This window comes from Bacillus sp. NPDC077411, assembly GCF_044543425.1.
In the GTDB taxonomy this organism is placed as follows: domain Bacteria; phylum Bacillota; class Bacilli; order Bacillales; family Bacillaceae_G; genus Bacillus_A; species Bacillus_A bruguierae.
In genome coordinates, this window is record NZ_JBITWA010000006.1 from 173,015 (window position 1) to 230,685 (window position 57,671).

Annotated in this window: 55 protein-coding genes, 4 pseudogenes and 2 other annotated features (1 of these 61 cut by a window edge); of the genes and pseudogenes, 10 read left to right on the forward strand and 49 right to left on the reverse strand. The window is 38.0% G+C overall.

What is annotated here, in order from left to right; all coding sequences use genetic code 11:
• From ACIGHG_RS10750 to cymR, 4 genes are all read right to left on the reverse strand, one after another.
• Positions 1–292 carry the beginning of a tetratricopeptide repeat protein gene (locus ACIGHG_RS10750; protein WP_090916820.1) on the reverse strand. The gene continues 365 nt to the left of window position 1, outside the view, so the window shows 292 of its 657 coding nt (coding positions 1–292); its start codon is at positions 290–292; its stop codon lies off the left edge, out of view.
• 115 nt (positions 293–407) lie between these two features.
• Positions 408–1,523 carry a tRNA 2-thiouridine(34) synthase MnmA gene (gene mnmA, locus ACIGHG_RS10755; protein ID WP_336471413.1) on the reverse strand — a complete coding sequence of 372 codons (1,116 nt, stop codon included), beginning with the start codon at positions 1,521–1,523 and terminating at the stop codon, positions 408–410.
• Positions 1,524–1,527: 4 nt separating this feature from the next.
• Entirely contained in the window at positions 1,528–2,685 is a 1,158-nt protein-coding gene (locus ACIGHG_RS10760; protein WP_396548394.1) for a cysteine desulfurase family protein, read from the reverse strand.
• 35 nt (positions 2,686–2,720) lie between these two features.
• Positions 2,721–3,137, reverse strand: a complete 417-nt coding sequence (gene cymR / locus ACIGHG_RS10765) for a cysteine metabolism transcriptional regulator CymR (RefSeq protein WP_090916825.1) — start codon at positions 3,135–3,137, stop codon at positions 2,721–2,723.
• A 503-nt stretch (positions 3,138–3,640) separates the two neighbouring features.
• Between cymR and ACIGHG_RS10770 the strand changes: the two genes are divergently transcribed.
• The gene (locus ACIGHG_RS10770) at positions 3,641–4,924 is read left to right on the forward strand and encodes a replication-associated recombination protein A (RefSeq protein WP_336471157.1); all 1,284 of its coding nucleotides are present in this window, start codon (positions 3,641–3,643) and stop codon (positions 4,922–4,924) included.
• 485 nt (positions 4,925–5,409) lie between these two features.
• Here the strand turns inward: ACIGHG_RS10770 and ACIGHG_RS10775 are convergent, their stop codons facing one another.
• The gene (locus tag ACIGHG_RS10775) at positions 5,410–5,625 is read right to left on the reverse strand and encodes a hypothetical protein (RefSeq protein WP_396548397.1); all 216 of its coding nucleotides are present in this window, start codon (positions 5,623–5,625) and stop codon (positions 5,410–5,412) included.
• A gap of 91 nt (positions 5,626–5,716) precedes the next feature.
• Positions 5,717–5,968, reverse strand: coding sequence for a hypothetical protein (locus tag ACIGHG_RS10780; RefSeq protein WP_090916830.1), 252 nt, complete (start codon positions 5,966–5,968; stop codon positions 5,717–5,719).
• Positions 5,969–6,241: 273 nt separating this feature from the next.
• Between ACIGHG_RS10780 and ACIGHG_RS10785 the strand changes: the two genes are divergently transcribed.
• A complete protein-coding gene (locus ACIGHG_RS10785) occupies positions 6,242–6,883 on the forward strand; it encodes an RsfA family transcriptional regulator (RefSeq protein ID WP_396548399.1) in 642 nt (213 codons plus the stop codon).
• 31 nt (positions 6,884–6,914) lie between these two features.
• Here ACIGHG_RS10785 and ACIGHG_RS10790 read toward each other — a convergent pair whose 3' ends face one another.
• The 6 genes and pseudogenes from ACIGHG_RS10790 to ACIGHG_RS10815 all read right to left on the reverse strand — a co-directional run bounded on the left by ACIGHG_RS10790 (position 6,915) and on the right by ACIGHG_RS10815 (position 13,423).
• Positions 6,915–7,682 (reverse strand): tRNA threonylcarbamoyladenosine dehydratase, encoded by a 768-nt coding sequence (locus ACIGHG_RS10790; protein WP_336471155.1) that lies wholly within the window; start codon positions 7,680–7,682, stop codon positions 6,915–6,917.
• Positions 7,683–7,841: 159 nt separating this feature from the next.
• A pseudogene (locus tag ACIGHG_RS10795) lies at positions 7,842–9,006 on the reverse strand (RNA-guided endonuclease InsQ/TnpB family protein).
• Positions 8,978–9,489: pseudogene (locus tag ACIGHG_RS10800) on the reverse strand (IS607 family transposase); the annotation flags it as partial. The pseudogenes ACIGHG_RS10800 and ACIGHG_RS10795, both read right to left, overlap by 29 nt.
• Before the next feature lie 331 nt (positions 9,490–9,820).
• The gene (gene aspS / locus ACIGHG_RS10805; RefSeq protein ID WP_396548401.1) at positions 9,821–11,596 is read right to left on the reverse strand and encodes an aspartate--tRNA ligase; all 1,776 of its coding nucleotides are present in this window, start codon (positions 11,594–11,596) and stop codon (positions 9,821–9,823) included.
• Between the two features lie 12 nt (positions 11,597–11,608).
• Positions 11,609–12,880 carry a histidine--tRNA ligase gene (gene hisS, locus ACIGHG_RS10810; RefSeq protein ID WP_336471152.1) on the reverse strand — a complete coding sequence of 424 codons (1,272 nt, stop codon included), beginning with the start codon at positions 12,878–12,880 and terminating at the stop codon, positions 11,609–11,611.
• Between the two features lie 67 nt (positions 12,881–12,947).
• Positions 12,948–13,177: a binding site (T-box leader), on the reverse strand.
• Between the two features lie 69 nt (positions 13,178–13,246).
• Positions 13,247–13,423 carry a hypothetical protein gene (locus ACIGHG_RS10815; protein WP_020060835.1) on the reverse strand — a complete coding sequence of 59 codons (177 nt, stop codon included), beginning with the start codon at positions 13,421–13,423 and terminating at the stop codon, positions 13,247–13,249.
• A 476-nt stretch (positions 13,424–13,899) separates the two neighbouring features.
• On the opposite strand from ACIGHG_RS10815, the pseudogene ACIGHG_RS10820 reads away from it, so the two are divergent.
• A pseudogene (locus tag ACIGHG_RS10820) lies at positions 13,900–14,055 on the forward strand (VanZ family protein); the annotation flags it as partial.
• Positions 14,056–14,237: 182 nt separating this feature from the next.
• Here ACIGHG_RS10820 and ACIGHG_RS10825 read toward each other — a convergent pair.
• The 8 genes from ACIGHG_RS10825 to ACIGHG_RS10860 all read right to left on the reverse strand — a co-directional run bounded on the left by ACIGHG_RS10825 (position 14,238) and on the right by ACIGHG_RS10860 (position 24,565).
• Entirely contained in the window at positions 14,238–14,639 is a 402-nt protein-coding gene (locus ACIGHG_RS10825; protein ID WP_336471151.1) for a hypothetical protein, read from the reverse strand.
• Between the two features lie 198 nt (positions 14,640–14,837).
• Positions 14,838–15,278, reverse strand: a complete 441-nt coding sequence (gene dtd, locus ACIGHG_RS10830; protein WP_336471150.1) for a D-aminoacyl-tRNA deacylase — start codon at positions 15,276–15,278, stop codon at positions 14,838–14,840.
• A gap of 16 nt (positions 15,279–15,294) precedes the next feature.
• On the reverse strand, positions 15,295–17,478 hold the full coding sequence (gene relA, locus ACIGHG_RS10835; RefSeq protein WP_336471149.1) for a GTP diphosphokinase: 2,184 nt from the start codon (positions 17,476–17,478) through the stop codon (positions 15,295–15,297).
• Between the two features lie 206 nt (positions 17,479–17,684).
• On the reverse strand, positions 17,685–18,197 hold the full coding sequence (locus tag ACIGHG_RS10840; RefSeq protein ID WP_336471148.1) for an adenine phosphoribosyltransferase: 513 nt from the start codon (positions 18,195–18,197) through the stop codon (positions 17,685–17,687).
• A 47-nt stretch (positions 18,198–18,244) separates the two neighbouring features.
• The gene (gene recJ / locus ACIGHG_RS10845; protein WP_336471147.1) at positions 18,245–20,584 is read right to left on the reverse strand and encodes a single-stranded-DNA-specific exonuclease RecJ; all 2,340 of its coding nucleotides are present in this window, start codon (positions 20,582–20,584) and stop codon (positions 18,245–18,247) included.
• 100 nt (positions 20,585–20,684) lie between these two features.
• On the reverse strand, positions 20,685–21,578 hold the full coding sequence (locus ACIGHG_RS10850) for a cation diffusion facilitator family transporter (protein ID WP_090919737.1): 894 nt from the start codon (positions 21,576–21,578) through the stop codon (positions 20,685–20,687).
• Positions 21,579–21,912: 334 nt separating this feature from the next.
• Positions 21,913–24,174 (reverse strand): protein translocase subunit SecDF, encoded by a 2,262-nt coding sequence (gene secDF, locus ACIGHG_RS10855; protein WP_336471146.1) that lies wholly within the window; start codon positions 24,172–24,174, stop codon positions 21,913–21,915.
• Between the two features lie 106 nt (positions 24,175–24,280).
• Positions 24,281–24,565, reverse strand: a complete 285-nt coding sequence (locus tag ACIGHG_RS10860; protein ID WP_336471145.1) for a post-transcriptional regulator — start codon at positions 24,563–24,565, stop codon at positions 24,281–24,283.
• A gap of 121 nt (positions 24,566–24,686) precedes the next feature.
• Between ACIGHG_RS10860 and spoVB the strand changes: the two genes are divergently transcribed.
• Entirely contained in the window at positions 24,687–26,246 is a 1,560-nt protein-coding gene (gene spoVB, locus ACIGHG_RS10865) for a stage V sporulation protein B (RefSeq protein ID WP_336471144.1), read from the forward strand.
• A 33-nt stretch (positions 26,247–26,279) separates the two neighbouring features.
• Here the strand turns inward: spoVB and ACIGHG_RS10870 are convergent, their stop codons facing one another.
• Positions 26,280–26,765: a GNAT family N-acetyltransferase gene (locus ACIGHG_RS10870; protein ID WP_336471143.1), complete on the reverse strand. Its 486-nt coding sequence runs from the start codon at positions 26,763–26,765 to the stop codon at positions 26,280–26,282.
• A 77-nt stretch (positions 26,766–26,842) separates the two neighbouring features.
• The gene (locus tag ACIGHG_RS10875) at positions 26,843–27,490 is read right to left on the reverse strand and encodes a DUF421 domain-containing protein (protein ID WP_336471142.1); all 648 of its coding nucleotides are present in this window, start codon (positions 27,488–27,490) and stop codon (positions 26,843–26,845) included.
• A 114-nt stretch (positions 27,491–27,604) separates the two neighbouring features.
• Between ACIGHG_RS10875 and ACIGHG_RS10880 the strand changes: the two genes are divergently transcribed.
• A complete protein-coding gene (locus ACIGHG_RS10880; RefSeq protein ID WP_090919719.1) occupies positions 27,605–27,991 on the forward strand; it encodes a TIGR04086 family membrane protein in 387 nt (128 codons plus the stop codon).
• A 31-nt stretch (positions 27,992–28,022) separates the two neighbouring features.
• On the opposite strand, the gene yajC is transcribed toward ACIGHG_RS10880, so the two are convergent.
• From yajC to ACIGHG_RS10915, 7 genes are all read right to left on the reverse strand, one after another.
• Positions 28,023–28,283 (reverse strand): preprotein translocase subunit YajC, encoded by a 261-nt coding sequence (yajC, locus tag ACIGHG_RS10885; protein WP_090919716.1) that lies wholly within the window; start codon positions 28,281–28,283, stop codon positions 28,023–28,025.
• Between the two features lie 27 nt (positions 28,284–28,310).
• Positions 28,311–29,450 carry a tRNA guanosine(34) transglycosylase Tgt gene (gene tgt / locus ACIGHG_RS10890; protein WP_090919713.1) on the reverse strand — a complete coding sequence of 380 codons (1,140 nt, stop codon included), beginning with the start codon at positions 29,448–29,450 and terminating at the stop codon, positions 28,311–28,313.
• Positions 29,451–29,464: 14 nt separating this feature from the next.
• Positions 29,465–30,517: a tRNA preQ1(34) S-adenosylmethionine ribosyltransferase-isomerase QueA gene (gene queA, locus ACIGHG_RS10895; protein WP_396548409.1), complete on the reverse strand. Its 1,053-nt coding sequence runs from the start codon at positions 30,515–30,517 to the stop codon at positions 29,465–29,467.
• A 19-nt stretch (positions 30,518–30,536) separates the two neighbouring features.
• Complete coding sequence (locus tag ACIGHG_RS10900) at positions 30,537–30,743, reverse strand: DUF2905 domain-containing protein (protein ID WP_336471140.1); 207 nt, start codon at positions 30,741–30,743, stop codon at positions 30,537–30,539.
• Positions 30,740–31,741, reverse strand: coding sequence for a Holliday junction branch migration DNA helicase RuvB (gene ruvB / locus ACIGHG_RS10905; protein WP_139207768.1), 1,002 nt, complete (start codon positions 31,739–31,741; stop codon positions 30,740–30,742). Before ruvB ends, ACIGHG_RS10900 begins: the two co-directional genes overlap by 4 nt.
• A gap of 5 nt (positions 31,742–31,746) precedes the next feature.
• A complete protein-coding gene (gene ruvA / locus ACIGHG_RS10910; protein ID WP_336471139.1) occupies positions 31,747–32,364 on the reverse strand; it encodes a Holliday junction DNA helicase RuvA in 618 nt (205 codons plus the stop codon).
• 166 nt (positions 32,365–32,530) lie between these two features.
• A complete protein-coding gene (locus ACIGHG_RS10915; protein WP_336471138.1) occupies positions 32,531–33,061 on the reverse strand; it encodes a BofC C-terminal domain-containing protein in 531 nt (176 codons plus the stop codon).
• A 654-nt stretch (positions 33,062–33,715) separates the two neighbouring features.
• On the opposite strand from ACIGHG_RS10915, the gene ACIGHG_RS10920 reads away from it, so the two are divergent.
• Positions 33,716–34,246: a P-loop nucleotide/nucleoside kinase family protein gene (locus tag ACIGHG_RS10920; protein ID WP_336471137.1), complete on the forward strand. Its 531-nt coding sequence runs from the start codon at positions 33,716–33,718 to the stop codon at positions 34,244–34,246.
• Positions 34,247–34,264: 18 nt separating this feature from the next.
• On the opposite strand, the gene ACIGHG_RS10925 is transcribed toward ACIGHG_RS10920, so the two are convergent.
• From ACIGHG_RS10925 to nadB, 6 genes are all read right to left on the reverse strand, one after another.
• Positions 34,265–34,972, reverse strand: a complete 708-nt coding sequence (locus ACIGHG_RS10925; RefSeq protein ID WP_336471136.1) for a YhcN/YlaJ family sporulation lipoprotein — start codon at positions 34,970–34,972, stop codon at positions 34,265–34,267.
• 95 nt (positions 34,973–35,067) lie between these two features.
• Positions 35,068–35,208 carry a hypothetical protein gene (locus tag ACIGHG_RS10930; protein ID WP_336471135.1) on the reverse strand — a complete coding sequence of 47 codons (141 nt, stop codon included), beginning with the start codon at positions 35,206–35,208 and terminating at the stop codon, positions 35,068–35,070.
• Positions 35,209–35,339: 131 nt separating this feature from the next.
• Positions 35,340–37,484: a SafA/ExsA family spore coat assembly protein gene (gene safA / locus ACIGHG_RS25680; RefSeq protein ID WP_483861798.1), complete on the reverse strand. Its 2,145-nt coding sequence runs from the start codon at positions 37,482–37,484 to the stop codon at positions 35,340–35,342.
• Between the two features lie 232 nt (positions 37,485–37,716).
• Entirely contained in the window at positions 37,717–38,823 is a 1,107-nt protein-coding gene (gene nadA, locus ACIGHG_RS10940; RefSeq protein WP_396548414.1) for a quinolinate synthase NadA, read from the reverse strand.
• Positions 38,824–38,848: 25 nt separating this feature from the next.
• Entirely contained in the window at positions 38,849–39,682 is an 834-nt protein-coding gene (gene nadC / locus ACIGHG_RS10945; protein WP_336471132.1) for a carboxylating nicotinate-nucleotide diphosphorylase, read from the reverse strand.
• A 15-nt stretch (positions 39,683–39,697) separates the two neighbouring features.
• Positions 39,698–41,224 (reverse strand): L-aspartate oxidase, encoded by a 1,527-nt coding sequence (nadB, locus tag ACIGHG_RS10950; protein ID WP_336471131.1) that lies wholly within the window; start codon positions 41,222–41,224, stop codon positions 39,698–39,700.
• Between the two features lie 124 nt (positions 41,225–41,348).
• Between nadB and ACIGHG_RS10955 the strand changes: the two genes are divergently transcribed.
• The 4 genes from ACIGHG_RS10955 (at position 41,349) to ACIGHG_RS10970 (ending at position 44,903) form a co-directional block, all read left to right on the forward strand.
• Positions 41,349–42,491: an IscS subfamily cysteine desulfurase gene (locus ACIGHG_RS10955; protein WP_336471130.1), complete on the forward strand. Its 1,143-nt coding sequence runs from the start codon at positions 41,349–41,351 to the stop codon at positions 42,489–42,491.
• A complete protein-coding gene (locus tag ACIGHG_RS10960; RefSeq protein ID WP_090918633.1) occupies positions 42,488–43,030 on the forward strand; it encodes a transcription repressor NadR in 543 nt (180 codons plus the stop codon). Before ACIGHG_RS10955 ends, ACIGHG_RS10960 begins: the two co-directional genes overlap by 4 nt.
• Before the next feature lie 87 nt (positions 43,031–43,117).
• On the forward strand, positions 43,118–43,765 hold the full coding sequence (locus tag ACIGHG_RS10965; RefSeq protein WP_336471129.1) for an MOSC domain-containing protein: 648 nt from the start codon (positions 43,118–43,120) through the stop codon (positions 43,763–43,765).
• Positions 43,766–43,958: 193 nt separating this feature from the next.
• On the forward strand, positions 43,959–44,903 hold the full coding sequence (locus ACIGHG_RS10970) for an MBL fold metallo-hydrolase (protein ID WP_396548417.1): 945 nt from the start codon (positions 43,959–43,961) through the stop codon (positions 44,901–44,903).
• A gap of 326 nt (positions 44,904–45,229) precedes the next feature.
• On the opposite strand, the gene pheA is transcribed toward ACIGHG_RS10970, so the two are convergent.
• From pheA to ACIGHG_RS11040, 14 genes and pseudogenes are all read right to left on the reverse strand, one after another.
• Positions 45,230–46,084 (reverse strand): prephenate dehydratase, encoded by an 855-nt coding sequence (gene pheA, locus ACIGHG_RS10975; protein WP_336471127.1) that lies wholly within the window; start codon positions 46,082–46,084, stop codon positions 45,230–45,232.
• A gap of 97 nt (positions 46,085–46,181) precedes the next feature.
• Complete coding sequence (locus ACIGHG_RS10980; RefSeq protein WP_336471126.1) at positions 46,182–48,092, reverse strand: ABC transporter permease; 1,911 nt, start codon at positions 48,090–48,092, stop codon at positions 46,182–46,184.
• Between the two features lie 47 nt (positions 48,093–48,139).
• Positions 48,140–48,493: pseudogene (locus ACIGHG_RS10985) on the reverse strand (ABC transporter permease); the annotation flags it as partial.
• A 48-nt stretch (positions 48,494–48,541) separates the two neighbouring features.
• Positions 48,542–49,318: an ABC transporter ATP-binding protein gene (locus ACIGHG_RS10990; RefSeq protein WP_098914034.1), complete on the reverse strand. Its 777-nt coding sequence runs from the start codon at positions 49,316–49,318 to the stop codon at positions 48,542–48,544.
• 93 nt (positions 49,319–49,411) lie between these two features.
• A complete protein-coding gene (locus ACIGHG_RS10995; RefSeq protein WP_336471125.1) occupies positions 49,412–50,494 on the reverse strand; it encodes a sensor histidine kinase in 1,083 nt (360 codons plus the stop codon).
• Entirely contained in the window at positions 50,484–51,191 is a 708-nt protein-coding gene (locus ACIGHG_RS11000) for a winged helix-turn-helix domain-containing protein (protein WP_336471124.1), read from the reverse strand. The genes ACIGHG_RS10995 and ACIGHG_RS11000 overlap by 11 nt, the downstream gene beginning before the upstream one ends.
• Positions 51,192–51,337: 146 nt before the next feature.
• Complete coding sequence (gene obgE / locus ACIGHG_RS11005; RefSeq protein WP_336471123.1) at positions 51,338–52,624, reverse strand: GTPase ObgE; 1,287 nt, start codon at positions 52,622–52,624, stop codon at positions 51,338–51,340.
• On the reverse strand, positions 52,624–53,172 hold the full coding sequence (locus ACIGHG_RS11010; RefSeq protein ID WP_336471122.1) for a Spo0B C-terminal domain-containing protein: 549 nt from the start codon (positions 53,170–53,172) through the stop codon (positions 52,624–52,626). The genes obgE and ACIGHG_RS11010 overlap by 1 nt, the downstream gene beginning before the upstream one ends.
• Positions 53,173–53,237: 65 nt before the next feature.
• Positions 53,238–53,528, reverse strand: coding sequence for a 50S ribosomal protein L27 (rpmA, locus tag ACIGHG_RS11015; protein WP_175483392.1), 291 nt, complete (start codon positions 53,526–53,528; stop codon positions 53,238–53,240).
• Between the two features lie 3 nt (positions 53,529–53,531).
• Positions 53,532–53,876, reverse strand: a complete 345-nt coding sequence (locus ACIGHG_RS11020) for a ribosomal-processing cysteine protease Prp (RefSeq protein WP_175483393.1) — start codon at positions 53,874–53,876, stop codon at positions 53,532–53,534.
• Positions 53,877–53,887: 11 nt separating this feature from the next.
• Entirely contained in the window at positions 53,888–54,196 is a 309-nt protein-coding gene (gene rplU / locus ACIGHG_RS11025) for a 50S ribosomal protein L21 (RefSeq protein ID WP_020059958.1), read from the reverse strand.
• Positions 54,197–54,210: 14 nt separating this feature from the next.
• Positions 54,211–54,288 (reverse strand) — a sequence feature (ribosomal protein L21 leader region).
• 77 nt (positions 54,289–54,365) lie between these two features.
• Complete coding sequence (locus tag ACIGHG_RS11030) at positions 54,366–55,748, reverse strand: Rne/Rng family ribonuclease (RefSeq protein WP_336471120.1); 1,383 nt, start codon at positions 55,746–55,748, stop codon at positions 54,366–54,368.
• A gap of 336 nt (positions 55,749–56,084) precedes the next feature.
• The gene (locus ACIGHG_RS11035) at positions 56,085–56,945 is read right to left on the reverse strand and encodes a M50 family metallopeptidase (RefSeq protein ID WP_336471119.1); all 861 of its coding nucleotides are present in this window, start codon (positions 56,943–56,945) and stop codon (positions 56,085–56,087) included.
• Complete coding sequence (locus tag ACIGHG_RS11040; RefSeq protein ID WP_336471118.1) at positions 56,938–57,660, reverse strand: peptidoglycan DD-metalloendopeptidase family protein; 723 nt, start codon at positions 57,658–57,660, stop codon at positions 56,938–56,940. The genes ACIGHG_RS11035 and ACIGHG_RS11040 overlap by 8 nt, the downstream gene beginning before the upstream one ends.
• Between the last annotated feature and the right edge of the window lie 11 nt (positions 57,661–57,671).

A 57,671-nucleotide genomic window follows, 5' to 3' on the forward strand; every position in this document is an offset into this window, starting at 1 on the left:
CTTGCATCGCCTTCTCAAACGCTTCTTTCGCCTCTGCAAAAAGTTCTTGCTGATAATATATATTTCCTAGTCCATAGTATGCTGTAGCAGATTTCTCATCTAATTCAATCGCACGTTTATAAAAAGCAATGGCACGCTCACTGTCTCCTAATGCATCTAATAAATTTGCAAAGTTAATATAACCAAGTGCATCTTTTGGATTTTCCTCAATCGCCTCAGTAAAATTCTTTGCTGCTTCTTCCCAGTTTCCTTCTTGCATATATTGAATGCCTGTTTCAAGCTTGTTTGACATTTATCCTTCACCTCTACAACAAATTATAACAAAGAATCCATTTTCCGAGCGAACAAAAATTCGCGTTTATCTAAAAAGAAACCTCTGACCGATACAAGGCAGAGGTTCTTCTTTCTTATCCTAAATAATCAAGTTTCTTACCATTACGATATACGTCATCAATTGTCGCACCGCCTAAGCACTCATCTCCATCATAAAAAACAACTGCTTGTCCTGGCGTAATCGCACGAATTGGTTCATCACAAAGAATGCGAATTGTATTCTCATCCACGATTTGAACCGTTACACCGTTATCCGCTTGACGATAGCGGAATTTCGCTGTGCATGCAAATTCTTTTTCTTTCGGCTTATCGCTTACCCAACTTACATTTGTAGCAAATACTTCGTCACCATATAACAGTTCATTATGGAATCCTTGCTCTACATATAAAATGTTTTCTTTCAAGTTCTTCCCAACAGCAAACCATGGATCACCATTGCCGCCAATACCAAGGCCATGACGTTGTCCAATTGTATAATACATTAACCCGTCATGTTTCCCTTTCACTTCACCAGATAATGTTTGCATCTTACCTGGCTGTGCCGGCAAGTAATTGCTTAAAAAGTCTTTAAAGTTACGCTCGCCGATAAAGCAAATACCTGTGCTATCTTTTTTCGCTGCTGTTGCTAAACCAGCTTCCTTCGCCATTTCACGAATTTGCGGCTTCTTTAGCTCACCAAGCGGGAACATTGTTTTTGATAATTGGTCTTGACCAAGTTGATTTAAGAAATATGTTTGGTCCTTATTATCATCAACGCCGCGCAGCATTTTATATTCACCATCTATATACGCTACACGTGCATAGTGTCCTGTCGCTACATAATCTGCGCCAAGCGCCATTGCATGTTCTAAAAATGCTTTAAATTTAATTTCTTTATTGCACATTACATCTGGGTTCGGTGTACGACCAGCGCGGTACTCATCTAAAAAGTACGTAAATACTTTTTCCCAATATTGCTTTTCAAAATTGACTGCATAATACGGGATTCCAATTTGGTTACATACTTCAATGACATCGTTATAGTCTTCTGTTGCTGTACATACGCCGTTTTCGTCCGTATCATCCCAGTTTTTCATAAAGATTCCGATTACATCATAGCCTTGTTTCTTTAATAACATTGCTGCTACAGATGAATCGACGCCACCGGACATCCCGATGACAACGCGTGTTTCGTGAGGTAGTTTGTTCATCATGTCACCCCCTATATTCATTTTGTGTTAATCGCTTCACGATCTTCACTGTTTCGTACGCTGCTTTTTCGACTTGTTCTTTCGTATTTCCAAAACCGAAGCTAAAACGTACGGATGAACGTATTTTATCGGATTCTTTTCCGAACATCGCTACAAGCACATGTGACGGATCAATAGAGCCGGCTGTACAAGCAGATCCACTTGAAACTGCAATTCCTGCTAAATCTAAATTCATTAAAAATGACTCAATATGCATTCCTGCAAAACTTACATTTAACACATGTGGCAGGCTATGTTCGAAGCTTCCGTTTACCTCGAAAGTAATGTTTTCGTCTTTAAAGACAGATATTATTATATCTTTAAATCCCTTGTACTGGGCAATTTTTTGCTCACGAGTTTGTTCTGCTAATAAAATAGCTTGCCAAAGCCCAACAATTCCCGGCACATTCTCTGTACCAGCGCGGCGTTTCCGCTCTTGCTCTCCGCCTGTTAATAGCGGTTCAAACTTTACATGCTGCCCTGCATATAAAAAGCCCACACCCTTTGGACCATTAATTTTATGTCCCGAAATTGACAATAGATCAATGCCAAGCTCTTTCACATCAATTGCTGTTAAACCGTATGCTTGTACTGCGTCTGTATGAAAGTAAGCGCTGTGTTCTTTTAATAGAGCACCAATTTTCGCTACCGGTTGCACTGTACCAACTTCATTATTTCCAAACATAATAGAGACAAGAATCGTTTGCTCTGTTAATGCCGCTTGCAAATCTGAAATGCGAATACGCCCTGTTTCATCAACAGGTAAATACGTCACTTCAAACCCTTCCCGTTCTAGCACATTACATGTATGCAAAATCGCATGATGCTCAATTGCTGTCGTAATAATATGATTTCCTTTTTTACGATTCGCACGAGCTACGCCTAAAAGTGCTAAATTATCAGCCTCTGTACCGCCGCTTGTAAAAATAATTTCATTTGGATTTGCATGAATGCTGCGCGCACACGCACGTCTTGCTTCATCCACTGCATGACGGCCTTGGCGCCCAAAGAAATGGATGCTTGACGGGTTACCAAATGCTTCTGTCATATATGGAATCATCTTTTCGACTACTTCTGGGTGAGCCGGAGATGTCGCAGCATGATCTAAGTAAATGCGTTCCATAATATCTCCTTCTTTCCAAATCGTTACACACGGAATTAGATATAAAACATATAACCGCCGTTGTTTTCTTCTTCATAGCGTACTAAATCTTCTAACGTTGTACTATCAAGAACTTCTTGCACCGCATCACGAACACGTATCCAAAGTTGACGCTGTGCTGGTTCTTCTTCATCCAACATTTCTACTACGTTAATCGGACCTTCTAATACGCGGATTACATCACCTGCCGTAATGTTAATCGGTTGGTCTGATAATACATAACCACCATATGCACCGCGTGTACTTTTTACAAGGCGAGCATTACGAAGCGGAGAAATTAATTGCTCTAAATAATGCTCAGATAAATCGTGCGCCTGCGCAATCGATTTTAATGAAATAGGGCCTTCTCCAAACTTTTTCGCAAGATCGATCATAATTGTTAAACCGTAACGGCCTTTTGTTGAGATTTTCATATATGTAGCACCTCTTTTCAAGTCTTTCGCTTCTACTTGGTTCGTTATTCTTTTATTTAATAGGAAAAACACTCTCTGAAATCAAAATCCTTTGAAATTATAGCATAATATAGTATGATAAGGAATTTCAACTTTTCTAACAGAAATGATAACATATAAATATACCAAATAACTCGGAATTTATATAAATACAAATTGAAAACCGGCAGAAAAGCATTTTTTTAAATGGCCAGGGAGGGACTGGCTATGTATAGGAGCGGTCAGGGCCTTTTCCTGCCACATGCAAAGTTTGAAAACAAAGAAAGACAGCAAGGTGCAGGCCCATTTTTATCTTCATGGCAGTAATCTATATGCCGAAAAATGAAAATAACTTTCTATAGGTAATAAGGGACATATTTTCACTGGAATAATGCCCCTTATCAAACTTCTAAATTAAATGTATGGCTGAGTAGTTACAATGAATTTATATATAACGGGAACAGTCACTTAAGGAGAGAGAACATATGAAACAACCACTCGCACATCGAATGCGTCCGACCAATATTACAGAAGTGATCGGACAGGAACATTTAGTGGGCGAAGGCAAAATTTTATGGCGGATGGTACAAGCAAAGCATCTACAATCAATGATTTTATACGGACCTCCCGGAACAGGAAAAACATCAATTGCAAGCGCCATTGCCGGCAGCATCGGTATGCCTTTTCGTCTATTAAATGCCGTTACTCATAATAAAAAAGATATGGAAGTTGTTGTCCAAGAGGCAAAAATGCATCGTCATCTCATCTTAATTTTAGATGAGGTGCATCGGTTAGATAAAGGAAAACAAGATTTCCTGCTTCCTCACCTAGAAAGCGGGCTCATTACATTAATTGGGGCAACGACAAGCAATCCATTTCACGCGATTAATTCCGCTATTCGGAGCCGTTGTCAAATTTTTGAACTACACGCTTTAACAGAAGAAAACCTTTTACAAGGATTAAAACGCGCTTTAACAGATAAGGAAAAGGGGCTAGGAGAATATAACATAATCGTAACCGATGAAGCTCTACGTCACTTTGCAAACGCAAATGGCGGTGATATGCGCTCTGCTTATAATGCACTTGAGCTTGCTGTCTTATCTAGCTTTTCAACAAATGAAGAAACAGTAGAAATCTCACTTGAAATCGCTGAAGAATGTTTACAAAAGAAAAGCTTTGTACACGACAAAGGCGGCGACGCTCATTACGATGTATTATCGGCTTTCCAAAAATCAGTGCGCGGAAGTGATGTGAATGCCGCTCTTCATTATTTAGCTCGCCTTATTGAAGCTGGTGACATGCAAAGCATTGGCAGACGATTACTGATTATGGCATACGAAGATGTTGGACTTGCAAACCCTCAGGCTGGGCCTCGTACACTTGCAGCCATCGAATCCGCAGAACGCGTTGGCTTTCCAGAAGCTCGCATTCCACTAGCAAATGCGGTCATTGAACTATGCTTATCACCAAAATCAAATTCAGCATATAAAGCGCTCGATGCAGCACTTCACGACTTACGAAATGGACAAACAGGTGATGTTCCAGCTCATTTAAAAGATAGTCACTATAAAGGGGCCGAATCGCTCGGCAGAGGAATTGGCTACCTCTATCCGCACGATTATCCAAATGGATGGGTTCAGCAACAATACTTACCAGATAAAATAAAAAACAAGCAATACTATAAACCAAAAACGACTGGTAAATTCGAGCAAGCACTTGCTACTGTATACGAACGACTGCAAAATTCGCATCAAAGTAAATCAAAATGATAATGTTACTATTCAAATAAGAGATTAGGAAACCTTAACGAAAAAGGTTTCCTAATCTTTATGGATGTATAAGCCATTCATAAATGTTTCAAAATCTACTATAGCTGTATTGATTATTAATCTTATATTCTTTTACTTTTATTAGGCAATAATATAAAGAGGGTATCTTCAAAACCATAACCTTCCGGGCCCCAATATTCCTCTAGTATATTAGACTGTCCAAAAATACCCCTTTAAAAATCCAACTATTCTTTACGCTCCCTAGATATCAAATATAAAAATAAAACAAACAAAAATAACCCTATGCTTATACAATTTCTCCAAACATCATTTTCTAAAAAATAATTAAATAGAGTAAGTAACAATAAACAAATCGCTCCAATTAAAGGTAATCTATTTCGTATCATTTTTAGCATATATACCCCTCTCTCCTATTAAATACAAATAAAGAAAGATATTATGTTCAAAAAATCCCCAATTATTGCTTATCCATATAAAACGAAAGCAAAACCTAATATGATTATTCCTATACAGACTACAATTCCACCCGTGTTTAAAATAATACTAATGGCAACCATCACCAATGACTTAACGACAAATTTACTTCCCTTTTCTCTCCACCCTTTGAAAATTGATATTATTAAATATACTAAAGGGATGCATCCAGCCAAAATTAAAAATAATCCTATTACCTTCCCCATCTTTCCTCCTGCTGCTTCCGTTAAAAAATTAAAATTTTTTATTCTATATCATATACAAGCGATCTATTTTCAGTTTCATTTTTTAATTATTTTAAATCGGTATGTCCAATACAATGAGTAAAATTAATATGATTCCTCCTAAGAGTGCTGGAATACCAATCATTAGAGAGAAAAATAATCCAGAAAGAGGATTCATTATGCACATATCAATAATAAAACCGAACCCTAACTTCCATTTATCTGCTACTGATTTTTCTTGTTTAACTTCCTGTATAGCTCTAGATATGGGAATAGCGGTAAAAAGAACTCCGACTATAAGTAGTCCTAATATTAGTGCGTACATGTACTTCACTCCAAACTATAGTAAGTTTCAATAAACTACTAGCCTCTTTTTCCTACTATATTCGATCTCCATTTAAAAGCTTACATTTTCAATTCTCCACATAATAGCAATTTTACCTGTTCTTCTAACTATAAGTTATGAAACCATTTCTTTCCACTTCAAATTACCAAAAAAGAAGCAACAGAATTTATCCTGAAAAACGATAGCATTCGTATAAAAATAAAGCAAAAGGGCAACATAAGCAAAAACGACATGAAATATGGAGGTTTCATAATGAAAATGCGCCAGGATGCATGGACTGGAGAAGAAGATTTACTTCTCGCAGAAACCGTTTTACGTCACATTCGCGAAGGCAGCACACAATTAAAAGCGTTTGATGAAGTTGGCGATCAATTAAATAGAACATCTGCTGCTTGCGGCTTTCGTTGGAATGCAGAAGTTCGGCAAAGTTATGAAGAAGCTGTGCAAATTGCGAGAAAACAACGAAAAGAACTAAAGAGGGAACAAGCAGTGAAACCGAAAACGCAAGTATCACGAGTGGAACCGAAAAAAAAGGTCGTAATTGAGGCTGAGTTTTCGGAAGATGTTATCGCAACTGAGCCGTCACTTACGATGCAAGATATTATTTCATTTTTACAAAATATAGAACAAAACAATCCACATATAGAAAAATTACAAACTGAAAATGAAACATTACATAGTCAGCTTGAAACACTGCAAAAAACAAATCATCAATTAGAGAAAAAGCTTGAAGCACTGCAGAAACAACAGCAATCTGTACAAGAAGATTATGAAACACTCGTTAGAATTATGGACCGTGCCCGCAAGCTCGTCCTACTAGATGAGCCGAAAGAACAGATGGCACCGATTTTTAAAATGGATCAGAACGGAAATTTAGATATTGTTTCACAATGAAGAAGAGAGATGCATGAGCACCTCTCTTCTTTTAGTCTTGTCCGACACGTTTTACTTCGATAGCCTTCAAACGTTCACGCACAACATGACTTGCCATAATTAAGCCTGCTACAGACGGAACGAATGCGTTAGAGGACGGTGGTAATTTCGCTTTGCGAATTTTTGCATTTTCATCTGGAACGATTTCTTTACGAATATCTTCACGAATCACAATTGGATTTTCATCAGAGAATACAACTTTCACGCCTTTTTTAATACCTTCTTTACGAAGTTTCGTACGAATAACTTTCGCAATTGGATCTGTATGTGTTTTAGAAATATCCGCAATCCGGAAACGAGTTGGGTCCATTTTATTTGCTGCACCCATACTTGAAATGATTTTAATTTTACGGCGCAAGCACTGTTTAATTAAATGAATTTTGAACGTAATTGTATCAGATGCATCCACTACGAAATCTAAACCATGTTTAAAGAACTCTTCGTATGTTTCATCTGTATAAAACATTTCTAATGCAATAACTTCGCAGTCCGGATTAATATCAGCAATACGCTCTTTCATTAGTTCTACTTTTGAACGACCTACAGTAGAAAGTAACGCATGGATTTGACGGTTAACATTTGTAATATCGACAACGTCTTTATCAACTAATACAAGACGACCTACGCCAGAACGCGCTAACGCTTCTGCAGCAAACGAACCAACGCCGCCAATTCCTAAAATACCAACTGTACTATTTTTTAATATTTCAATACCTTCTTTTCCGAAGGCTAATTCATTACGTGAAAATTGATGTAACATGCGGTCTACACTGCTACTAAAAACATATACAAATGTATACTCTTAGAGTTTTCCTGCTTCTACGAACCCCATTTCGCCACTATCTTGCTACTTTGGTTTATATGGCTCTCCACAGGCGTTAATTCCGATGTAGCCCACCGTACATATATACCCACTAGTTTAAGTTAGTATGGTATATTCTTTTGCTTGTAAAAGGTTGATGGATGCGTTTAAATCTCTATCTATTTCATTTCCACACTCGCATGTATATACTCTGTCAGACAGTTTTAAATCCACTTTCTTATGGCCACAACATGAGCATAACTTAGAAGAAGGATAGAATCTGCCTACTTGGCGTAATTCAATGCCATATTCTTTACACTTTGCTAATAACCATGTTTGAAACGTATAAAAACATTGCTGTGCGACCGCTTTAGATAGATGCTTATTCTTCATCATCCCTTTTATATTCAAGTCCTCTATTGTGATATACGTTGGTTTGGTTTTCACTAACTTATTCACAACAGACTTTACATACTCTAGTCTAATATTTACTAAACGAACATGTAGTTTTTGTACGCTAAGAATATTTTTGTCTATATTTGCTCTTTTGTTAGTAGCAGATTTTTCACCTCTCTTTTTTAGATTTTCATACTTTCGTGATAAAGAGCGCTGCTCACGTTTTAGTTTTCTTTCTAGCTTTCTTACTCTTCCTGTTTTGTTGATGTTTTCGTGAACTTCCCCAGTACTACAAATAGCAAAATCTTTAATCCCTAAATCAATCCCTAATCCTGTTTCTTCTAACTTTGGTTTTACTTGCGTTCCCTCTACTTCACAAAGTATGGATACATAATATCTCCCTGCCTTTTTAGAAACTGTCCCGCTTGTCACAATGGCGTTTTTAGGGATATAACCGTACTCTTTCAACCTTACAAAGCCAAGCGTAGGTATTTTTACTCGATGTCTTTCAACCGTCCAGTCTGTTTTGTTATTTTTAGGAAAGTAACATTTTACATCTTGCTTTTTCTTTTTCTTAAACTTAGGGAATCCACTAAGTCCTTTGAAAAAGTTTTTAAACGCTTTTTCTCCATTCATAATAGCTTGCTTGGTGGCTTTAGAAGACACATTTTTTTATCCATGCTTTATCCTCATTATTAGGTATATATTCGTTGTTTAACCATTTGGAAAAATCCATACCACTTACAAATCTACCTTCTTTTTCATAAACCTCTTTATTGTGAGAAATGTAGAAGTTGTAGATAAACCTACTCACTCCAATTGTTTGATGTATCTTGGATTTTTGTTCTTGCGTAGGGTTAATTTCTATCTTGTAGGATTTTTTCAACTTCCTCATCCTTTATGATTTTTTTCTTGTACTTTCTTAACCCCTATATATGACAGCTAAAAATGTGTAGGATAGAAACTATGTCTTGGACTAATTCTTCTTGAAGAGAAAGACTTTCGTTGTTGACAACTATAATCTCTACGTTGAATATAGCTAATAACCTCTCAAACCAACCGTATCCAAAGCGAATAAATCTATCTTTATGAGTAATGAGAATTGTGTCTACTTCGTTCACCATACAACTATCAATTCATTTGTTCCATTTTTTACGATTATAGTTTAATCCACTTCCATAGTCCTCAATTATTTCATCAACTATTATTCCTTTTGCATTAGCATATTGTCTAAGAAAGTCAACTTGATTTTTTAAATCATCTTTTTGATTAGAAGTTGAAAATCTTGTGTAGATGATCTTCTATCGTTATGTTTCTTGCGAATCCCTTTATACGAAAGATATTGTTCATAAGTATAATACCTTCTATTTACAAAATGGTCTACCATGTATTCTAGCGCTTTTCTGACTATTTGTATAGAAAAAGTATAATTACTCAGCCATACATTTCATTTTTCAACATATAGATTGCTGCCATGACAATACAAATGGCAATGCGCCTTGCTACCTCTCTTTGTTTTAAAACGTTGCCCGTGGCAGAAATAGGCCCTGACCGCTACCATACATGGCCAGTCCCTCTCGACCATTTAAAAAAGATGCTTTTCTTCTTTTTTTCATAAAGTAACTGGGCCGTTACGAAAAAGTTATATACTCAATTAAAAAATCCTAGATGGAATTAGTATGTCCATCTAGGATTCGTTCTTACTTCTCTTCTTTTACTTTTAATTGTAAGTAAAGCTCTTCAAGCTGTGCATCTGCAACTGGGCTTGGCGCTTCTGTTAATAAGCAGCTTGCGCTTGCTGTTTTCGGGAAGGCAATTGTATCACGAAGGTTTGTACGACCTGCAAGTAACATTACAAGGCGGTCTAAACCTAATGCAATTCCTCCATGCGGCGGTGTACCGTATTCAAATGCTTCTAATAAGAATCCGAACTGCTCTTGTGCTTCTTCTTGTGAGAAACCAAGTGCTTTGAACATTTTTTCTTGTACATCACGCTCGTAAATACGAAGTGATCCGCCGCCAAGCTCATAACCATTTAATACAAGGTCATATGCTTGTGCACGCGCTTTTTCCGGTGCTGTTTCTAATAGCTCTACATCCTCACGGAATGGCATTGTGAATGGATGATGCGCCGCGAAGTAACGATCAGCATCCTCATCATACTCAAGAAGCGGCCAATCTGTTACCCATAGGAAGTTAAACTTACTTTCATCAATTAACTCCAGTTCTTTACCTAAGCGTAAACGAAGTGCCCCTAAGCTATCTGCAACAACGCTCTTCTTATCCGCAACGAATAATAATAAATCACCAGTATTTGCTTCTAACGTGCTCATAAGCGCATTTGCATCTTCTTCGTTAAAGAATTTCGCGATTGGTCCTTTTAAGCCGTCTTCTTCAACTTTTAACCAAGCTAATCCTTTTGCTCCGTATACTTTAACGAATTCTGTTAATGCATCGATATCTTTACGAGAATATTTGCTCGCTGCACCTTTTGCATTGATTGCCTTTACTTGTCCGCCGCTCTCTACAGCGCTTGTGAACACTTTAAATCCGCAGCCTGCCGCAAATTCTGATAGATCAATCAGTTCCATCGCAAAGCGTGTATCCGGCTTATCAGAGCCGTAGCGAGCCATTGCATCGGCATATGTCATGCGCGGGAATGGTGCGTTAATCTCTACATCTTTTGCTTCTTTCATCACTTTTACCATCATACGTTCCATCATTTCTAGAATTTCTTCTTGCGTTAAGAATGATGTCTCAATGTCGATTTGTGTAAATTCTGGCTGACGGTCTGCACGTAAGTCTTCATCACGGAAGCAACGTGCTACTTGATAATAACGCTCAAATCCGCCGACCATAAGAAGCTGCTTAAATAACTGCGGAGATTGCGGCAACGCATAAAATTCGCCTTCATGTACACGGCTTGGTACTAAGTAATCACGAGCTCCTTCTGGTGTACTTTTCGTTAAAATTGGTGTTTCTACTTCTAAGAAATCTTCGCTATCTAAGAAGTTACGAATTGTTTTCGTTACGTCGTGACGCATTTTAAATGTGTTGTACATAACAGGGCGACGTAAATCTAAATAACGATATTTTAGACGTACATCTTCTGATGCATCCGTATCATCTGTAATCATAATTGGTGTTGTTTTTGCTGCATTTAGTACGTTTACTTTTATCGCTTGTACTTCAATACGACCTGTCGCCATATTTTCATTAATTGCACCAGCTGCGCGCTCAACAACTGTACCTTCTACGTGCAGTACGTATTCACCGCGAATTGTTTCTGCTATTTCTAACGCTTCCTTTGAAGTTTCTGGACTAAATACGACTTGTACAATACCTGTACGGTCACGTAAGTCAATGAAAATTAATCCGCCTAAATCACGGCGCTTTTGTACCCAACCCTTTAATTGAACCGTTTGTCCCACAGCTTCTACTGTTACTTTTCCGCATGCATGCGTTCTTTCAGCCATTTCTTTTTCCCCCTATAGTGATTTTTCTGCTACATAAGAAGCAAATACATCTAACGCAACTTCTTCTTGTTCGCCCGTTGCCATATCTTTTAAATTGATAATACCTTTTTCTAATTCATCATCACCTAATACAGCTACATATTTTGCACTTAGACGATCCGCTGATTTAAACTGCGCCTTCATTTTACGATCTAAGTAATCTTTCTCAACTGCTAATCCAGCCTTACGAAGGTCAAAGACAATTTTGGCAGCATGATCTTTCGCTTTTTCACCAAGTGCTACAACATAACAATCAATATGATGAGCAATTGGTAATTCAATATTCTCAGCCTTCAGCGCCATGATTAAACGTTCGATACTCATCGCAAAACCAATACCAGGCATTTCTGGTCCACCAATTTCTTGTACAAGTCCGTTGTAACGACCGCCGCCGCTTAACGTCGTAATCGCACCAAAACCTTCTGCCTCGCTCATAATTTCAAATACAGTGTGCTGATAATAATCTAAACCGCGCACAAGGTTTGGATCTTTCTCAAATGGAATACCCATCATTGTTAATAGTTCTTGTACTTTTTCATAGTACGCGCTTGATTCTACGTTTAAGTATTCTGTAATAGATGGCGCTGTGTTCATCAATTCATGATTGCGATCTTTTTTGCAATCTAAAATACGAAGTGGGTTTTTCTCTAAACGAGATTGGCAATCTGAACAGAACTCACCGATGCGAGGCTCAAAGTGTGCAATTAATGCATCGCGATGCGCTTTACGGCTCGCTGCATCACCTAAGCTATTTAACACAACTTTAATATTCTTTAAGCCCATCCCGCGATAAAACTCAACAGCAAGCGCAATCACTTCTGCATCAATTGCTGGGTCATTACTGCCAATCGCTTCAATACCAAACTGAACAAATTGACGATAGCGTCCTGCTTGTGGTCTTTCATAACGGAACATCTGCCCGATATAATATAATTTTGTCGGCTGCGTAGCGTCGCCAAACATTTTATTTTCTACATAAGAACGTACAACTGGTGCTGTTCCTTCTGGACGAAGTGTTAAGCTGCGTTCTCCGCGATCTTCGAATGTGTACATTTCTTTTTGTACGATATCTGTCGTATCCCCAACACCGCGTAAAAATAATTCTGTGTGCTCAAAAATCGGTGTACGAATTTCTTTATAGTTGTAACGACGACAAATTTCACGTGCTTGCCCTTCAATATACTGCCATAGTTCCACAGTACCAGGAAGGATATCTTGCGTTCCGCGTGGGATTTGAATAGACATATTCAGTTCCTCCTCATTTTCTCAATAATAATAAAAATAAAAAAACTCCCGCCTCTACTGATTTTACAGTAGGGACGAGAGTATAATACCCGTGGTGCCACCCTAATTGAAGCACGTATGCTTCCACTTTTTTAATAACGCTTAAATTGCGTTCGACCTCTACTAAGCACTATGCCGTTCAAGACGAAACCTACAGAGTGTCATTCGATCAGTCATCATGCAGAAATGTTTTCAGCCCTGGACATTTCCTCTCTTTTCATGTGTCTCTCATCTACTCTTCTCTATCATCGGTTTATAACATATGTAACTGTAAAAAAATGAATTTGTTTACTACTATACGGTTATTCACAATTGTTGTCAAGATTCTCAAGAACGTCCAAGGTGTTTCTTTAAAGTTTTCACATCTTTTAAAGAAATTCCAAATTCAGAAGCAAGTTCTAGCGATGTATTTTGCTGTTCCTTTGAAATAAACTCATGAAAATTCACATTAAACAATTGGTTTGCTCCGTTAGTAGCAGAGTTTCCCTTTTCATTCATACGCATACGTATATCCCTCACATTCAAATAGTGGAATTCTAATGACTAGTGTTCCATATTGATGTGGAGGTTATACACTATTGCCAAAAGGAATCATCGCCTATTCCCTAACTGAATGCCCGCCTATTTTGAGAGAATACATATGCCACTTTTTCAAAGTAAACAGCTGGAAATTAACTTGCAAGCGTTTTATCAAAATCGTTTTCTTTATCCCGCACTAACGGGCAGTAAGACCCCCACCTCAAGATTCAGAGAAAGACGTTGTCCAGCTCTAGCGACTAGAACCTCCGTTCGTTTCGCCCCCTTCGACGAGGCAAAAAGCGCCTCTTTGTCAGGGACGTGGGCGTCCTGCGCTTCTGAGCGAGCCGCTTCCGCTTTTCTAAAGAAAATAGGTGGGGGATAACTGCCCATAAGAGCCCGATTGGGTGGGCTTTCCATCAGTGGGAGATAAAGAAAACCCCCACTGATGGAAGTTTCACTTTATCGAATTACTGCAATTACTAATTTTTACTGGCATCTTTGATGTGGATGATATTATTCTGAACACTAGCGGCGCATTAATCGGCTACAGCATTTACATTGGCACGAAAAAATTATGGATTGGCTATAAGCGTACTAATAAAGCCACCTCATTTTGATGATGAGGTGGCTTTTCTTGTGTCGAATATGGTCGAAGGATCTTTATTTCGTGTCGAATCGCCGATATAGTTGTAGTCATGAAAAATCTTTGAGTCCTTCAGCAGATTTTTGAAAAATAAAAGTCATCGGCTAAGTTCGATGACTTTTCAAACACGTACGTCTCATTTCGTTCACTTTCCAATTAATCCTCTTTCCATATCTCTTCTATATGCTCTTCCAACTCTAGCAAAACTTCCTTGACCGATTCCTCCACTAATTCTCCCGTAATTTTACATCCAGGTATGTTTTTAGAAACAGGCATACCAAGCCACGTTCGTTCGCATTTCCAAATTGTAATCATATATAAATCAAGTAATTCATCATCTTCTTCTATTATTCCTATAACAACAACAGAATTGTATCCAGGAGTAAAATGATTTTCTCCCTCTATCTCAAGTCCTACACCGAAATCTATATTTTTTTCTGCGAACACGGATTTATATTTTTTTAACAATAAAGCAATGGGTTCTTTTAAAGACTCTTCTATCTCCTTTATCTGTGCTAATAAACTTGGTGAAAATTCTTTGTAGGAATACTTCATCATATCGAACACCTTCTATATAATCTAATCGATAACGACAATAAATGGAAATATCATTTAAAGAAATTTTTTACGATTAACTTTTCATATTCGTTATTCATAGCATCACTCTCCCTTTGCATTATACAACAGGCAAGTTATGCATATGTTTTAAACAAAGCAAAAAAGAGAGGAGAACACATCCCCTCTCTTCCATCATCATTATTTACTCTCTACAATCAATGTCACCGGACCATCATTAATAAGCTGAACGTCCATCATCGCCCCGAATTGTCCTGTTTCTACGTGCAGTCCTCGCTTGCGAAGTTCTTCGTTAAAGAAGTCGTATAAACGTTCTGCGTATTCAGGTTTTGCTGCATCCATAAAGTTTGGTCTTCTTCCTTTCCGGCAATCTCCGTATAACGTGAACTGTGAAATGGAAAGAACTTGTCCCCCAACATCTAATACAGAATGGTTCATTTTTTCATTTTCGTCTTCAAAAATGCGTAAGTTTGCAATTTTTTCAGCGATATACGTTGCATCTTTTTCTGTATCTTCATGGGTAATGCCAACTAATAGTGTTAAGCCGAAAGGAATTTGTCCTACAACTTCACCTTTTACTGTTACAGATGCTTCTTTTGATCGTTGTAAGACAACTCTCATTTCTCTTCACTCCTTATTAATGCATCATGCGGCGCACCGCATAAATTTCTGGAACTCGTTTAATACGCTCGACAACTTTTTTCAAATGCTGTAAGTTACGAATCGAAATAGACATATGAATCGTCGCCATTTTGTTGCGGTCGCTTCTTCCTGAAACAGCCGAAATATATGTTTTCGTTTCTGTTACAGCTTGCAATACTTCATTTAATAAACCACGGCGGTCATATCCTGAAATTTCAATATCAACGTTGTATTCAATTTCTTTTTCTGGGCTGCCTTCCCATTCTACTTCTAACAACCTAACCTGCGCTTCTTCTGTATGAATATTTACACAGTCAGTACGATGAATGGATACACCACGGCCCTTCGTAATATAGCCAATGATATCATCACCTGGAACTGGATTACAGCACTTTGATAAACGAATAAGTAAATTATCCGCTCCGCTTACTTTCACACCAGAATCCCATTTGCGAATTTTCATCGGTTTTCGAACTTCTTTTACTTCTGTTAACTCTTCCTCTTCGCGTTGTTTACGGAATTTATCTGTTAGACGTGTGACAATTTGCGATGCAGTAATGCCATTATACCCAACAGCTGCAAACATATCTTCTTCGTTTGCAAAATTAAATTTCTCAGCAACGCGCTTTAAGTTATCAGATGCTAATACTTCTTTCATCTCATACTCAAGGCCTCGCGCCTCTTTTTCAACAAGCTCGCGTCCTTTTTCAATATTCTCATCACGGCGCTGCTTTTTGAAAAATTGACGAATTTTATTTTTCGCATGCGATGTTTGCGCTAATTTCACCCAATCCTGACTCGGACCGTATGAATGTTTAGATGTTAAAATTTCAATGATGTCACCTGTTTTTAACTTGTAATCTAGAGTAACCATTTTACCGTTTACTTTTGCACCAATCGTTTTATTCCCGATTTCAGAGTGAACGCGGTAAGCAAAGTCAATTGGAACAGAGCCAAGTGGCAGTTCCATGACATCTCCTTTTGGTGTAAAAACGAACACCATATCAGAGAATAAATCAATTTTTAATGATTCCATAAACTCTTCTGCATTCGATGCTTCATTTTGCCATTCTAAAATTTGACGGAACCATGTTAATTTTTTCTCAAGCGTACCTGTTGTTTCAGCCGTTTTTCCTTCTTTATATGCCCAGTGTGCTGCAATTCCGTATTCAGCAATTTCATGCATTTCTTTCGTACGAATTTGCACTTCAAGCGGATCGCCTTTCGGTCCAATTACTGTCGTATGCAGCGACTGATATAAGTTCGCTTTTGGCATTGCGATATAATCTTTAAAACGTCCCGGCATTGGCTTCCAGCACGTATGAATAATACCCAGAACGGCATAACAATCTTTAATACTATTTACGACAACACGAACAGCTAACAAATCGTAAATTTCATTGAATTGTTTATTTTGCATCGCCATTTTTCGGTAAATACTATAAATATGCTTTGGACGACCAGAAATCTCTGGTTGAATCGCGACTTCTTTTAATTTGTCACGAATTTCCGTCATAACTTCATCTAAATATTCTTCGCGTTCTGCACGCTTACGTTTCATTAAGTTGACAATACGATAATATTGCTGCGGATTTAAATAACGAAGCGACGTATCTTCTAATTCCCACTTAATCGTATTAATTCCGAGCCTATGTGCTAATGGGGCGAAAATTTCTAATGTTTCATTTGCAATGCGGCGCTGTTTTTCTTGCGGTAAATGTTTCAATGTTCGCATATTGTGAAGTCGGTCTGCAAGCTTAATTAAAATAACACGGATATCTTGCGCCATTGCGATAAACATTTTTCGATGATTTTCTGCCTGCTGCTGTTCATGAGATTTGTATTTAATTTTTCCAAGCTTCGTTACACCATCAACAAGCATCGCAATCTCTTTTGTAAATTCACGTTCAATATCTTCTAATGTTACATCTGTATCTTCTACTACATCATGTAAAAAACCTGCTGATACAGTAGACGGATCCATGTGTAAATCCACTAAAATTCCTGCTACTTGAATAGGATGGATAATATATGGTTCACCTGATTTTCGGTATTGCTCGCTATGCGCTGCACGTGCAAATTCATAAGCGCGCGCAACAAGATCGATATCATCATCGTGTAAATATTGCCCTGCTTTCTCCAGTACCTGCTCAGCTGTTAGTACTTGTTCATTCGCCATCTAATCACCTTTTATTGAAGATTCATAATCTTTTTCCTTGCCAATTAGAATAATTTTTATCTTACCATTATAACGTAATGAGTGTGAATTGTGAAAAGGAAAAGATTTCAGAGACATTTCACTTTACTTTTTTTCAATACATATATAAAAATACCCGATCCTCTCAAAGAGATTCACGGGTACTCCGCATGTTGTCCTGTTTACGATTAATATTTTTCTAATACTAATACGTCATAGCCATCTAACATTTTACGGCCATCTAAGTAAGTAAGCTCTACTAAAAATGCGATACCTGCAACAACACCGCCAAGTTCTTCTACCAGCTTAATTGTCGCTTCGATTGTTCCGCCTGTAGCTAATAAGTCATCTGTAATTAATACACGTTGACCTGGTTTGATTGCATCTTTATGAATTGTTAACACATCTTTACCATACTCTTTACCGTAATCTACTTTGATTACTTCGCGTGGTAATTTACCTAATTTACGAACCGGTGCAAAGCCTACTTCTAATGCGTAAGAAACTGGACATCCGATAATAAAACCACGTGCTTCTGGTCCTACTACAAGGTCGATACTTCTTTCTTTTGCATACACAACGATTGCATCTGTTGCTGCTTTATATGCTTTTCCATCGTTCATTAAAGGTGTGATGTCTTTAAAGACAATACCTTCTTTCGGATAATCTGGTACGATTGCAATATGTTGCTTGAAATCCATATTTATGAATCCTCCTCGAATTTAAAAGAGTTGTAAATACAAGTCCTTTATCCTAACTGTTCTACTTCTTTATGATTACGAATCGTTTCAAACCATGCATATAACTGCTGATATGTGCTATAAACCAGTTCCTTTTCTAATTGTAATTGGTTTATTTTCTCACGATACGTGTTTGATTCCGTTAAATCACGCTTTTTCATTTCTTCCGCCATAAAAATGACACCGTCTTTTATTGTAACAAATTCTAACTCAAAAAACACCTGTGTCATGAAATTTACTGTATCTTTTGACCACCCTTTATGACGGCAAAGCTGCTCACCATATTGACGAAGCGAAAATGGTGCTTTTTGATGTAGGAATGAATAGTACCATTTAAAATGTTCTCTCGTCGGAACCGTACTAAATAAATGATTGTTTTCTTGATAAAAAACAGTATAGATGCGGGCCGGGAATCCTTTTTCACATATGTGCTTTAAATCTTCTGTTACATCTGGTAAATCAAGAACAACAACATAACGATCTTCTAATGTTATCACATCTTTAGCGTGTACAACATAATCGTTATATGCTTCTAAAGAAAATTTTTGCAGTGCTTCTTCCTTAAAATAGACGATTATCAATTTATCACTCGAAAGATCAGCTAAATTCGTTTCTACATTACGCATACTACGCCAATCAAATAATTGCCAAGCTTCTACAGCAATGTCTTGAACCATAATTTGTGGTTTACGGAAATTATTCCATTCATTAATAGAAGCTTCTCCAACAATCGATACGTGCGCAACAGGAGAAATTTCTTTTGCCAATGTCCCGAAACCAAAGCCAATGCTATCTAATGTCGCTTGTCCATCACGAAGTGTCATTTTCAAATGTGAACCATCGGAACCAATAGCACGAATACTTTCCAGACTTGCATCTTTCACAGCGATGCGCGGCTTTGGATTCCCAACACCGAACGGAGCAAGCTTTTGCATTTCTTCTATTGCAGCAAGTGTGACATCTTCCACTTTACACACTACATCTACCGTAGTAACCGGGATAAAATCCTCATCTGATAGCAATGCAGTAGCTTGCTCGTTTAAGCGTCGGCGCAATTCATCGACATCATCTATACTAAGGGTCATACCAGCAGCCATTGGATGCCCGCCAAAATGCGGTAAAATATCCCGGCAATCTGATAAATTCGCGTACAAATCAAACCCTTCAATACTACGAGCTGATCCTTTTGCCGTACCTTTTTCAGGATCAATACTTAGCACAATTGTCGGACGGTAAAAGCGATCTACGAGCTTTGAAGCAACAATCCCAATTACGCCGGGATTCCACCCTTCTTTTGCCAAAACTAATACTGCATTCTCTTCTGGTGGATAATGTGTTTCTACTTCTGCAATCGCTTCTTCTGTAATTTGCTTTACAATATCTTTTCGTAATTTGTTCAATTCATCAATTTCTTGTGCGAGTTCTTTTGCTTCTTCTATGTCTTCTGATAATAATAAATGGACAGCTGGCGCTGCATCTTCTAATCGTCCAACCGCATTAATGCGTGGTCCAATTGCAAACCCTACACTTTCTTCTGTAATTTCACCTTGCGAAATATTAGCAACTTTAAACAGCGCCTGTAGTCCCACTCGCTGCGTTGTTCGCAATTTTTTCAATCCGCGCTGCACAAGCAGACGGTTTTCACCATAAAGAGGCACTAAATCGGCTACTGTACCAATAACAGCAATTTCTAATAAATGTTCTGGTACACTCCCAAGCAATGCATGAGCAACTTTAAACGCAACACCAACACCTGCTAAATAGTGAAATGGATATACGCCACCCTCTAACTTCGGATGAATGATAGCCAAAGCTTCCGGTAATTCTGGCGGCGGCTCATGATGGTCAGTAATAATTAAATCAATGCCGAGCTCCTTCGCAACCTGCGCCTCATGAACGGCTGCAATCCCTGTATCAACCGTAATGATAAGCGAGAAACCAGCACGGTGCGCCCAGCGAAACGCTTCTTCATTCGGTCCATACCCTTCTGTAAACCGGTTCGGAATATAAAACTCTACATCCGCCCCGAGTTCTTGCAATGCTAGAAATAAAATGGTTGTACTACTAACACCGTCCGCATCATAGTCACCGAAAATTAAAATTTGTTCACCGTTTTGAATCGCTTGGCGAACGCGCTCTACAGTACGATCCATACCTTTAAGTAAAAAAGGATCGTGAAATTCTTGCTGCTCTGTATTTAAAAAATCCACAATCTTTTCTTCTGTATCTAAACCTCTATTTAATAATAACGAAGTAACAAGAGATGACAATTGAAGTTTATTTGCCAATTGTCCTACAAGCTCCTCATTATTATCCTTTTCTTTCCAACGCGTCTTCGGTTGTAACACGACATCACCCCTTAACTTGTCTATTATACTAGACAGACTAAGGGGTGACAATGAGGTTTGACTAACCAATTAGGCTCTTACAGGTAGCCCTTCTCCTACATTAATCAGGAGAATATGGATTAATGTGAACGAAAACATTTTGCACATGATCTTGCTGCATGAGCATCTCTTTCACACGTTTACCAATGCGATGCCCCTCTTCTACCGTAATGTATGGATCAACAGACACTTTAATATCAACAATGACATAGTGTCCATGCTCTCTTGCATATAGCGAGCCTATTTTCTTAATTCCTTCTACTTGCATAACCGCTTCTCTCATCGGAATGATATCTTCCTCATGAAGCACATGATCCAACGTTGTATGAATCGCTTCTTTTCCAATATCCCAAGCCATTTTTATAACGAGTAAAGATACAAATAAACCAGCAACTGGATCAGCATATACAAGCCACTCCATTCCCAGTTTATCGCCTATAATCGCCGCTCCAATACCAATTAAAGCTGCAATTGATGAAAACACATCTGAACGATGCTCATACGCGTTTGCAATAATAGCATCACTATTTATTCTTTTGCCTAACTGATATTTGTATCGAAACATCCCTTCTTTCACAACAATAGAAAGAAGTACAGCAATCACAGTAATCCAGCGCGGAGGCTCAAGCACTTGTGTAAGAGCTTTAACAGAAGAAATAACAATTTCAATTCCGACAATAAATAAAAGAACAGCTACAATAATTGCAGAAATAGATTCCGCTTTTCCGTGCCCATATGGATGATCCTCATCAGGCGGTTGCTTTGCTGCACGCAGTCCAAAAAAGACTGCTAATGAGCCAATCACATCCGAACCAGAATGAACCGCATCCGCCATAAGCGCCTTACTATTTCCAATATATCCAATGACTGCTTTGACAATCGCAAGCACAATATTGCCGACAATTCCAATAATTGCCCCAAACTCCGCTTGTTTAAAACGTTCATCTTTTTCCATAATCGAAACCCTTTCTTTCATCAACGTACACGTTATCCCGCTACTCGTGGACAGTAAGACCCCCACCTCAAGATTCCGCGAAAAACGTTGTCCAGCTCTAGCGGCTAGAATCTCCGGTCGTTTCGCCCCCTCGGACGAGGCAAAAAACGCCTCTCCGTCAGGGGCGCGGGCGTCCTATGATTCTGAGCGAGCCGCTTCCGCTTTTCTAAAGAAGATAGGTGGGGATAACTGTCCGTAAAAGCCCGCACTAACCTTCACTTTATTCTATCCCAGAACAAAAAAAGAAATGCCTGCAAAGAGGCATCTCTTTTCGTTCAAATTCAAGTGATTTTTCTTATACTTGCGGTTCAGATGTCTTTACTTCCACTTTCTTCTGACCTTTTCCTTTTTTCAAACGGCGGTTTTCAAGCATCAGCCAAATTTGGGATGCAACGAAAACAGAAGAGTAAGTACCAACAATTAAACCGACAAATAATGCAATTGAGAAGTTACGCAATGACTCACTGCCGAAAATTAATAATGTAATAACAGGTAGTAACACTGTCATAACTGTATTGATAGAACGACCGATTGTTTGACGAATACTCGCATTCACAATCTCTTCTAAATCGCTTAATGTGCGAATTTTTTGTTTCTGTTTGTACAACTCACGATTTCGGTCAAACGTAACAATCGAATCGTTAATAGAATAACCGATAATTGTTAGCACTGCTGCGATAAACGTTAGATCGACTTCTAAGTGAAGTAAACTGAACACAACGATAATGAAGAATGCATCGTGCAGAAGTGCTAATACTGCTGATAATGCATATGTAAAGCGGAAACGGATGCTCACATATAAAATGATAACAACTGATGCAATCAGTACAGCAATAAACGCATTTCGTGCAATTTCTTTCCCAATTGTTGGAGAAACTGTACTTACGTTTGGCTCTGTACCATATTTATCGTGGAAGACTGTTTTTACTTTCGTAATATCATCTTTTGATAGTACACCAATTGTACGAACAGCAAATCCTTTATTATCGTTACCTGTTGGCACGATATCTTCTGGCTTCACATCTATTTTCAAATCATGCAATTCTTTTTGTACTTGTGATACTGTTATCGCTTGATTTGTTTTAATATCCATGCGCGTACCACTTGCAAAATCAATCCCAAGGTTTAATTTAAAAATTGGTAAAATAATTGAACCTGCAATCATGACAACAACAGAGAACCAGAAAAATTTATGTCCGATACTAACAAAGTTAATACGGTCAAATTTCGTCGGTGCATGTTCTACACCTTTTGATAACGGAATAACTTCCTTCGGTTTTACACCAAAGTAAGAATATTTTTTATCAAAGTAACGGCTCTTAACAAGTAAACTCAGTAAAAAACGTGTACCATATACATTGGTAATGAAGCCGACTAAAATACTTACAATTAAACTTGTCGCAAACCCTTTAACAGAGCTATTACCATATGCAAATAAGACAGCCGCTGCTGCAAGTGTTGTAACATTCGCATCTAAAATGGTTGATAACGAACGCTGATTACCTGCACGATATGCTGATAACATCGATTTTCCGATGCGCAGTTCTTCTTTCAGCCTTTCATACGTAATAACGTTGGCATCAACCGCAATTCCGACCCCGAGCACAAGTGCTGCTATACCCGGCAATGTGAGAACCGCGTGCATCCAATTGAATACGAGTAACGTTATGTAAATATATAGACCAAGCATAATTATCGCTACAAAACCAGGTAGACGATAGAACACAATCATAAACAAGAAAATAAGAGCTATACCGATTGCACTCGCAAAAATTGTTTTTTGTAGTGCTTGCTCACCAAATTTTGCTCCAACAGAAGTAGAGTAAATTTCTTTTAAATCAACAGGAAGCGCTCCGGCATTTAACAACTCTGAAAGTTGTTTCGCGCTCTCTACTGTAAAGTTTCCACCAACAATAGATACTTCCGCTTGATTAAACACTTGATTCACAGTAGCTGCTGATAAATATTTCGGTTTTGGTTTTGCTGCTTCTGCCTTGTAAGAATCTTTTCCTTCTTCAAAGTCAAGCCAAATTACCATTAAATTATTCGGCTTCATGCTTAATATTTTCTCAGTCACTTGACGGAATTTATCAGCACTCTTTAATTTTAAGCTAACACTTGGTCGTCCTTGCTCATCAAATGTTTGCTTTGCACCATCCGTTGCTAAATCCGCACCGTCCATTAGAATGTTATCATTCACATCACGGAACGTTAATTTCGCTTGAGTTGATAATACATCTCGCGCTTGCTGTTGATCTTTGATGCCAGCAAGCTGCACACGAATGCGATCATTTCCTTCAATTTGGATATTCGGTTCGCTTACACCAAGAACGTTTACACGTTTTTCGAGTGCACCAACCGTACTCACAAGAGTATCCCTGGTAACTTTATCCCCTTTTTTCGCTGGCTTTACTTCATATAAAATTTCAAAGCCGCCTCGAAGATCAAGTCCGAGGTTAATTCCTTTTGTAATGTTTTTTGTCGTTGCTCCAATGATTCCTCCAATTAATAACACAACGAGGAAAAAGGCAACGATTCTGCTGCTTCGCTTTGCCATATGTTTCTTGTTCCTCCTTTGAACAAAAGCGCTTGTTCCAAAATTACCTCTTTATCAATACTCATTATTATACTGCAAGAGGAAGAACAAACCAATTACAACCTTATTATTTATTTTCATATTCATCAAACGACCAAAGCGGTGCTTGATACGCCTTCAGCGTTAAATATGTCATATAATCGCTAGCTGTTAACGTTAACACATCATTTACAAGCTCATACAATCTGACATCGGGCCCTACTTTTTTCCACTTTTTGTCCTTTAAACATTTCCATACGTCTTCTAGTGTAACACGTTCATAGCCGAGCATGTGAAACTCTTCCACTTTACTGTCTAAAACAATTTGTAATTGTTCACGGTACACTTCTATTAATCCCTCTTTCTCAGCCACTTCTATCTCATCTCCCTCTGGTCACAGATTTCTCATTTCAAAAGCTTGTCATGCTTATCTTATTCATGCATATAAATTATTGTAAATCATTCCACTGATTTTGAGAAGGTAGGAGAAAACAATGACGAAACAAACCTTTTTACGAGGTGCTTTTATTTTAATGTTCGCCGGCTTTATTACAAAAATATTAGGCTTTATTAATCGCATTGTGATGGCGCGTATTTTAGGCGAAGAAGGTGTTGGGTTATATATGATGGCTGTGCCAACATTTATATTAGCTATTACCATTACACAAATCGGTCTTCCAGTTGCCATTGCAAAACTAATCGCTGAAGCAGAGGCGACACATGATAAACAACAAGTTAAAAGAATATTAACCGTTTCATTGGCCATTACCTCGGTCATTAGTATTCTATTAACAATCGGAATTATGCTTCTTGCTCCTTTATTAGCAGAAACATTACTAACTGATAAACGAACCTACTATCCATTAATCGCTATTTTACCGGTTGTGCCTGTTATTGCTGTTTCCTCTGTGCTGCGCGGTTATTTCCAAGGGAGACAAAACATGAAGCCGAGTGCCTATGCACAAGTACTAGAACAAGTCGTTCGCATTACTATTATTGCTGTATGCATTCGCTTTTTCTTACCATATGGAGTGGAATACGCAGCAGCAGGTGCCATGCTCTCAGCTGTACTTGGAGAAATTGCTTCTCTGTTATTTCTATTAACATTGTTTCAAAGAGAAAAACATCTTTCCATACGTTCTCATTTTATAAGTACTGTAAAAGAAAGTAAAAGTACCTTTTATTCTTTAATGGATATTGCGCTTCCTACAACAGGAAGCCGCTTAATTGGATCTATTTCTTACTTTTTCGAACCAATTGTTGTTATGCAAAGTTTAGCAATTGCCGGAGTTGCAGCTTCTATCGCAACGCAGCAATACGGTATCTTAAATGGATATGCCTTTCCACTTTTGTCTCTGCCAGCCTTTATTACATATGCTCTTTCTACGGCACTTGTTCCTTCTATTAGCGAAGCAAACGCAAAAAAACAACGTCGTTTAGTAGAGCATAGACTACAGCAAGCGCTACGCATCTCTCTTATCACAGGCGGCTGGTCTGTTGTCATTTTATATATATTCGCTTCCCCTATTTTAACGCTTATGTACGGTTCCGATAGCGCTACTCTTTTCATTCAAGTGCTTGCACCTTGCTTTTTATTTCACTATTTTCAAGGACCACTCACTTCTGTATTACAAGCTCTAAATTTAGCGCGAGCGGCCATGATGAATACATTTATCGGAGCAATTGTAAAATTACTTGTTATTTTCGTCCTGGCCTCACAACCACAGTTTCAAATGATGGGCGTCGCTCTTGCAATTGCAGCCAATATCGTTACAGTTACTTTACTTCACTATGCAACTGTCTTAAAAAAAATTACGTTTACTATTTATATAAAAGATTATGTATACGGTTTACTTGCTATTATCATCTCCGGGGGAGTAGGTTACTACATACATAAACATCTTACCTTTTCTCCTTCACTTGGCAAGCAAACATTATGGGAAGTACTATCTACTACGATACTATATGTATTCCTGTTAATCCTTTTTCGAATTATTCGAAAAGAAGAATTACTAAGACTCCCTATTCTTCGCAAATTTTCTTTTTTAAAATAAAAACAGCTATCGAATTTATTTCGATGGCGATTTTTATTTCATAAGCTGCAATGGCTTTTGGTAATAGACAAGTGTTGTACAATCATTCAATCGTTTACTAACACCAGTCTGTACAAAACCCATTTTTTCATACAGATAACAGTTCCGTTTTTCCTCTAAAATTGTGGCTAACTCCCAACTTGTTGCTTGCGGGAACATCTCTTCTAGTAACAATATTACTTTTTGAGCAATTCCTTTTCCTTGATACTTCGGAAGAATAAACATAGGACTGATCCAAAACTTGGTTGTCCCTTCTTTCCAAACTACACATACAGCACCAACAACGGCCTTATTATACATGATTTTATAAAATCCACCATGCGGATTATGAATTCTTGTAATGACTCTATCAAGCTTCTCGTTTGCAGGATTCGTATTATAATCTTGGTATGTTTCCAATAACGGCAGAAAAGCCTCTACTTGCATCGCATAAATCAATTCCGCGTCAGAAACTGCAGCTTTTTCTAGTGCGATTCCCATATCATTCACTCCAAATCAGACTTCTTTGCACTTTCATATTCGACATAGTTCTATGAAGTCCTGTTTGGAGCATATATTTACTCATCTTTTAAATCAACAAAAAACTGACCGTTTTGAAAACTACAATATGAAATCTTCTCAATATCTGTATGCCCCAGTTTCTTTAACTTATCCTCCAGCCATATATCGGTATGTTCCATCATGTATAAATGTTTTTTCTGAATTTCTCCATCAATAATAAGTGGAACTGAAAATAATGGTGTGTCATTTTTACTTTTTTGTTTTTCAAATACTGATAATCTTCCCGATGGCTCTAAAATCGCATACTCTATATCACGTATATCACCGATACTTTGCTCGCGTAATTGCATAAGTAAATCATCCATGTTATAACGCTGTTTACGCATTTGCTTCTCATCAATCTTCCCCTCACGTATGATAATAGCCGGCTCCCCTTCTAATATATGACGAATACGCTGACTTTTTAGCGAGACAAGGGATAACACAATTTGAATAAGCATAATCAGCACCATCGGAACGAGTTGATGCCAAATTGCTTTATCCATATTTTCAATTGCAATAACCGCCATTTCACCAAGCATAATAAATACAACTAAGTCTAAAACACTTAATTCACCAATTTCGCGTTTTCCCATCAGCCGAAAAATAATTAACATCACACTGTATAAAAGAATTGTTCGAAAGATAATTTGAAGTAGTTCCATCTTTCATTTCCTTCCTCGTCGCAATTTCTATATATTAGTTTCCCCGCACAAAAAGAAACTAGTCTAACTTAGCAAAAGAAGAAATATGCTTGTATTAGAAAGGAGAGATGCTCTATGGATGGAACTAGAAAATTATCAATTGCAGTTGGATTCGGCATCGTTACCTTGCTTATTTTTGCTTGCCTAGCAAGTATCATCATTGCTTTATTATTGAAGTTTACAAACATAAATGAAAGAACTTTATCCATCGCACTTCTTGTCCTCGCAATTGTATCGACAGTAATCGCTGGATTTGTTGCTGGAGTAAAAGCACAAGGAAAAGGATGGTTTGTCGGTGGATCTACTGGAGTTGTATTTGCTATTCTCGTATTTCTTGTAAATTATTTAGGCTTTTCATCGGCGTTATCGAACGTACAGCTTCTATATCAACTTGTACTTATTGCGGCAAGTACAATTGGAGGCATACTTGGAGTCAATATCGGTAAGCGCACAACATATTAAAAAAAAGCCCTGTATTTTCAGGGCTTTTTCATTAGTTTTTCACAACGTCGCGAATTGCACTGCGATCAAATGTAAGGTGTGAACCACCAGATTTAATCACAATTGTTGTATCGTTTACAGATTCAATTGTACCGTGTAAGCCGCCAATTGTGACGATTGCATCGCCTTTTTTCAGTTCGCTTTGCATTTGCGCTACAGCCTTTTGACGTTTTTGTTGTGGACGAATTAGTAAGAAGTAGAAAATCGCAAACATCGCAACGATCATGATAATATTCATCATACCTGGATTCATCTTTTATGCCTCCTTAATTATTATGTATTAGAAGTTTTTAGCATTCGGTTTATTAAAACCATATTGTTCAAAGAACTCATCACGGAAATCTCCAAGACGGTCTTCACGAATGGCTTGTCTCACCTGCTCCATTAATTTTAACAGAAAATGCAGGTTGTGATAAGACGTTAAACGAATTCCGAATGTTTCATCACATTTCATTAAGTGACGAATGTACGCACGTGAATAGTTTTTACATGTATAACAATCACAATTCGGATCAAGCGGACCAAAGTCTTTCGCAAATTTTGCATTTTTTACAACTAAGCGGCCTTCACTTGTCATACACGTACCGTTTCGCGCAATACGAGTTGGAAGTACACAGTCGAACATATCAATACCGCGGATTGCACCATCAATTAACGAATCTGGTGATCCAACGCCCATTAAATAACGCGGCTTGTTATCAGGAAGAAGCGGTGTTGTAAATTCAAGCACACGGTTCATAATATCTTTCGGTTCCCCAACGGATAAACCACCAACTGCGTAACCCGGAAAATCCATTGAAACAAGGTCGCGTGCACTTTGACGACGAAGCTCTTCAAACTCTCCGCCCTGTACAATACCAAATAGACCTTGATCCTCTGGACGCTGATGTGCTTTTAAGCAACGTTCTGCCCAGCGGCTCGTACGCTCTACTGATTTTTTCATATACTCAAATGTTGCCGGAAACGGCGGACACTCATCAAACGCCATCATAATATCAGAACCAAGTGCATTTTGAATTTCCATTGCCTTTTCTGGTGATAGGAACAATTTATCCCCGTTTAAGTGATTACGGAAATGAACACCTTCTTCTTCAATGCGGCGGAAGTCACTTAAACTAAATACTTGGAAGCCGCCAGAATCTGTTAAAATCGACCGATCCCAGTTCATAAATTTATGCAAGCCGCCTGCCTCACGCACAATTTCATGACCAGGACGAAGCCATAAATGATACGTATTACTTAAAATAATACCCGCATCCATTGCTTTTAACTCTTCTGGTGACATTGTTTTTACAGTTGCAAGTGTTCCAACTGGCATAAAAATCGGCGTTTCAAATGAACCATGCGGTGTATGAACACGTCCTAAACGTGCACCCGTTTGTTTACATGTTTTAATTAATTCATAACGTATTGCTGTCATATCTTTACTCCTTTTTATTTCTTTTCTACTTGAGAGTGAGATGCAACAAACATCGCATCACCGAAGCTAAAGAAACGATACTTTTCTCTTACCGCTTCATTGTAGGCATGAAGAACATTTTCTCTTCCTGCAAATGCACTCACAAGCATAATTAATGTTGACTTTGGCAAATGGAAGTTTGTAATTAAACCATCGATCGCTTTAAATTCATATCCTGGATACATAAAAATATCAGTCCAGCCAGAAGCGGCGCAAATCTTGCCATTATTATCTGTTGCAATTGTTTCAAGCGTACGCGTTGATGTTGTTCCAACAGTAATAATACGGCCACCTTCTTGCTTCACACGATTTAGAAGGTCTGCTGTTTCCGCTGACATATGATAATATTCCGCATGCATATGATGTTCTTCAATTGTATCTGCAGAAACCGGTCTAAATGTCCCAAGACCAACATGAAGCGTAATAAACGCTAAATGAATGCCTTTTTTCTTCAGTTCTTCTAACAGCTCTTCTGTAAAATGAAGCCCTGCTGTTGGCGCTGCTGCTGAACCAACTTCACGTGCAAATACCGTCTGATAACGGTCACGGTCTTCAAGTGTTTCTTTAATATACGGAGGAAGCGGCATTTCCCCAAGTTCATCTAAAATTTCATAGAAAATACCGTCATACGAAAATTCTAAATGACGGCCACCTTGATCGCCAGTTCCAACACATGTTGCTTTTAGTTTTCCCTCACCAAAAGAAATTACCGTTCCTTCTTTCACACGTTTCGCCGGTTTAACAAGTGTCTCCCAAGTATCGCCATCTTCTTGCTTTAATAAAAGCACTTCAATATGTGCCCCTGTATCTTCTTTTACACCGTGCAAACGAGCAGGCATTACTTTCGTTTCATTTAAAACTAAGCAATCACCTTCATGTAAATAAGAAAGAATGTCAGTAAAATGCTTATGCTGAATCTCGCCAGTTTCACGATCTAGCACCATTAACCTTGATGTTTCTCGCTCTTCAAGTGGTATTTGTGCAATGAGTTCTTCTGGTAAATAAAAATCAAACAGATTAATATCCATAACTTATGTTCACCTATTTCTATCTAAATCGATTTATTACATACATAATAAAAGATAATACAATACTTATCACAATACACGTAATGACAGGAAAATAAAAGGTAACTTTCCCCTTTTTCACAAAAATATCGCCTGGAAGCCTACCTATAAAGTGAAACTTCCAAGCCAATCCAACAACAATGAAGAAAATACCTACTGTAATGAGCAGCTTTGGCATATCCGTCATGCTTGTGGCATCTCCATTCCGAAATGTTCATATACAAGCGGTGTAACAATACGGCCTCGTGGTGTTCTTTGTAGGAAACCAATTTGTAATAAATACGGCTCATACACATCTTCAATTGTGTGTGATTCTTCTCCAATCGTTGCGGAAACTGTTTCTAATCCAACTGGACCACCGCGGAACTTTTCAATAATACCAAGCAATAATTTATGGTCAATATGATCGAGTCCAAGCTTATCTACTTGTAGTAGTTCAAGTGCCATTTGCGCAATTTCTATCGTAATCGTTCCATCACCTCGAACTTGTGCAAAATCACGTACACGGCGCAATAAACGATTCGCAATACGAGGCGTACCTCGTGCACGCCTTGCGATTTCTAAAGCAGCTAAGGAGTCGATTTCAACTTCAAACACTTCTGCAGTACGCCTTACAATAGCTGACAACTGATCAACTGTGTAATATTCTAAACGAGATAATACACCGAAGCGATCTCGAAGCGGTGCAGATAACGCTCCTGCCCGCGTTGTTGCCCCAATTAACGTAAACGGCGGTAAATCAAGCCGAACTGAGCGTGCTGTCGGGCCTTTTCCAATAACTATATCAAGACAAAAATCTTCCATTGCTGGATACAACACCTCTTCAATTGAACGATGTAAACGGTGAATTTCATCAATAAATAAAACATCACCTGGTTGAAGTGCTGTTAATACTGCTGCTAAATCACCTGGCCGTTCAATTGCTGGTCCTGACGTTGTACGAATATTCACGCCCATTTCATTCGCAATAATATTTGCTAATGTCGTTTTTCCAAGTCCTGGCGGTCCATATAATAATACGTGATCTAACGTTTCTTCACGCATTTTCGCCGCCTCAATAAATACTTCTAGATTATGCTTTGCTTTATCTTGGCCAATATATTGACGGAGCGTTTGTGGTCTTAACGAATATTCTAAGTCCGCATCTTCATACGCGGATTCTCCTGAAACGAGACGTTCGTCCATTCTACTCACCTCTTACCATTTAGTAAAAGACTAAGTGCCTTTTTAATATATTGATCCGTCGTAAGTGATTCTTTTAATAATTCTGGCACGACGCGAGATACTTCTCGCTCTGCATATCCAAGTGCTCTAAGCGCTTCTAGTGCTTCATCAAGCTCCGCAGATGTTCCTTTCTTCTCATCGAAACGTTCTGCATCTGAGAATAAGTCGGCAAAAGCGTCAGGCACAACATCTGCCAATTTTCCTTTTAAATCTAAAATCATTTGACGCGCTGTTTTCTTCCCGACGCCAGGGAACTTCACTAAAAATTTTTCATCCTCATGTTCAATCGCTTGTACAACCTGCCCCGTTTGACCTGAAGCTAAAATCGCGAGCGCTCCCTTCGGTCCAATCCCCGATACACCTAAAAGCTTTGTAAATAGTAAGCGCTCTTCACGTGTTTTAAATCCGTAAAGGGCCATTATATCTTCTCTTACATAATGATATGTATATACACGAAGTTCTTGTTTACTTCTTTGGAATACATACGGATTTGGTGTGAAAATCTGATAACCAATTCCGTTATGATCAAGAACGATATATTCCGGTCCTACATATTCCACATAACCTGTAATATATTCAAACAAAACTGTATCTCTCCCTCTCAAATCATGTATTCCATTTTAACATAAATAACGATAAAAATGCGAGGTTCCCCCAACAAATGTTCTCTATCCTATTTTTCATTTTCATATTGACAGAATGCTCTCGAAAAATGATTTTAGCAAAACAAAAATAAGAAACAAGCCGTAGCTATCTTACGCTACGGCTGTTTCCATTTCTCATAGAATATTGTTCCATATCTTTCATCACTTTCACAAACCGCTCTTTTGACTTCACTCGAATTCCTCGCTTCAGCTGTTCACGCTGATAGCTCTTCATCTTTTTCATATCGATTTGAAAGAAGGAATGAATGGCATTGTCATTTTCCGGCACACCGTTAAAAATTTGGAGAATTCCCTCTTTTGAAACTCCAAAATACCCACTCGTTTTTAATAACGGTGAAATATCATCAATGCGCTGTTGCAATACAATTTGTACATCATCTCGATCAACGAGTTGCCAATCTTTATATTGCTCGAAAAGCTTTTCTAAATTCACAACTTCTTCTCTAAAAATCTCCTGACTCACTTCCCCGTCTAAATATATACGCTGCAACATGATTGTAATTTGAGGTTCCTGCTGGGCTTCATTACCCGAACTCTCTGCCGATGCTACACTCGATTCATGATACAAACAAAACGCAGCTAGTACAATCTGCATAGCAACGATCATGAACTTCATATACTGTCACCTCTTTTAGGGAAAATAAAAAACTTCTATTTACAGTTTGACCGAAAGTAGAAGTTTTATGCCCCTTAGAAGATTCGAAGTTAGATATCTCGAAAAGCAGCATTAACTCATTATATAGATACAAATTAAAAACCCCTTGCTTTTTAGGTGGGCGAGAGCATCTGGCCATACATAGAAGCGGTCAGGGCCTTTTTCTGCCACATGCAAGGTTTAAAACAAAAGGAGAAAGCAAGTAGCGGTTATGTCGTATTCTGCATAGCAGCAATTGATATGTCGAAACATTAAAATGAATTTGTATTGAATAGATTTTTTGTCAATAAAGAATGAGGTGTACAAGATTAAGAATATAAAAAAGCGGAATAAGCTCTTCAACCTATTCCGCTACCATTTTCTATATAAATAAGAAAGACGCCTGTCATGCAGGCGTCTTGATGCGTTTACGGCGAGAGACCAGGCGGCCACATCCGCGTGTTTAGCACTTAAGCATATCTCTCGTCTTACGTAAATTAGCTCATCGCTTTGTTAATATAACATTAATGCTAAGAGAAAGCAAGAAAAAAATAATAATCAAAAACGCTGTCTCTAAAAAAGGATCATTTCACAAAATGTCGAATATGGAGAACACTTATAAAGAAAGGATATAGAATGATGACACAAGTAATCTTATTTAGGGGAAAAATATGTACCGGTAAAACAACAATATCAAATTCTGTAGGCACACAACTACATATACCGGTTATTCATAAAGACGATCTATATGACTCTATCGCTGAACACATAACAGATCATTTCATTCGAAACAAAATTTGCTTTAGTATTCTATTCCGATTGTTAGAATCCACTCTTGCTTGCAATGCAACCATTATTATCGATTTCGGTTATAACCACTTAGATGATGTTCTGAAATTAAAATCTTGGGTCGAACAACGAAAAGGGATTTTAACGTCTATTTCATGTACTTGTAGTGATGAATCTGTCTGGGCGCGTCGACTAAATGAACGAAAAACAAATCCTCAGCCAAATCAACTCATCACAGACTTACATGAATTAAAACAACATTATAGTACAATTAATACAGACTTATTAGCAGATGAACTTCAATTAGACTGCATAGAAGATATTCATTTATTAACAGAAAAAGCGATACATTACATAAATAAAAAGAAGGGGAAATAATATCTCCCCTTCCTTCCATTATCGCACCACGTTAGTTACATTCGTACGAAGGTCTCGGAACATATTTGTTACATCACGATTTAAATCATTTGTAATTGTTCCATTTCGTAGCTGCGTACTCATTGTATCAACGCGAGTAAACATATCTGCTTTCGCTGTTACATAGACATTACGATTGTTCACAAGAGGCGCAACAGTTTTGCGAATGTCATTTTCTAACGCTTTTTCGTCTGGATTGTTGCGAGTTTTGACCGCAATGACAACATCATTACCACGTACAACAGTAGAAACACGATCTACATTATCCATACCTTTTACTCGGTTGGTAACTGCTTCAGCTACTTTACCATCGTTGTTTATATACGTGTTGTTCATCGTAACATTGCGAGTTGGATATGGATTCGTCATTTGTCCATGATAATTTACATCGCGGTAATAATTGTATCCAACGTTATCACGACGATTGTGAATGTCTTGATTAATTTTTGTATACTTTACATTCCCATAATCGTCAGTTCTTGCATTGTTACGGTATGTGACATAATCTGTGTAACGGTCTGTACGTGCTACATTATCTCTATACGGAGAAGCATTCTCATACGATGTACGCTCATAATTATAAGTAGCATTACGATCCATTGCACTTTTATTTTTAGGTGTACCACATGCAGCTAATGCACTGGTAACTAACAAAGAAGCAGCAATAAGTTTAATTTTTTTGTTCAATGCAAAAACCCCCTCTGTTAGAATGAACTTTTCATTCGAAAAGCTCCCTCTTATCATGAGTCACAAAAGAGGTTTTTACACTGTAAGTATTTTACTTAAAATTCCGGAGATACCGCTGCTAAATAACGCTTATACTCCGAGCTGGCATGAAGGTGCTCAGTAATAAGGCCTTTTACATTTGCTACTTTTACCTTCGTTTGTAGCTTCTCAACAAGTTTTTCAATTTTTTGTTCCATTTCTGCTATTTTCTTTCTCAGCAGGGTTCATTTACTCTTATGGGACTATATTATATAATCTTTGCTGAATTTCCAAACAAATTCTCACAAAAAACCGTTCTTCATGAAAGAACGGCTTCCTAACACTCTTTTTAAGCTTCCTCTTCTTCTGGATAAGGTGCTCCAAATACAGAAGGAGAATTTTGTTGATAATACATTGTACCTGGCTGCAGCGCATGCGGAATATATGGATTTTGTTGATGAAATTCACGTGAAAAATAGGGCATACCTGGCTGTGGACTATACAATTGCGGTTCGTCATCACAACCGCAATCCTCTTGTACCGGCGCAATAGACGATGTATTATTATCCATTGTTACAGATGCGACATCTGGATTTGACATAGCAGTGTATTGCATATCATATTGTGGCATTCTTTGTATTGGCGGCATTCCTTGCATCGGCGGCATTCCTTGCATTGGCGGCATTCCTTGCATCGGCGGCATTCCTTGCATCGGCGGCATTCCTTGCATCGGCGGCATTCCTTGCATCGGCGGCATTCCTTGCATCGGCGGCATTCCTTGCATCGGTGGCATTCCTTGCATCGGTGGCATTCCTTGCATCGGTGGTGTACCGTAGTATGGACTTTGTTGATATGGCACCGGTTGCGGATATGATGGTTGATGCGAATACGGACTTGGTGCAAAAGGTGACATTTGATTGTTTTCCATCATCGGCATCATATTTGGCATTGGATTGCTTTCCATCATCGGCATCATGTTTGGCATTGGATTGCTTTCCATCATCGGCATCATGTTTGGCATTGGATTGCTTTCCATCATCGGCATCATATTTGGCATTGGATTATTTTCCATCATCGGCATCATGTTTGGCATTGGATTATTTTCCATCATCGGCATCATGTTTGGCATTGGATTGCTTTCCATCATCGGCATCATATTTGGCATTGGATTGCTTTCCATCATTGGCATCATATTTGGCATTGGGTTACTTCCCATCATCGGCATCATGTTTGGTATTTCACTGCTTTCCATCATTGGCATCATATTTGGCATTGGGTTGCTTCCCATCATCGGCATCATGTTTGGCATTGGATTGCTTTCCATCATTGGCATCATATTTGGCATTGGGCTGCTTTCCATCATCGGCATCACGTTTGGCATTTGGCTGTTTTCCATCATCGGCATTATGTTTGGTATTTCACTGCTTTCCATCATTGGCATCACGTTTGGCATTTGGCTGTTTTCCATCATTGGCATCATGTTTGGTATTTCACTACTTTCCATCATTGGCATCACGTTTGGCATTTGGCTGTTTTCCATCATTGGCATCACGTTTGGCATTTGATTCTCTTCCATGATTGGCATCGTAACATTAGGCGGGAGTACTTGCGGAATTTCTTTTGTAACATTTGGCATAACAACATCACTTACATTCTCTTTCTTCACTTCCGGTGCAACAATATTGCTTACATTTTCTTTCTTCACTTCCGGTGCAACAATGTTGCTTACATTTTCTTTCTTCACTTCCGGTGCAACAATGTTGCTTACATTTTCTTTCTTCACTTCCGGTGCAATAATATTGCTTACATTTTCTTTCTTTACTTCTGGTGCAACGACATTGCTTCCTTTCATTTTATTTACTTGCGGAGCAATTAAATCGTTCCCTTTTTTTATAATATCTGCAATTTTATATTCTTTCGCTGATTTGACTGGCGGTTGCGGTGGTTGTGGTAAAATGTTTACGGAAAATTTTGTGCTCTCCTTTTGTTTTTCTACTTTACTAACAGTCGGTTGCTTTTCAATAATAGGTTGTTTTTCCACCGGCTTCTCTTTTTGTATCGGTTGCTCCTTTTGCACTTCTTTTTGTATAGGCTGTTCTTTTTGCACTTCTTTTTGTATAGGCTGTTCTTTTTGCACTTCTTTTTGGGGTTTTATCTGCATTTCCTTCTGTCCCATTTGTGCTGCTGGCTTTTCTGTAATTGGTCCAGCTTGTGGAGCCATTTCTTCCTCTTCTTCTATACCAAGAGTTTTCGGTGCTACAGGGAATTCTTTTTGCTGTACTTCTTTTACATATTCTTTTGGAGGGACCGAACCAGCACCTGGATTTTTTTTAATTGGAATGCTATTGGATGGTACTTTAATTTTCATGCCAGGCATAATTAAGTCTGGATTACTGAGCTGTGCATTCGCTTTTTTTAATGTTTCAAAATCTACCCCGTACTTTTTCGCAATTTTCCAAAGGGTATCCCCTTTTTGCACGATATGAATTTTCAAATTTTCCCCCTCCTGTATAACTTATCTATAATAAAGTGAAACTTCCATCAGTGGAGATTTTCTTCATCCCCCGCTTATCTTATTCGCTTTTCTCTAAATCTTGAGGTACGGTCTTACTGTCCACAAATAGCGGGATAAAAACGAATATAAACACAATGATTGCTTCACCACAATGTATGCTCATAAAAGTAAAATTATGTACAAAAGAAAAAGCAACGGAAATCCGCCGCTTTTATACTCGCTCTAACATTCTGTTTAATGCAAGTACCGCTTCTTCCGTTACTTTTTTATCTACTTCAATTACATTTACATGCTCGCCGCGCAAGGTTGCTTCCAGTACCCATAGTAAATGTGGTAAGTCAATACGATTCATCGTTAAGCATGGGCACATAAATGGATTTAACGAAATAATTTCTTTATCTGGGTGCTGCTGAATAATACGATTAACTAAATTCATTTCTGTACCGATTGCCCACTTACTTCCAGACGGAGCTTTTTCAATCATATCAATAATATATTTTGTTGAGCCTGCATAATCAGAAGCTGTAACAACTTCATAGCAACACTCCGGATGAACAATAATATTCATATCCGGATGATTTCTCCTTACACTTTCAATATTTTTCACAGTAAAATTTTGATGGACAGAACAATGTCCTTTCCATAAAATAACTTGAACATCTTCCATATTCCCGTCATATTCCAATGAATCTGTGTGTGGGTCCCAAACTGCCATTTTTTCTAGCGGTACACCTAGGTCATATGCTGTATTACGTCCTAAATGCTGATCTGGTAAGAATAAAATCCGCTCTTTTTGTGTAAACGCCCATTTTACCATCTTTTTCGCATTAGAAGATGTAACTGTCGCACCGCCATTTCGGCCGCAAAATGCTTTAATCGCAGCTGTTGAATTTACATAGGTTAACGGAAGCATTGTATCTCCAAATAATTGCTGCAATTCTTTCCAAGCTCGCTCCGTTTGTTCAATATCAGCCATATCCGCCATAGAACAACCAGCTCGCATATCAGGAAGAATAACAATTTGTTCATCTGTTGTTAGCATATCAGCTGTTTCTGCCATAAAGTGAACACCACAAAATACAATATACTTTGCCTCTTTATTACGCGCCGCTACTTGTGCAAGCTGCAAGGAATCTCCCGTGGAATCTGAAAATTGGACAACCTCATCTTTTTGATAATGATGCCCTGGAATGAAAAGCTTCCCCCCTAACTTTTCTTTAATTTCACGAACACGCGCTTCCATCTCTTCAATTGACATTGTTTCATAACGATCTGGTAACATCGTTTCAATCGGTTGCACTGTCTCTAAAATATCCATCAGTGAAGTCCCCCTCTTCTCTCAATCACACTTCAATATTGAAACTAATATCTAACGCTTTAACAGAATGCGTTACCAATCCTAACGAAATGTAATCCACACCTGTTTGGCCATACTTCGCTATATTTTCCATCGTAATCCCGCCTGAAGCTTCTGTAACAATTGCGCTTGGAACGAGCTTACAATATTCACGCACTTCTTCTGGTGTACGATTATCAAACATAATAATGTCTGCTCCGGCAGAAATTGCTTCTAATACTTGTTCTTCCGTCTCTGTTTCTACTTCTACTTTCACCATATGTCCAAGCTGTTCTTTCACCACTGTTACCGCTTTTGTAATCGATCCAGCAAATACAATATGATTATCTTTAATCATGACACCATCGTATAATCCGAAACGATGATTATAACCGCCGCCACATACAACGGCATATTTATCAAACATACGAAGTCCTGGCATCGTTTTTCTCGTATCACAAATGCGTGTATGATCGCTTCCGATTGCAGTAACTGCTTTTCTTGTCATCGTCGCTACGCCGCTCATACGCTGAATAACATTTAACACAACACGCTCTGCTGTTAATAAAGAAGCAATCGGCCCTTGTATAGTAGCAAGGATGTCTCCGTTTGTTACCATGTCCCCGTCTTTTTTATGAAGTATAACTTCAATTCGATTATCTAATAATGCAAAACCTTCCTTAATCACATCAGCTCCTGCAAACACACCTGTATCTTTAACAAGTAACGTTCCCTTTGCTTGCTGGTCGTTTGGAAAAATAAGCTGCGATGTTACGTCTCGCTCCCCGATATCTTCTAGAAAAAATTGTTTTAATGCCTCTTTTACTTTTAACGCATTCATAGTACCCCTCTTTTCTTACGCGAATCGCAACATATTTCTTCTCATTACAATTTCGTGTGTCTTATTACTACGATTTGGAAAGTCACTGCGATAATGACCGCCAATACTCTCTTTTCTTTGCAGTGCAGCTTTTGTTAGTAGCTGACAAACCGTTAACATATTGATAATTGTTATATCCTCATTTGTAAAATTTTTATATAGGAGCATTTTATTATAGGTTCCATACTGCTCTAACCATTGCTTCGCATACAATAAGCCTTCTTCTGTGCGGACAATTCCAACGTATTTCATCATCATCTCTTGTAGTTCTTCTTTTTTTGGTAATTTTATTTGTTGTAAATCACCTTTCATTATTTCATTGGTGCTCACTATTCGTGGCCTACTATTCGCTAAAATGTGTTCCCCGACACGTTTTCCAAATACAAGACCTTCTAATAATGAATTACTCGCAAGGCGATTGGCACCATGTACACCATTACATGCCACTTCGCCAACTGCATATAGACGATTGATCGATGTTTCCCCGTTACAATTTGTTTTTACGCCGCCCATATGAAAATGCGCACCTGGCACTACTGGAATGCACTTACTTTTCACGTTAACGCCACTTTTTTCACATAAAAAAGAGACGGTTGGAAAACGTTCTTCAAAATTTGTAATAGATGATATATCTAAGTGCACTTTTTCACCAGCTAGCATTTGTTCATGAATAGCACGCGCGACCACATCACGCGGCGCGAGGTCTTGTTGTTCATGAACATTCGTCATAAAGCGCTCTCCTTTTCCATTTCGAAGAATAGCTCCTTCTCCGCGCACCGCTTCTGATACAAGGCCGCAGCAAGCACCATTTACGTATAACATCGTTGGATGAAACTGTACAAATTCTAAATCAACAAGCTCTCCCCCGGCTCGATATACCATCGCTAAGCCATCACCTGTAACAGTACAATCATTGGAGGTAAACGCATATAATTCTCCAATACCGCCTGTTGCTAGTACAACACTCTGCGCGTCATACTTTTGTATATTCCCTTCACTATCACGCGCTACAACACCGTGGCAAGTCTGATTTTCTATTATAAAATCCAAGACCATTTCTTGTTCAACAATTGTCACGTATGGAAGTACTTGCTCTGCAAGATGCGCTAATAAATTTTTTCCGGTTGCATCCCCGCCTGCATGTAAAATACGTCGCTTTCGATGCGCCCCTTCTTTTCCAAAGTGTAGCCCTCGTTCATCGCCGTCAAAACTCATACCGTTATCTAATAATATTTTCATTTCTTTCGGCCCTTGCTCTACTAAATAACGAACAGCTTCCGTATTGTTATAATGGCAGCCTGCTGTAAGCGTATCTTCATAATGATCGTCTGGATGATCAAATGAAGCAACTGCAGCTGCAATCCCACCTTGTGCTAAATTTGTATTGTTATTTCGCCCTGTTTTCTTTGTGATAATCATCACATTCTTTTCGTGGCAAATGGTTTGTGCAACGCGCAGCGCTGCAACCCCGCTTCCGATAATTAAGACATCTGCATTTGGCATTTTCATTGCCCCCTACTTTACACTTTTCAACTGTCTTGACACCTATATTTACATATATTTAAAATAATAACAAGAACTTTTTAGAAAACGACAAGAAAATCTTATACAGAAAGGGCTATGTTCTATGATATATATGGATTATGCTGCAACAACACCTATGAGTAAAGAAGCGCTAGAAACATACACAAAAGCCGCTGAACGTTATTTTGGAAACGAGCAAAGCTTACACGATATTGGTGGGACTGCCTCCTCTTTGTTACAATCTTGCCGCCAAACATTTGCTGCGATGATCGGAGGAAAAGAACAAGGCGTTTTTTTTACGAGCGGCGGATCTGAATCAAACTATCTTGCGATTCAATCATTACTAAATACTCGAAACGGTACGCATATCATTACAACACCTATTGAACATGCATCGATCCGAAATTATTTTCGCCTTCTTCAAAAGCAGGGCTATGAAATTACTGAAATACCTGTGGATCGATTTGGCATGATTCAACTCGAAATACTTGAGCGTTCCATTACAAAACAAACTGTACTTGCAAGCATTCAACATGGAAACTCTGAAATTGGCACACTGCAACCAATTGCTGAAATTGGAGCCATTCTCCAAAAGTATAACGTCTTATTTCATACAGATTGCGTACAATCATTTGGAAAAATGCCGATTGATGTAGAAAAAATGAATATTGATAGCCTCTCTGTTTCAGCGCATAAAATTTATGGACCAAAAGGAGTCGGCGCATGCTATATAAACCCGCAAGTTCGTTGGGGAGAAGTGTTTCCAGGAACCTCTCATGAAAGAGGGTTTCGCCCCGGCACCGTGAATGTCCCTGGCGTCGCTTCATTTATTACAGCAGCGCAGCATATACTACAGAACCGCCAAGAGGAAATGGGACGTTTACAAGAATTACGAACATACTTTATCAAGCAATTACAAGCTCTTTCACCCGAAATACAAATTGAAGGTCATTCTATTTCTTGTTTACCGCATATCATTGGGGTTACAATAAAAGGAATAGAAGGTCAGTATACGATGCTAGAGTGCAATCGTCGTGGTATTGCTATTTCAACAGGAAGTGCTTGTCAAATTGGGAAACAAGAGCCTTCTAAAACGATGCTTGCGATTGGAAAAGAACATGACGAGGCGAAGCAATATGTTCGTTTTTCACTTGGACAGCAAACAACAACAGAACATATCGATGCAGCGATTCATGCAATTGCAACAGTTAGAAATCAATTCAATAGAGGGGTTAATAGAACATGAATCAAAATGAACAAAAAAAGATTTTAGGCGAGGAAAGAAGACAGCTCATTTTAGAGTGGCTCCTCGCTGCAAATAAACCATTGTCCGGTAGTGAATTAGCAAAGAAAACAAATGTAAGCCGTCAAGTTATCGTACAAGATATTTCTTTATTAAAAGCACGAAACGAACCCATTATTGCAACGGCGCAAGGATATTTATATTTAAAACCGACAGAAAAACAACATACATTTGAACGTATCATCGTTTGTCAGCATCAGCCCAATGAAGTTCGTAAAGAACTCACGCTACTTGTGGACCATGGCGTTACAATTAAAGATGTAAAAGTGGAGCATCCGGTATATGGAGATTTAACAGCTTCCATTATGGTAAGTAATCGCTTTGAAGTCGAGCAGTATTTAAACAAGATTGAAAAAACAAACGCAACTTACTTATCACAGCTTACAAATGGAATTCATTTGCATACAATTGAAGCAGATTCGCTTGAAAAGTTAAATGCTGCTTGCGAGGCATTAGACCGGGCAGGATTTCTTGTTCATTAAAAAACGTACAGAGAATTTTACTTTCTCTGTGCGTTTTTTATTTTCATCATGCTACAATAGAAAAAATAATGGGAAAGGAGAAAATATATGGTAATCGAACTCATTCATTTTAGCATCGGGAAACCAAAAACGATTCAATATGCAGAAAATAAAGAAATGACAAGCGGTATATGTAAACAGCTTGTTAAGGATGCTTTTTTATCAAAAGATGGATTTCAAGGAGACGGTGTTGCGGACTTACGCTTTCACGGTGGGCCTGATCGTGCCGTTTGTGTTTATCCCTATGAACATTATGATTTGTGGGAAAACGAGTTTCATACATCACTTCCTTCATCTGCATTTGGAGAGAATGTAACAGTTACAAATATGTTAGAGCAAGATGTTTGTATTGGCGACATTTATCAGCTCGGAGATGCAATTGTTCAAGTGACGCAAGGAAGAGTTCCATGCAGTACAATTTCGAAACGACTCGGCATTCCTAGCATTTTACCTCGCATTGTTGAAACTGGCTATACAGGATATTTATGTCGCGTTTTGCAAGAAGGAACGGTTCGTAAAGATTCACCAATTACATTACTCGAACGTCATCCACATCAAGTTTCCATTCTATTTGCGAACGAAATCTATTTCCGAGGGCAAAAAGATGTAGAGAGTATGGAAAAAATTGTCGCCGTTCCTGAACTAGCAGAAGAGTGGCGAAAATCATTAACCGCACGGCTTGGGAAATTAACATAAAGTGAAACTTCCATCAGTGTTTTTTCATCTCCCACTGATCAATCGAAGTCTAACTGCTTGTTTGTATGAAATAGAAACGCTATTGTATCTGTTAAAACATGACAAGACTATATTTAGCACTAGTCACTCTAGTAAGTTGAAAATAATATTTATGAAATAGAGAAACGTTCAAATTATTTGGAGGTGATCACCTATGCAAATTATTAACACAACATCATCTTATTTTTCAATAGCAAAACTTTCTGAAGGTGTGTATGCTGCAATCGCCAAAAAAGGTGAAGGGGCAATGAGTAATTCTGGTTTCATTGATTTAGGGGACGAGGTTCTTATATTTGATACATTTGTAACTCCTAACGCTGCTAGAGATTTGCGAAAAGTAACAGAAGATATTACTCAAAAAAAAATTAAATATGTTTTTAATAGCCATTACCACGGAGATCACACTTTTGGTAATCAAATTTTTGAAGACGTAACAATCATTTCAACTTCACTTACAAGAGATTTACATGCAGAGCAAAACGTTATTATAGATTTAAATAAAGAGCAAGTAGAAATGCAACTATACTTGAATCAACTAGAACAAAGAATAATGACTGAAAGTGATCCAGTCTTATTAGAAAGCCTTGATAGTCAATTTAAAGAAATGTCAAAAGTACACGCATCATTACCTGAATTACGAATTGTACTTCCAAGTTTGACCTTTAATGATAAACTTGTAATTCATGGAACTTGCCGAACAATTGAATTATATTGCTACGGAGGTGGTCATACTCCAAGTGATGCATTTCTATATTTACCAGAGGAGAAAATTGTATTTATGGGCGATCTAGTCTTAGAGAATCTACATCCTCCTATTTTTAATTCCCAGCAATTTATTGACAACTTATCTAAAGTTGATGCGATGGATATACAAACAATCATTCCTGGTCACGGTAATATAGTGACAAAAGATCAAATTGGAGTTATATCACAATATTTGCAGCACCTTAACATGAGAGTAGCATCTTCTTTAGAAAAGGGAGAATCCTTAGAACAAATCTTATCAACTAATATTCCTAAAGAATATGCCAACTGGACAGGTGTCGATGGATACAAACGAAACCTTACTATTGTATACAATGAACATAAAGAAAAATAGTAGTAGATTGTTAGAAACAAAATATAGGGGAAATATTGTTTCTAAAGTAACTCTTTTATTGTACTGAAATAAATGAAACATATGACGCGCTAACATATTAATCGTATATAATATGTTAGCCTGTTTTGTTTTTAACATTTAAATCTTGATAAAGTGAAACTTCCATCAGTGGAGAGTTTTTTCATCTCCCACTGATGGTTAGTTGAACCAATCGGGCTTTTACGGGCAGTTATCCCCCACCTATCTTCCTCGTTTCTCTCTGAATCTTGATGTGGGGGTCTTACTGCCCGTTAATGCGGGATAAAATACGAAATGAGATTCTTTTTTCACACCCAATAAGAAGAATAACTCCCAAGTAATGTAACCGAAAAACCAAGTGCTTCTAATTCCATTCTCACTCCTGGAAGCAGAACATCATCATACTCGTTTTCGACATCAATTAAGAAAAAATAATTGCCAAGACCTGTTTTCATTGGACGAGACTCAATTTTGGAAAGATTTAATTTCCTCCATGCAAATGCTGATAACACTTGATATAATGCTCCTGCATAGTCTGAAGGTAACGTTATCATAAGCGTTGTTTTCTTTCCACGACGCTCTCCATTTCTTGGTAATTTCACTTGTTCATGCTTATGCAATACGAGAAAACGTGTATGATTATTTTTATGCGTATGAATATCACGCTGAACAATGGATAATCCATACTTTTCTGCCGCAGCCTCATTAGCAATTGCCGCAATTTTTTCTTCTGGATGTTCCATCACAAACTGCGCAGCAGCACTCGTTGATGTCATATCGCGCACCGTTACACCTTTTAATTCTTGATTTAAAAACTTATGACACTGCGCAATCGCATGTGGATGAGAATGCACCGCATATACATCTTGCCAACATTGTACGTACTGCGGATGAACGAGCAAATGTTGCTGAACAGGCACTGTAATTTCGCCAACAATCGGCAGCGTTTGCTCATGTACAAGATAATCAATCGTAATATTGACAGAGCCTTCAATTGCATTTTCAAGCGGTACAACTGCAAAATCGACAACATCATTTGCTGCTGCATCTATACAATCTGGAATGGTTCGATATGGTACATGTTCAGCCTCAGGAAAGAAGCGACTCACCGCCATATTTGTAAATGTTGCTTCTGGTCCTAAATAGCCAACTCGAATCGTCATCTCATCCCCTCTTTTTCGTTTTCTTACTGTTATATCATAAACACTTCTATTCTTCTACTTGTTTTTCGAAAATTACAACAAAAAAGACTAGCAAGAGCTAGCCGATCTGTTTCATATATTCTTTTTGCGCAAAGAAGAAATAGAGTGCACATGCGATAAGATAAATAGCAATGACCTCTAAAACGCCCCCAGATGATTTCATAGAAAAGGCCTTTTGGCACGTATGTAAAGCAACTGCACTATGTACGCTTCCTAATAGAACTGGGAAAAAGAATAGAATCCCTAATTGCCAACGTGAAATCTTATCTATTTCTTGCTTTGTCATTCCGAATTTCAAAAGAGCTTGATATTGCAGGCGGTCATATTCAATATTATGAAACCATTTAAAATAAACTGTGCTACAGGACGCTAGAAAAAAGAGAACACTGATGAACGAACCGACAAATAATATTAGATTCCCTCCGTCTTTCATCATCTTATATGTGTACACATTATTACGAGTTATTTCCTCTTTCCCTTTTAAAATAAGAGATTGTAATTCTTCGCCTAACCTTTCCGCATTGTCCCAACCTCTTACTTCATATCCGTTGTATACATATTTTTCGTGATTCGGAACTTGACGAGAAACCTTTTGAAAATCTTGATTGTTCATAACGAGGAATCTTCCACTCCGCTGACTTGTATCACTATTAAAGGCATTTCCTTCATATGCTCCGTTATATGTAAAGCGATATGGTTCCCCTAGTACTTTAAAATCTATATATTTCTTAGGATGCTTAGGAGGAAGATCAAAATTACTATAATAAATAAATGTCACTGTTCCCTCTTTCGGATGAATCTGCTCCTTCGACTGCCTTTTTGCTTCTCTATTATATTCATCTTCTCCAATTACAGTTGCATAAGACTCTTTACCAGAATCCAATTGAAATGCTGCTGGGATTCCGACAAATGTTACGTAACGAAAATCATTGATACCGTGCTTACGCAATAGCTTTTCAACCATTTCTTTTTCCATTACTTCCCTAGAACCGATTCCTTTTTCAACATAGGAAAAAGCATGAGGCTGTTCATAACGAAATAGTTCTTTCATACTTGAAAAATACAAATAAACAGAGCCTGTCGCCGTTACTACAATCGTTGTTAACATGGATAAAATAAAGAAAAAGCGCCGATTATCTTTTACTGTATGTAACAACTGATTGACAACGAATAAATGCGGATAACGATACATGACACTCTTTCTATTTTTAATTCCTTGTAATACTTGAATCAGGCCATGTGTACAGACAAAATACGTACCAACTGTTGTTAAAATCGTAACAGGTATAAAATAAAGTGCAATGTTCATCATCGTCACTTTTGTTGTTAAACCATAACTGATACCTATACAGATAAAGCCGAACCAACAAAGCCACTTCCTACTTCTTGTTTCTTTTTTTCCTTCTTGCATTTCTTTTAATAGATGAATAACTTCTATTTTCCATATGCGTAGCGCACTAAAAATGGCTAAAAGAAGAAATATAGCACCATATGTCATAAACGTTATCACAATAGCTTTTGAGCTGAGCACAAACGACAATTCAGTCGACATATTAAGCAATAAACTAAAAATCATAAAAAATAGCTTTAAAAATAACATTCCAATCCCAATTCCGAAAAAGCTCGCAAGGAATCCGACTGCCATTTGTTCCATAATCATCATCCAGACGAGATTTACTTTCGTAGCTCCCATTAATATAAATAACCCAAATTCTTTTTTTCGAGACTGTATAAAGATCGAACTAGAATACAGAATAAATAAAATCGAAAATGCAATTACAATTACATCACATACAATCAGGCCCCATTGTAAACCTTTATACAGCTCACTCACTTTCAACTGAGGATGTAAAATAATAGATGTATACATAAAAAAAGCAAAAACTGAGAAACAGCTACTTAAGAAAAATATTTTGTAGTTGTGCCAATTCCCTCTAACATTTTGAAAAGTAAGCCCGTAAAACTTCACCTTTCTCCCCCCTAAAACCCGTTACATACGTAAAAAGCTAGGAAGTCCTAGCTTTTTACGTGCTTTAAATATCCTCTTTGTGCAATGGAAAAATATAATGCGGATGCTAATACGTATGCTGTAATAATAACTGCTCCTGACTTCCATAAGTCTAAATACAACATGTTTCCTAGTGTATATAATGCAAATCCACTATGCAAAACACCTATCAAGATAGGAATGAAGAAAATCGCTCCCATTTGCCGAACTGCAATTTTACGAATTTCTTCATCGGTCATACCGATTCGTTTTAAAGAATGAAATTGAATACGGTCTTGTTCTTTATCATTAAACCACTTAAAGTATGTCATGCTGCAAGCGAAGAAGAAAAAGAGTATTGTTACAAAGAATCCGATAAACAACTACTAATTAAAAACGCTTTATAATTACGCCAATTCCCTTTGATATTATTAAACGCGAGCTGGCGAAAGTTCATGGTACTCTCCCCCTAGCATCGCCAGTACGTCTAATATTTCTTGGAAGAAGGCTTGCTTTGTTTCTCCTTTATGAATCTCTGAGAAAATTTCACCGTCACGAATAAATAAAATGCGTTCACAATAGCTCGCCGCAACAGGATCATGCGTTACCATCGCAATCGTCACTTTCTTCTCTTCATGAAGTTCCTGCAGAGCACCCATCAATGATTTTGCTGATTTGGAGTCTAAGTTTCCTGTCGGTTCATCAGCTAAAATTAAAGTCGGCTGATGAATAATCGCCCGTGCTGCTGCCGCACGTTGCTGCTGACCACCTGATACTTCATACACTTTTTTATGTAAAATTCCCTCTATGTTTAGAAACTTTGCAATTTCTAATACTTTTGCATCAATTTCTTTCACAGGACGATTTGCCATTACAAGCGGCAAAATGATATTTTCCTTAATTGATAACGTATCAAGCAAATTAAAATCTTGGAAAATAAATCCTAAATGTGTACGGCGAAACGCCGCAAGTTTAGCAGCACGCATTTGACTAATCTCTTCACCGTTCATATAAACGTGACCTGATGTGGGCTTATCAATGGTTGCTAATAAATTTAGAAGCGTTGTTTTCCCACTTCCTGATGGCCCCATAATGCCGACAAATTCACCTTCTTCAATTTTAAAGTTAATATTATTCAGCGCTGTCGTCGTTACCGAACCTTTTGATTGATACACCTTTGTCAAACCTTTTACTTCAAGAACACTCATTTCGAATCCCCCTATATGTTTTCTTCTTACTTTTACTATAGAAAAAACGAGGGAAAGTAACGAGTGATTTCTCTTACAAAACGGTTTTTTATCTTACAATTTTGTCATTTTCCTCATCATTTGATAATATCCTTTATCTTTTAAGAATTGGAACGTAAATGTTGTTCCTTCCCTCTCTATTGATTGTACAGAAATTCCATGGCTAAGATGATCACAAATTTGCTTTGTAATATATAACCCCATCCCTGTTGCTTCTCTCGTTTTCCGTCCATTCACTCCTGTAAAAAACGGTTCAAAAATTCGCTTTATATCTTGCTTTGGAATGCCTATTCCGTTGTCACGAATATGTAATGCAATAACACTTTCTGTTTCTTTGATTTGAAATGTAATTTCTTTTTTCTCTTTCTCTGTAATTCTCGTATATTTCAGGGCATTTATCACAATTTGATTTATTGCAATGCTGAGCCATTTTTGATCCGAAGCTACCACATACTGTTCTTTCTCAAACAGAACCTTTGGATATACAGCATACTGAATAAATGTTTTTTTATGCTGATTAATACTATCACGAACAATATCCACCACATTAACTTCTTCTATTTTATAATCTTTTCCAAACTGTTCGAGGCGTGCCATATGAAGCGCTAAATCTAACCCATGTAAAATACGATTATTTTCTTCACGGATACTTTCAATCGTATCTCTTGCCTCGCGGTGCGTTTGTCCAAGTTTTTGCAGCAATAATTCAATGACAGATACCGGTGTTTTCATTTGGTGAATCCACTGATTCATAAAGATTGTTTGCTGTTCCCCTTTTGCCTGTTGTTCATGCATTTCATTCATATACTGTTGCCTTAAGAGCGAAAAAGCTTCCACAATTGCTTCTTGTTCGTATGAATAGGACGAACTGACAGATAAAGAATGATGCAACTCATGTCCCTCTGCAATGTAATGTTCCACCTTTTGTAAAAAGGCTTGTCTTTTCCGGTAATCATGCATCAGAAAGAAAACAAAAACAACGATTGATAATAAAAATCCATATAGCCATGTACTCCAATTTATAGATTGCTTCTGTAAAAAAGCTTGCAACTGCAAGACAAGACCAAATAAAACGATACTCATCATGTAGGAAACAAGTAATGCAGTGCGATCCATCACATATTTTTTAAGATTCATGTTCGTTCACCCAATTCGTCAAAAGCGCATATCCATAGCTCCGCTTCGTAACAATTGCATCAGTAATCCCTATCTCTTCTAACTTTTTACGGACACGCTTTACATTTACAGTTAATGTATTATCATCAACAAAAGCAATCTCATCCCATAATGCTTCTAGTAACTCTTCTCTCGTTACATATTGATCCGCTTGCTTCATTAAGCATTCTAATAAATAGTACTCATTTTTTGTAAGTTCTATTTGCTTTCCTTGCCACTCTGCCATGTGCTGCGCTGGATATAAAAGTAACCCATTCACGCCAAAATAATCGCTTTCTGCCCCTGATGCATATTCACCATACACACGGCGCAGCGCACTTTTTACTTTTGCCATAACAATATCTAAATGAAACGGCTTCGTAATGTAATCATCACCGCCATTTTCAATCGCCATTACTTGATCCATCTCTCCTGTACGTGCAGATACAAAAATAATCGGTGCATTGGAAACAGTGCGAATTTGACGGCACCAATAGAACCCATCAAAATACGGTAAATTAATATCAAGTAAAACTAAATGTGGGTTCACTTTTGCATATTCATCTTTTATATGACGAAAATCTTGTACACGAAATGACCGATAACCGTATTTATCGAGATGCCCTTCTAAAATATCAGCAATTTTCAAATCATCTTCTACAATTAATATTTTATACATATCATTCCCACTCCCTTATAAGAGGTACATGTAAACACCATTACTATCTGCCCTACACCTACCCTTTTCCATTATAAGGGTAAATTCCCATTTGAGGAGAGTTTTTTATTTCGGCATAAAAAAAGACCGCCGAATTTCGGCAGTCCTTAATCGATAAATTCAAATTCATATTCAAGAATTTTCACAATATCGCCGTCTTTTGCACCGCGTGCGCGAAGTGCTTCATCAATACCCATACCGCGCATTTGACGAGCGAATCTACGTACAGACTCATCACGAGTAAAGTCTGTCATCTTGAATGTTTTCTCAATATCATAACCAGAAATCACAAATGTACCATCGCTTTCACGTGTAATTTCAAATTTAGAGCCTTCACCCTCAAATTTGTACATTACACTTGCTTCAGATTCATCTACAACTTCGTGTATTGGGAATTCTGGTGTTGTTTCGATAAGATTTGCTACTTCAAATAGTAAATCACGAACACCTTGACGCGTTACTGCAGAAATTGGGAAGATTTTCACTTCATCGCCCACTTTTTCTTTGAACGCTTGTAAATTTTCTTCTGCATCTGGCATATCCATTTTGTTTGCAACAACAACTTGTGGACGCTCTGTTAGACGCAGATTGTATTCTTTTAATTCATTATTAATTGTTACGTAATCCTCATATGGATCGCGTCCTTCTAAACCAGACATATCAATCACATGAATGATAACGCGTGTACGCTCAATATGACGTAAAAATTGATGTCCAAGTCCAACACCTGCGTGTGCTCCTTCAATCAATCCTGGAAGGTCTGCCATAACGAAGCTGCGTCCATCACCTGTTTCAACTACTCCAAGGTTTGGAACAATTGTTGTGAAGTGATATTCAGCAATTTTTGGACGTGCTGATGATACAACAGATAATAATGTTGATTTACCGACACTTGGGAATCCTACAAGCCCTACATCAGCTAACACTTTCAATTCTAGTACTACTTCACGCTCTTGACCTGGTTCCCCGTTCTCAGCAATTTCTGGAGCCGGGTTCGTTGGCGTTGCAAAACGTGAGTTACCACGACCACCACGGCCACCTTTTGCGATAACTGCTGATTGCTCATGCGTTACTAAATCCGCAAGAATTTGACCAGTAGCTACATCTTTTACAACTGTTCCCGGCGGAACCTTTACAATTAAATCATCCGCTTTACGGCCATGTTGGTTTTTACTCATTCCATGTTGGCCGCGATCCGCTTTAAAATGACGCTGATAGCGGAAATCCATTAATGTACGTAATCCTTCGTCTACCACGAAAACAACATCGGCACCTTTACCACCGTCACCGCCTGCTGGGCCACCTTTTGGAACATATTTCTCACGACGATACGCAACCATTCCGTTACCGCCATCGCCGCCTTTTACATATATCTTGACCTGATCTACAAACATTATCTCACCACACTTTTTTCTAGTAGTTGTAATATAACCGAGATTTCTTCCTCTCGCACTGTATAAGAAATGGAAAACCATTTATTATGTTGATGAGCAAGCCACTCTTGTATCTCTTCTACATTGGTTAGCTTGCCACGAAAATCAAAAAAGAAACGAGCATCCTCACCTTCACATTCAACTGTGATACAAACATAATTTTCAACATAAATGTCTAAACTATGCTCAAGCATTTGGAAAAATTGAGCCGTCCATATAGATACTTTTTCATCTAGATGAGATAAGTTATGTATTTTTCCTAATACTTCGTACTCCAACAAGCACGGGTGCTGTTTCCAATTATATGTTAAAATCCATTCTGAAAACTTGGGCATAGAAAGCCCCATCAGATTCGATTCTTGTCTCGCTTCTTGGACAAAACGATCGATGAGTCCATGAATTTCTTCCACTCTTCCAAGCGAAAGATTTCCTTTAATCATCTGCATACGATTAAGCCAATCATGTCTTGAATGACGCAACGCATCTATAATTGTCCATTTTTCTTTCATTCATATACCCCTTTAATATAGAAAAACCCTAACCTGCACTCAGGTTAGAGTTTTCCGTGAGTTTCTTATGCTTCTTGAGCAACAGGATATACGCTCACTTGTTTGCGGTCACGGCCAAGACGCTCGAAGCGTACTACGCCGTCAACTTTCGCGTATAATGTGTCATCGCCACCACGACCAACGTTAACACCTGGATAAATTTTTGTACCGCGTTGACGGTAAAGGATTGATCCACCTGTTACGAATTGACCGTCTGCACGCTTAGCACCAAGACGTTTTGAGATAGAGTCACGACCGTTCTTTGTGCTACCTACACCTTTCTTAGATGCGAAAAACTGAAGATCTAATCTTAACATACGTTACACCTCCTGCACTTTTTCTATTAATCGGATATATTTTCCGTAATCAAGTTCAATCGTTTTAAGCGAAACAACCATGCCCTCTAACAGAAAACATGCTTTTTCTTTTGTAGAATCATCTAGATCACTAGGCAATTCATACATCAAGAATCCACCATCTTTTCCAAGTTCAATAGTTGCTTGCACACTACAAAGTGATTCCACTGCATTTATTGCACCAAACACAACCGCTGTCGTTGCAGCACAGACAAGATCTTGTCCATGCGGAGCGAAGTTCGCATGCCCGGTCATTTTAAATGATTGGATACTTCCTAATTTCGTGCGGTTAATCGTAATTTTAATCATGACAACCCGAATTAAGCGTTGATTGCTTCAATCACTAATTTCGTGTATGGTTGACGGTGACCTTGTTTTTTACGATTGTTCTTTTTCGCTTTGTATTTGAAAACGATGATTTTCTTAGCGCGACCTTGTTTTTCAACTTTCGCAGTAACCGTTGCACCTTCTACAACTGGGCTACCAACTTTAACAGTTTCGCCACCAACGAAAAGAACTTTGTCAAAAGTAACAGTTTCACCAGCTTCTACGTCTAATTTCTCTACGTAGATTGCTTGACCAGCTTCAACTTTAATTTGTTTTCCACCTGTTTCGATAATTGCGTACATAATTGCACCTCCTCATAATTACTAAGACTCGCCAAAACGAGGTAGACATACAATGTCTTTTAGGAACCTGTCCTGCGCGGTTGTAGTATATAGCCGTTTAGGTGCTATAAACTATAACATAGAGATGTTATCACGAAACATAGCCCATTGTCAATGAATCTTCTACTAACTATTTTTTCCGCGTGCGTATCTCTTCCTTCGTTCCAAAGCGTTGAATCGTGTAACATGCTGCTTCATCATCAATAAAATAAATTTGAAAAGATATATTGCGCTGCAGTTCTTTTTCAAAAAAGATTTGCTGCACATTCGGATGAGCAGCGATTAAAACAGCCTCGTCATCTGTTCCATTATAAGCGATTAGTTCTCTCTCTAACTCATATGCTACCGTTTCATGCGATAACACATAACCACTGCTTCGACAAATCATGCAATCTGTTAATAGCGTATCACGAAGCGATTGTTTTTTTCGTTTTCTTGTTATTTCTAAAATACCAAGCTCTGTAAATCCTAACACTCTCGTATAAGTGTGGTCTTTTTCTAAGTGCAACTTTACGATGTCTCTTATTTTTTCTTTTTCTTCGCGGCGCTTCATATTAATAAAATCGATTAAAATCATCCCACCAATATCACGAAGTCGCAGCTGCCGTGCAATTTCTTTTGCTGCTAGTTCATTTGTGCGTAGCACTGTATCTTGTAAATTTTGTTTCCCGGTGAATTTACCAGTGTTTACATCAATTACAGTCATCGTTTCCATTTGTTCAATGAGTAAATATGCTCCGTTTGGAAGCCACACTACCTTTTGCAGTGCCTTTTCAATTTCACGATCGATTCCATAGCGGGCAAATAATGGCGTCTTTTCATGAAAGAAAGTAACTTTTTCTGCACCTATTCTCTCTCCTAATTCCTGTATCATACTGCGCTGATCTACAATCACCTGTGAAACCGCCTCTACTGGTATCTCTTGAAAGATTCGATCTAAAAAATTAGAAGAAGAATGAACAAGAAGTGGGGCTTTCCCTCGCTGTTCTTGTTTTTTCACAAGTTCAAATTGCAACTGAAGACGATGCATCTCCGCTTGTATTTCTTCTATCTGCACTTTCTCACATGCAGAACGGAAAATAAATCCTCCTGTTTTTTCTAGCGCAAGAAGTTGTTCTCGTTTTTTCGCATCCTTTATTTTCCGGGAAACGGCAAAAACTGTGTCATAGGGCATATATACAACATATTTCCCGGTGAATTCTATATTCGCGGTTATTTTTGGTCCTTTCGTATCAATCGCTTCTTTCACTACTTGTACAAGGATTGCTTGTCCTTCATGTAACCGCATAGCTGATGGTACGTTTTCATAGGACAAATAGGCATGCTTCTCTAAACCAATATTGACAAAAGCAGCGTTCATCCCCGCGATTGTTCGCATGACACGACCAATATATATATTTCCAACAATTTGTTTTTGTTCATTTCGTTGCCATAAGAGTTCTACAATCTCTTGCTCTTCTTCAACAGCAACTCGTTTTTCCGAACCAATGTAATTTATGTATAACGTTTTCAAAGTCTATTCCTCTCTTTTATCCTTTTTTGTAACTACTCAGCTATACATTTGGTAAGAGGTATGATTCCAGTGAAAATACGCTCCTTATTACCTATAGAAAGTTATTTTCATTTCTCAGCATATAGGTTGCTGCCACGAAGATAAAAATGGATCTACACCTTGCTGCCTTTCTTTGTTTTAAAACTTTGTACGTGGCAGGAAAAGGCCCTGACCGCTCCTATACATAGCCAGTCCCTCTCGACCATTTAAAAAAATGCTTTTCTTCCTTTTTGCACAGAGTGACTGAGTAATTATCCTTTTTTATACAATAATAAAAGGTTAGTGTTACCGTCAACACTAACCAATTAACTCTTCTATGGATGATGTTGTTCTTTTTTCTGTAAAATATGCGTAAAGCAATTCATTTTCATCTAGCGTGTATTGATTTTTATGATCTCCTTGAATAATAATCGAATGCTTATAGCCCCTTCGAAACTGTGTGAAAATATGATACAAACTCGCTTCTTTTCCAACTGTAATAGCTGCTACCTTTACAACTTCTTGTTTTTTCCCATAATAACGCTCCAATAAAAAGCGCATAAATGCATAGCGGCGCTGTTTCCATTCTTGGAATAAAGAAAATGCTAAAAAAAGAAGTAACGCCCACATCATCATATTCTTTCCATTCCAGAAAAGCTGCAATCCTAATACAACGCTCAGGCAAACAATTGATATTCTCATCATAATATTATGTGCTTGTAAAAATGGAAAGCGATGCGACAATATATTCAGTACAATCTTTCCCCCATCAAGAGGCCAAATCGGCAATAAATTGAAGCACAAAATAAGCATATTGTTCCACATGAAAAAATGATAAAAGTTCTCTCCCATCCAGCCTACTGTGTACAATAAGTAGGCTGCGGCTACCATCCATACGTGTTGAACAGGCCCTGCTATAATAACGATTGCCTCTTCTTTTAACGGCTTATTCCCATGCTCATCAAGCTCCGCTACCCCGCCAAATGGCAAGAGCTGAATTCGCTTAATGCGCCATTTAAAATGGGCAGCTGCTATCGCATGACCTAATTCATGAATAAAGACAATGAAAAATAAAATGAGAACCTCTTTAAAACGAGCTGTAAAAACCGCAATTGCTATAATTCCCCAAAACAATGGATGAATGGTAATCTTTGAAAAAACCTCACTATATTTATTCAAATGAAATCACCTGAATTGGATCAATAAATTTTTCATTCTTTTTAAATGCAAAATAAAATTTTCCATTTGCAACTGTTCCAACTTTTTGCTTTTTCGCTACATAATCATATAACTTAACTGATGTTTCTCCTAAGTTTCCGTACCAAGATTCCGTACCATCTGCATGTTGGATTTCAACTGTATTTCCAAACTCCTCTTTTTGATCAATCGAGACAACAATTCCTTCATTAACTGATTCCACAACGGCATTCGTAGCTGTTTGTACAAACACACCTTGTCCGTTTGCCTGAAAACTTTGCATTACTTTTCCTGAGGCAGGAACAGCATAATTCTTTTCTTTCTGAGTTGTTTTCTTTTCACTAGAAGGAAAAAAAGATAGTGGTTTTCCAAACTGTGATTCATACCACTTTGAAACAAATGCAAATTGAAACTCTTCTTTCATTGTTTGTTTAACAACTGTACGTGCTCCTTCAAAAGAATTTGTTGTGTTTTTAAATAAGATGGCTACGACAAGAACAAGAATAGCGGATAGTAGTAACTTAAAGAGAAATATTTCCTTGCGGAAGAGAGGATGTGCTTCTTCTCCTTCTTCAGCAAAAAGCGGTGTATATTCTTGTTCTTCAAATGAAAACAACTCATCTTCTTCTCTTTTTTCCTGCTCTGCTTTCCTCTTAGCAATACGTTTTTTTATTTCTTCTACTCGCTTATTTCTCATCCTGACCCCTT

Excerpts from the sequence above, each read along its gene's own strand:
- mnmA (WP_336471413.1), bottom strand. The coding sequence starts at position 1,523 with ATGAACAAACTACCTCACGAAACACGCGTTGTCATCGGGATGTCCGGT.
- ACIGHG_RS10760 (WP_396548394.1), bottom strand. The coding sequence starts at position 2,685 with ATGGAACGCATTTACTTAGATCATGCTGCGACATCTCCGGCTCACCCA.
- cymR (WP_090916825.1), bottom strand. The coding sequence starts at position 3,137 with ATGAAAATCTCAACAAAAGGCCGTTACGGTTTAACAATTATGATCGAT.
- ACIGHG_RS10770 (WP_336471157.1), top strand. The coding sequence starts at position 3,641 with ATGAAACAACCACTCGCACATCGAATGCGTCCGACCAATATTACAGAA.
- ACIGHG_RS10775 (WP_396548397.1), bottom strand. The coding sequence starts at position 5,625 with ATGGGGAAGGTAATAGGATTATTTTTAATTTTGGCTGGATGCATCCCT.
- ACIGHG_RS10780 (WP_090916830.1), bottom strand. The coding sequence starts at position 5,968 with ATGTACGCACTAATATTAGGACTACTTATAGTCGGAGTTCTTTTTACC.
- ACIGHG_RS10785 (WP_396548399.1), top strand. The coding sequence starts at position 6,242 with ATGAAAATGCGCCAGGATGCATGGACTGGAGAAGAAGATTTACTTCTC.
- ACIGHG_RS10790 (WP_336471155.1), bottom strand. The coding sequence starts at position 7,682 with ATGTTACATCAATTTTCACGTAATGAATTAGCCTTCGGAAAAGAAGGT.
- aspS (WP_396548401.1), bottom strand. The coding sequence starts at position 11,596 with ATGGCTGAAAGAACGCATGCATGCGGAAAAGTAACAGTAGAAGCTGTG.
- hisS (WP_336471152.1), bottom strand. The coding sequence starts at position 12,880 with ATGTCTATTCAAATCCCACGCGGAACGCAAGATATCCTTCCTGGTACT.
- ACIGHG_RS10815 (WP_020060835.1), bottom strand. The coding sequence starts at position 13,423 with ATGCGTATGAATGAAAAGGGAAACTCTGCTACTAACGGAGCAAACCAA.
- ACIGHG_RS10825 (WP_336471151.1), bottom strand. The coding sequence starts at position 14,639 with ATGATGAAGTATTCCTACAAAGAATTTTCACCAAGTTTATTAGCACAG.
- dtd (WP_336471150.1), bottom strand. The coding sequence starts at position 15,278 with ATGAGAGTTGTCTTACAACGATCAAAAGAAGCATCTGTAACAGTAAAA.
- relA (WP_336471149.1), bottom strand. The coding sequence starts at position 17,478 with ATGGCGAATGAACAAGTACTAACAGCTGAGCAGGTACTGGAGAAAGCA.
- ACIGHG_RS10840 (WP_336471148.1), bottom strand. The coding sequence starts at position 18,197 with ATGGATTTCAAGCAACATATTGCAATCGTACCAGATTATCCGAAAGAA.
- ACIGHG_RS10850 (WP_090919737.1), bottom strand. The coding sequence starts at position 21,578 with ATGGAAAAAGATGAACGTTTTAAACAAGCGGAGTTTGGGGCAATTATT.
- secDF (WP_336471146.1), bottom strand. The coding sequence starts at position 24,174 with ATGGCAAAGCGAAGCAGCAGAATCGTTGCCTTTTTCCTCGTTGTGTTA.
- spoVB (WP_336471144.1), top strand. The coding sequence starts at position 24,687 with ATGACGAAACAAACCTTTTTACGAGGTGCTTTTATTTTAATGTTCGCC.
- ACIGHG_RS10870 (WP_336471143.1), bottom strand. The coding sequence starts at position 26,765 with ATGGGAATCGCACTAGAAAAAGCTGCAGTTTCTGACGCGGAATTGATT.
- ACIGHG_RS10875 (WP_336471142.1), bottom strand. The coding sequence starts at position 27,490 with ATGGAACTACTTCAAATTATCTTTCGAACAATTCTTTTATACAGTGTG.
- ACIGHG_RS10880 (WP_090919719.1), top strand. The coding sequence starts at position 27,605 with ATGGATGGAACTAGAAAATTATCAATTGCAGTTGGATTCGGCATCGTT.
- yajC (WP_090919716.1), bottom strand. The coding sequence starts at position 28,283 with ATGAATCCAGGTATGATGAATATTATCATGATCGTTGCGATGTTTGCG.
- tgt (WP_090919713.1), bottom strand. The coding sequence starts at position 29,450 with ATGACAGCAATACGTTATGAATTAATTAAAACATGTAAACAAACGGGT.
- queA (WP_396548409.1), bottom strand. The coding sequence starts at position 30,517 with ATGGATATTAATCTGTTTGATTTTTATTTACCAGAAGAACTCATTGCA.
- ACIGHG_RS10900 (WP_336471140.1), bottom strand. The coding sequence starts at position 30,743 with ATGACGGATATGCCAAAGCTGCTCATTACAGTAGGTATTTTCTTCATT.
- ruvB (WP_139207768.1), bottom strand. The coding sequence starts at position 31,741 with ATGGACGAACGTCTCGTTTCAGGAGAATCCGCGTATGAAGATGCGGAC.
- ACIGHG_RS10915 (WP_336471138.1), bottom strand. The coding sequence starts at position 33,061 with ATGAAGTTCATGATCGTTGCTATGCAGATTGTACTAGCTGCGTTTTGT.
- ACIGHG_RS10920 (WP_336471137.1), top strand. The coding sequence starts at position 33,716 with ATGATGACACAAGTAATCTTATTTAGGGGAAAAATATGTACCGGTAAA.
- ACIGHG_RS10930 (WP_336471135.1), bottom strand. The coding sequence starts at position 35,208 with ATGGAACAAAAAATTGAAAAACTTGTTGAGAAGCTACAAACGAAGGTA.
- nadA (WP_396548414.1), bottom strand. The coding sequence starts at position 38,823 with ATGGATATTTTAGAGACAGTGCAACCGATTGAAACGATGTTACCAGAT.
- nadC (WP_336471132.1), bottom strand. The coding sequence starts at position 39,682 with ATGAATGCGTTAAAAGTAAAAGAGGCATTAAAACAATTTTTTCTAGAA.
- nadB (WP_336471131.1), bottom strand. The coding sequence starts at position 41,224 with ATGCCAAATGCAGATGTCTTAATTATCGGAAGCGGGGTTGCAGCGCTG.
- ACIGHG_RS10955 (WP_336471130.1), top strand. The coding sequence starts at position 41,349 with ATGATATATATGGATTATGCTGCAACAACACCTATGAGTAAAGAAGCG.
- ACIGHG_RS10960 (WP_090918633.1), top strand. The coding sequence starts at position 42,488 with ATGAATCAAAATGAACAAAAAAAGATTTTAGGCGAGGAAAGAAGACAG.
- ACIGHG_RS10965 (WP_336471129.1), top strand. The coding sequence starts at position 43,118 with ATGGTAATCGAACTCATTCATTTTAGCATCGGGAAACCAAAAACGATT.
- ACIGHG_RS10970 (WP_396548417.1), top strand. The coding sequence starts at position 43,959 with ATGCAAATTATTAACACAACATCATCTTATTTTTCAATAGCAAAACTT.
- pheA (WP_336471127.1), bottom strand. The coding sequence starts at position 46,084 with ATGACGATTCGAGTTGGCTATTTAGGACCAGAAGCAACATTTACAAAT.
- ACIGHG_RS10990 (WP_098914034.1), bottom strand. The coding sequence starts at position 49,318 with ATGAGTGTTCTTGAAGTAAAAGGTTTGACAAAGGTGTATCAATCAAAA.
- ACIGHG_RS10995 (WP_336471125.1), bottom strand. The coding sequence starts at position 50,494 with ATGAATCTTAAAAAATATGTGATGGATCGCACTGCATTACTTGTTTCC.
- ACIGHG_RS11000 (WP_336471124.1), bottom strand. The coding sequence starts at position 51,191 with ATGTATAAAATATTAATTGTAGAAGATGATTTGAAAATTGCTGATATT.
- obgE (WP_336471123.1), bottom strand. The coding sequence starts at position 52,624 with ATGTTTGTAGATCAGGTCAAGATATATGTAAAAGGCGGCGATGGCGGT.
- ACIGHG_RS11010 (WP_336471122.1), bottom strand. The coding sequence starts at position 53,172 with ATGAAAGAAAAATGGACAATTATAGATGCGTTGCGTCATTCAAGACAT.
- rpmA (WP_175483392.1), bottom strand. The coding sequence starts at position 53,528 with ATGTTAAGATTAGATCTTCAGTTTTTCGCATCTAAGAAAGGTGTAGGT.
- ACIGHG_RS11020 (WP_175483393.1), bottom strand. The coding sequence starts at position 53,876 with ATGATTAAAATTACGATTAACCGCACGAAATTAGGAAGTATCCAATCA.
- rplU (WP_020059958.1), bottom strand. The coding sequence starts at position 54,196 with ATGTACGCAATTATCGAAACAGGTGGAAAACAAATTAAAGTTGAAGCT.
- ACIGHG_RS11040 (WP_336471118.1), bottom strand. The coding sequence starts at position 57,660 with ATGAGAAATAAGCGAGTAGAAGAAATAAAAAAACGTATTGCTAAGAGG.